62 protein-coding genes (1 of these 62 cut by a window edge) are annotated in these 53,860 nt (G+C 72.3%); 22 read left to right on the top strand and 40 right to left on the bottom strand.

Going from position 1 to position 53,860, the window contains the following annotated elements:
• The 7 genes from OJ997_RS17005 to OJ997_RS16975 all read right to left on the bottom strand — a co-directional run.
• Positions 1-306 carry the 5' portion of a nucleoside/nucleotide kinase family protein gene (locus tag OJ997_RS17005; protein ID WP_270026369.1) on the bottom strand. Its footprint begins 300 nt before the window's first position, so the window shows 306 of its 606 coding nt (coding positions 1-306); it begins with the start codon at positions 304-306; its stop codon lies beyond the left edge, outside the window.
• Positions 307-357: 51 nt separating this feature from the next.
• Entirely contained in the window at positions 358-996 is a 639-nt protein-coding gene (locus tag OJ997_RS17000) for an SAF domain-containing protein (RefSeq protein WP_270026368.1), read from the bottom strand.
• A complete protein-coding gene (locus tag OJ997_RS16995; RefSeq protein ID WP_270026367.1) occupies positions 993-1,832 on the bottom strand; it encodes a sensor histidine kinase in 840 nt (279 codons plus the stop codon). Before OJ997_RS16995 ends, OJ997_RS17000 begins: the two co-directional genes overlap by 4 nt.
• A gap of 128 nt (positions 1,833-1,960) precedes the next feature.
• A complete protein-coding gene (locus tag OJ997_RS16990) occupies positions 1,961-2,953 on the bottom strand; it encodes a GGDEF domain-containing protein (protein ID WP_270026366.1) in 993 nt (330 codons plus the stop codon).
• On the bottom strand, positions 2,934-4,742 hold the full coding sequence (locus OJ997_RS16985) for a putative bifunctional diguanylate cyclase/phosphodiesterase (RefSeq protein ID WP_270026365.1): 1,809 nt from the start codon (positions 4,740-4,742) through the stop codon (positions 2,934-2,936). The genes OJ997_RS16990 and OJ997_RS16985 overlap by 20 nt, the downstream gene beginning before the upstream one ends.
• Positions 4,743-4,797: 55 nt before the next feature.
• The gene (locus tag OJ997_RS16980) at positions 4,798-5,535 is read right to left on the bottom strand and encodes a response regulator transcription factor (RefSeq protein ID WP_270026364.1); all 738 of its coding nucleotides are present in this window, start codon (positions 5,533-5,535) and stop codon (positions 4,798-4,800) included.
• 27 nt (positions 5,536-5,562) lie between these two features.
• Complete coding sequence (locus OJ997_RS16975; protein WP_270026363.1) at positions 5,563-6,060, bottom strand: hypothetical protein; 498 nt, start codon at positions 6,058-6,060, stop codon at positions 5,563-5,565.
• 234 nt (positions 6,061-6,294) lie between these two features.
• Here OJ997_RS16975 and OJ997_RS16970 point away from each other — a divergent pair, with 234 nt between their 5' ends.
• On the top strand, positions 6,295-6,762 hold the full coding sequence (locus tag OJ997_RS16970; RefSeq protein WP_270026362.1) for a hypothetical protein: 468 nt from the start codon (positions 6,295-6,297) through the stop codon (positions 6,760-6,762).
• 45 nt (positions 6,763-6,807) lie between these two features.
• Here OJ997_RS16970 and OJ997_RS16965 read toward each other — a convergent pair whose 3' ends face one another.
• The 4 genes from OJ997_RS16965 to OJ997_RS16950 form a co-directional block, all read right to left on the bottom strand.
• A complete protein-coding gene (locus tag OJ997_RS16965; RefSeq protein WP_270026361.1) occupies positions 6,808-8,484 on the bottom strand; it encodes a Rho termination factor N-terminal domain-containing protein in 1,677 nt (558 codons plus the stop codon).
• Positions 8,485-8,550: 66 nt separating this feature from the next.
• Complete coding sequence (folP, locus tag OJ997_RS16960; protein ID WP_270026360.1) at positions 8,551-9,453, bottom strand: dihydropteroate synthase; 903 nt, start codon at positions 9,451-9,453, stop codon at positions 8,551-8,553.
• Positions 9,450-11,258, bottom strand: a complete 1,809-nt coding sequence (locus OJ997_RS16955; protein ID WP_270026359.1) for an Ig-like domain-containing protein — start codon at positions 11,256-11,258, stop codon at positions 9,450-9,452. Before OJ997_RS16955 ends, folP begins: the two co-directional genes overlap by 4 nt.
• A gap of 132 nt (positions 11,259-11,390) precedes the next feature.
• A complete protein-coding gene (locus OJ997_RS16950) occupies positions 11,391-13,022 on the bottom strand; it encodes a glycerol-3-phosphate dehydrogenase/oxidase (RefSeq protein WP_270026358.1) in 1,632 nt (543 codons plus the stop codon).
• Positions 13,023-13,051: 29 nt separating this feature from the next.
• On the opposite strand from OJ997_RS16950, the gene OJ997_RS16945 reads away from it, so the two are divergent.
• Entirely contained in the window at positions 13,052-13,636 is a 585-nt protein-coding gene (locus tag OJ997_RS16945) for an MOSC domain-containing protein (RefSeq protein ID WP_270026357.1), read from the top strand.
• Positions 13,637-13,676: 40 nt separating this feature from the next.
• On the top strand, positions 13,677-14,288 hold the full coding sequence (locus OJ997_RS16940) for a hypothetical protein (protein ID WP_270026356.1): 612 nt from the start codon (positions 13,677-13,679) through the stop codon (positions 14,286-14,288).
• Here the strand turns inward: OJ997_RS16940 and OJ997_RS16935 are convergent.
• The gene (locus OJ997_RS16935) at positions 14,285-15,070 is read right to left on the bottom strand and encodes a GNAT family N-acetyltransferase (RefSeq protein WP_270026355.1); all 786 of its coding nucleotides are present in this window, start codon (positions 15,068-15,070) and stop codon (positions 14,285-14,287) included. The genes OJ997_RS16940 and OJ997_RS16935 overlap by 4 nt on opposite strands.
• A 49-nt stretch (positions 15,071-15,119) precedes the next feature.
• Between OJ997_RS16935 and OJ997_RS16930 the strand changes: the two genes are divergently transcribed.
• The gene (locus OJ997_RS16930; RefSeq protein ID WP_270026354.1) at positions 15,120-16,067 is read left to right on the top strand and encodes a TIGR03885 family FMN-dependent LLM class oxidoreductase; all 948 of its coding nucleotides are present in this window, start codon (positions 15,120-15,122) and stop codon (positions 16,065-16,067) included.
• Entirely contained in the window at positions 16,064-17,686 is a 1,623-nt protein-coding gene (locus OJ997_RS16925) for an alpha-amylase family protein (RefSeq protein ID WP_270026353.1), read from the top strand. The genes OJ997_RS16930 and OJ997_RS16925 overlap by 4 nt, the downstream gene beginning before the upstream one ends.
• Positions 17,687-17,753: 67 nt before the next feature.
• On the opposite strand, the gene OJ997_RS16920 is transcribed toward OJ997_RS16925, so the two are convergent.
• Complete coding sequence (locus OJ997_RS16920) at positions 17,754-18,146, bottom strand: RNA-binding S4 domain-containing protein (RefSeq protein WP_270026352.1); 393 nt, start codon at positions 18,144-18,146, stop codon at positions 17,754-17,756.
• Positions 18,147-18,199: 53 nt separating this feature from the next.
• On the opposite strand from OJ997_RS16920, the gene OJ997_RS16915 reads away from it, so the two are divergent.
• Complete coding sequence (locus OJ997_RS16915; protein ID WP_270026351.1) at positions 18,200-18,862, top strand: hypothetical protein; 663 nt, start codon at positions 18,200-18,202, stop codon at positions 18,860-18,862.
• Positions 18,863-18,905: 43 nt separating this feature from the next.
• Here OJ997_RS16915 and OJ997_RS16910 read toward each other — a convergent pair whose 3' ends face one another.
• From OJ997_RS16910 to OJ997_RS16895, 4 genes are all read right to left on the bottom strand, one after another.
• Positions 18,906-19,430: a hypothetical protein gene (locus OJ997_RS16910; protein ID WP_270026350.1), complete on the bottom strand. Its 525-nt coding sequence runs from the start codon at positions 19,428-19,430 to the stop codon at positions 18,906-18,908.
• A gap of 48 nt (positions 19,431-19,478) precedes the next feature.
• Positions 19,479-20,675 carry a carboxypeptidase-like regulatory domain-containing protein gene (locus tag OJ997_RS16905; protein WP_270026349.1) on the bottom strand — a complete coding sequence of 399 codons (1,197 nt, stop codon included), beginning with the start codon at positions 20,673-20,675 and terminating at the stop codon, positions 19,479-19,481.
• A gap of 132 nt (positions 20,676-20,807) precedes the next feature.
• Entirely contained in the window at positions 20,808-21,542 is a 735-nt protein-coding gene (locus OJ997_RS16900; protein WP_270026348.1) for a hypothetical protein, read from the bottom strand.
• 306 nt (positions 21,543-21,848) lie between these two features.
• Positions 21,849-22,370, bottom strand: a complete 522-nt coding sequence (locus tag OJ997_RS16895; RefSeq protein ID WP_270026347.1) for a cupin domain-containing protein — start codon at positions 22,368-22,370, stop codon at positions 21,849-21,851.
• Positions 22,371-22,428: 58 nt separating this feature from the next.
• Here OJ997_RS16895 and OJ997_RS16890 point away from each other — a divergent pair, with 58 nt between their 5' ends.
• From OJ997_RS16890 to OJ997_RS16880, 3 genes are read left to right on the top strand one after another with little or no spacing between them, the layout of a single operon-like run.
• Complete coding sequence (locus tag OJ997_RS16890; RefSeq protein WP_270026346.1) at positions 22,429-24,120, top strand: FG-GAP repeat domain-containing protein; 1,692 nt, start codon at positions 22,429-22,431, stop codon at positions 24,118-24,120.
• A 21-nt stretch (positions 24,121-24,141) separates the two neighbouring features.
• A complete protein-coding gene (locus OJ997_RS16885) occupies positions 24,142-24,561 on the top strand; it encodes a TIGR03667 family PPOX class F420-dependent oxidoreductase (RefSeq protein WP_270026345.1) in 420 nt (139 codons plus the stop codon).
• Entirely contained in the window at positions 24,562-25,011 is a 450-nt protein-coding gene (locus OJ997_RS16880; protein ID WP_270026344.1) for a GNAT family N-acetyltransferase, read from the top strand.
• Here OJ997_RS16880 and OJ997_RS16875 read toward each other — a convergent pair.
• Genes OJ997_RS16875 through OJ997_RS16865 form a run of 3 tightly spaced genes read right to left on the bottom strand, consistent with a single transcriptional unit; the run spans position 25,008 to position 26,376 of the window.
• A complete protein-coding gene (locus tag OJ997_RS16875; RefSeq protein ID WP_270026343.1) occupies positions 25,008-25,646 on the bottom strand; it encodes a DUF899 family protein in 639 nt (212 codons plus the stop codon). The two genes, OJ997_RS16880 and OJ997_RS16875, sit on opposite strands and share 4 nt — an antisense overlap.
• Positions 25,621-25,932 carry a hypothetical protein gene (locus OJ997_RS16870; protein WP_270026342.1) on the bottom strand — a complete coding sequence of 104 codons (312 nt, stop codon included), beginning with the start codon at positions 25,930-25,932 and terminating at the stop codon, positions 25,621-25,623. Before OJ997_RS16870 ends, OJ997_RS16875 begins: the two co-directional genes overlap by 26 nt.
• A gap of 36 nt (positions 25,933-25,968) precedes the next feature.
• Positions 25,969-26,376, bottom strand: coding sequence for a hypothetical protein (locus tag OJ997_RS16865; RefSeq protein ID WP_270026341.1), 408 nt, complete (start codon positions 26,374-26,376; stop codon positions 25,969-25,971).
• 76 nt (positions 26,377-26,452) lie between these two features.
• Here OJ997_RS16865 and OJ997_RS16860 point away from each other — a divergent pair, with 76 nt between their 5' ends.
• Positions 26,453-27,382 carry a LysR family transcriptional regulator gene (locus OJ997_RS16860; protein ID WP_270026340.1) on the top strand — a complete coding sequence of 310 codons (930 nt, stop codon included), beginning with the start codon at positions 26,453-26,455 and terminating at the stop codon, positions 27,380-27,382.
• Here the strand turns inward: OJ997_RS16860 and OJ997_RS16855 are convergent.
• Together OJ997_RS16855 and OJ997_RS16850 are read right to left on the bottom strand one after the other, a co-directional pair.
• Positions 27,352-27,966 carry a hypothetical protein gene (locus OJ997_RS16855; protein ID WP_270026339.1) on the bottom strand — a complete coding sequence of 205 codons (615 nt, stop codon included), beginning with the start codon at positions 27,964-27,966 and terminating at the stop codon, positions 27,352-27,354. The genes OJ997_RS16860 and OJ997_RS16855 overlap by 31 nt on opposite strands.
• A gap of 9 nt (positions 27,967-27,975) precedes the next feature.
• Positions 27,976-28,185, bottom strand: a complete 210-nt coding sequence (locus OJ997_RS16850) for a hypothetical protein (RefSeq protein ID WP_270026392.1) — start codon at positions 28,183-28,185, stop codon at positions 27,976-27,978.
• Positions 28,186-28,209: 24 nt separating this feature from the next.
• On the opposite strand from OJ997_RS16850, the gene OJ997_RS16845 reads away from it, so the two are divergent.
• The 3 genes from OJ997_RS16845 to OJ997_RS16835 all read left to right on the top strand — a co-directional run bounded on the left by OJ997_RS16845 (position 28,210) and on the right by OJ997_RS16835 (position 31,487).
• Positions 28,210-29,484 carry a hypothetical protein gene (locus OJ997_RS16845; protein WP_372517905.1) on the top strand — a complete coding sequence of 425 codons (1,275 nt, stop codon included), beginning with the start codon at positions 28,210-28,212 and terminating at the stop codon, positions 29,482-29,484.
• Positions 29,485-29,679: 195 nt separating this feature from the next.
• Complete coding sequence (locus tag OJ997_RS16840; protein WP_270026338.1) at positions 29,680-30,090, top strand: CAP domain-containing protein; 411 nt, start codon at positions 29,680-29,682, stop codon at positions 30,088-30,090.
• 8 nt (positions 30,091-30,098) lie between these two features.
• On the top strand, positions 30,099-31,487 hold the full coding sequence (locus tag OJ997_RS16835) for a hypothetical protein (protein ID WP_270026337.1): 1,389 nt from the start codon (positions 30,099-30,101) through the stop codon (positions 31,485-31,487).
• Here OJ997_RS16835 and OJ997_RS16830 read toward each other — a convergent pair.
• Genes OJ997_RS16830 through OJ997_RS16815 form a run of 4 tightly spaced genes read right to left on the bottom strand, consistent with a single transcriptional unit; the run spans position 31,470 to position 33,470 of the window.
• A complete protein-coding gene (locus tag OJ997_RS16830) occupies positions 31,470-32,528 on the bottom strand; it encodes a WD40/YVTN/BNR-like repeat-containing protein (RefSeq protein WP_270026336.1) in 1,059 nt (352 codons plus the stop codon). The two genes, OJ997_RS16835 and OJ997_RS16830, sit on opposite strands and share 18 nt — an antisense overlap.
• The gene (locus OJ997_RS16825; protein WP_270026335.1) at positions 32,525-32,794 is read right to left on the bottom strand and encodes a MoaD/ThiS family protein; all 270 of its coding nucleotides are present in this window, start codon (positions 32,792-32,794) and stop codon (positions 32,525-32,527) included. Before OJ997_RS16825 ends, OJ997_RS16830 begins: the two co-directional genes overlap by 4 nt.
• A gap of 31 nt (positions 32,795-32,825) precedes the next feature.
• Entirely contained in the window at positions 32,826-33,017 is a 192-nt protein-coding gene (locus tag OJ997_RS16820; RefSeq protein WP_270026334.1) for a hypothetical protein, read from the bottom strand.
• A gap of 9 nt (positions 33,018-33,026) precedes the next feature.
• Positions 33,027-33,470 (bottom strand): DoxX family protein, encoded by a 444-nt coding sequence (locus OJ997_RS16815; protein WP_270026333.1) that lies wholly within the window; start codon positions 33,468-33,470, stop codon positions 33,027-33,029.
• 117 nt (positions 33,471-33,587) lie between these two features.
• Here OJ997_RS16815 and OJ997_RS37625 point away from each other — a divergent pair, with 117 nt between their 5' ends.
• Genes OJ997_RS37625 through OJ997_RS16800 form a run of 3 tightly spaced genes read left to right on the top strand, consistent with a single transcriptional unit; the run spans position 33,588 to position 35,805 of the window.
• Entirely contained in the window at positions 33,588-34,793 is a 1,206-nt protein-coding gene (locus tag OJ997_RS37625) for a sensor histidine kinase (protein WP_270026332.1), read from the top strand.
• Positions 34,790-35,404 carry a response regulator gene (locus tag OJ997_RS16805; RefSeq protein ID WP_270026331.1) on the top strand — a complete coding sequence of 205 codons (615 nt, stop codon included), beginning with the start codon at positions 34,790-34,792 and terminating at the stop codon, positions 35,402-35,404. Before OJ997_RS37625 ends, OJ997_RS16805 begins: the two co-directional genes overlap by 4 nt.
• A 56-nt stretch (positions 35,405-35,460) precedes the next feature.
• A complete protein-coding gene (locus tag OJ997_RS16800) occupies positions 35,461-35,805 on the top strand; it encodes a hypothetical protein (RefSeq protein ID WP_270026330.1) in 345 nt (114 codons plus the stop codon).
• Here OJ997_RS16800 and OJ997_RS16795 read toward each other — a convergent pair.
• From OJ997_RS16795 to OJ997_RS16775, 5 genes are read right to left on the bottom strand one after another with little or no spacing between them, the layout of a single operon-like run.
• A complete protein-coding gene (locus OJ997_RS16795; RefSeq protein ID WP_270026329.1) occupies positions 35,802-36,212 on the bottom strand; it encodes a DoxX family protein in 411 nt (136 codons plus the stop codon). The genes OJ997_RS16800 and OJ997_RS16795 overlap by 4 nt on opposite strands.
• On the bottom strand, positions 36,209-36,625 hold the full coding sequence (locus OJ997_RS16790) for an organic hydroperoxide resistance protein (protein WP_270026328.1): 417 nt from the start codon (positions 36,623-36,625) through the stop codon (positions 36,209-36,211). The genes OJ997_RS16795 and OJ997_RS16790 overlap by 4 nt, the downstream gene beginning before the upstream one ends.
• A 1-nt stretch (position 36,626) precedes the next feature.
• Positions 36,627-37,067: a MarR family winged helix-turn-helix transcriptional regulator gene (locus OJ997_RS16785; RefSeq protein ID WP_270026327.1), complete on the bottom strand. Its 441-nt coding sequence runs from the start codon at positions 37,065-37,067 to the stop codon at positions 36,627-36,629.
• A gap of 44 nt (positions 37,068-37,111) precedes the next feature.
• Positions 37,112-37,528 carry an organic hydroperoxide resistance protein gene (locus tag OJ997_RS16780; RefSeq protein ID WP_270026326.1) on the bottom strand — a complete coding sequence of 139 codons (417 nt, stop codon included), beginning with the start codon at positions 37,526-37,528 and terminating at the stop codon, positions 37,112-37,114.
• Between the two features lie 22 nt (positions 37,529-37,550).
• Positions 37,551-38,315 carry a hypothetical protein gene (locus OJ997_RS16775; protein ID WP_270026325.1) on the bottom strand — a complete coding sequence of 255 codons (765 nt, stop codon included), beginning with the start codon at positions 38,313-38,315 and terminating at the stop codon, positions 37,551-37,553.
• Positions 38,316-38,516: 201 nt separating this feature from the next.
• Between OJ997_RS16775 and OJ997_RS16770 the strand changes: the two genes are divergently transcribed.
• Positions 38,517-39,200, top strand: coding sequence for a hypothetical protein (locus OJ997_RS16770; RefSeq protein WP_270026324.1), 684 nt, complete (start codon positions 38,517-38,519; stop codon positions 39,198-39,200).
• On the opposite strand, the gene OJ997_RS16765 is transcribed toward OJ997_RS16770, so the two are convergent.
• The 4 genes from OJ997_RS16765 to OJ997_RS16750 are packed head-to-tail and all read right to left on the bottom strand — an operon-like array spanning position 39,197 to position 42,866.
• Positions 39,197-40,570, bottom strand: a complete 1,374-nt coding sequence (locus OJ997_RS16765; RefSeq protein WP_270026323.1) for an NAD(P)(+) transhydrogenase (Re/Si-specific) subunit beta — start codon at positions 40,568-40,570, stop codon at positions 39,197-39,199. The two genes, OJ997_RS16770 and OJ997_RS16765, sit on opposite strands and share 4 nt — an antisense overlap.
• Complete coding sequence (locus tag OJ997_RS16760) at positions 40,557-40,856, bottom strand: NAD(P) transhydrogenase subunit alpha part 2 (RefSeq protein ID WP_270026322.1); 300 nt, start codon at positions 40,854-40,856, stop codon at positions 40,557-40,559. Before OJ997_RS16760 ends, OJ997_RS16765 begins: the two co-directional genes overlap by 14 nt.
• The gene (locus OJ997_RS16755) at positions 40,857-41,924 is read right to left on the bottom strand and encodes a Re/Si-specific NAD(P)(+) transhydrogenase subunit alpha (protein WP_270026321.1); all 1,068 of its coding nucleotides are present in this window, start codon (positions 41,922-41,924) and stop codon (positions 40,857-40,859) included.
• A gap of 24 nt (positions 41,925-41,948) precedes the next feature.
• The gene (locus OJ997_RS16750; protein ID WP_270026320.1) at positions 41,949-42,866 is read right to left on the bottom strand and encodes a hypothetical protein; all 918 of its coding nucleotides are present in this window, start codon (positions 42,864-42,866) and stop codon (positions 41,949-41,951) included.
• Positions 42,867-42,896: 30 nt separating this feature from the next.
• Between OJ997_RS16750 and OJ997_RS16745 the strand changes: the two genes are divergently transcribed.
• Positions 42,897-43,460, top strand: coding sequence for a cob(I)yrinic acid a,c-diamide adenosyltransferase (locus OJ997_RS16745; RefSeq protein WP_372517904.1), 564 nt, complete (start codon positions 42,897-42,899; stop codon positions 43,458-43,460).
• Here the strand turns inward: OJ997_RS16745 and OJ997_RS16740 are convergent.
• From OJ997_RS16740 to OJ997_RS16725, 4 genes are read right to left on the bottom strand one after another with little or no spacing between them, the layout of a single operon-like run.
• On the bottom strand, positions 43,393-44,208 hold the full coding sequence (locus OJ997_RS16740; protein ID WP_270026318.1) for a phosphatase PAP2 family protein: 816 nt from the start codon (positions 44,206-44,208) through the stop codon (positions 43,393-43,395). The two genes, OJ997_RS16745 and OJ997_RS16740, sit on opposite strands and share 68 nt — an antisense overlap.
• Before the next feature lie 12 nt (positions 44,209-44,220).
• Positions 44,221-44,628 carry a MerR family transcriptional regulator gene (locus OJ997_RS16735; protein ID WP_270026317.1) on the bottom strand — a complete coding sequence of 136 codons (408 nt, stop codon included), beginning with the start codon at positions 44,626-44,628 and terminating at the stop codon, positions 44,221-44,223.
• The gene (locus OJ997_RS37620) at positions 44,625-45,269 is read right to left on the bottom strand and encodes a response regulator (protein WP_270026316.1); all 645 of its coding nucleotides are present in this window, start codon (positions 45,267-45,269) and stop codon (positions 44,625-44,627) included. Before OJ997_RS37620 ends, OJ997_RS16735 begins: the two co-directional genes overlap by 4 nt.
• A 5-nt stretch (positions 45,270-45,274) precedes the next feature.
• Positions 45,275-46,366 (bottom strand): sensor histidine kinase, encoded by a 1,092-nt coding sequence (locus OJ997_RS16725; RefSeq protein ID WP_270026315.1) that lies wholly within the window; start codon positions 46,364-46,366, stop codon positions 45,275-45,277.
• Between the two features lie 527 nt (positions 46,367-46,893).
• Between OJ997_RS16725 and OJ997_RS16720 the strand changes: the two genes are divergently transcribed.
• From OJ997_RS16720 to OJ997_RS16705, 4 genes are all read left to right on the top strand, one after another.
• Complete coding sequence (locus OJ997_RS16720; RefSeq protein WP_270026314.1) at positions 46,894-47,301, top strand: hypothetical protein; 408 nt, start codon at positions 46,894-46,896, stop codon at positions 47,299-47,301.
• A 161-nt stretch (positions 47,302-47,462) separates the two neighbouring features.
• A complete protein-coding gene (locus OJ997_RS16715) occupies positions 47,463-49,574 on the top strand; it encodes a polysaccharide deacetylase family protein (RefSeq protein WP_270026313.1) in 2,112 nt (703 codons plus the stop codon).
• A gap of 9 nt (positions 49,575-49,583) precedes the next feature.
• On the top strand, positions 49,584-50,243 hold the full coding sequence (locus OJ997_RS16710; protein WP_270026312.1) for a response regulator: 660 nt from the start codon (positions 49,584-49,586) through the stop codon (positions 50,241-50,243).
• Between the two features lie 75 nt (positions 50,244-50,318).
• Positions 50,319-52,310, top strand: a complete 1,992-nt coding sequence (locus OJ997_RS16705; RefSeq protein WP_270026311.1) for a sensor histidine kinase — start codon at positions 50,319-50,321, stop codon at positions 52,308-52,310.
• Here OJ997_RS16705 and OJ997_RS16700 read toward each other — a convergent pair.
• On the bottom strand, positions 52,288-53,860 hold a 1,573-nt coding region (locus OJ997_RS16700; RefSeq protein WP_270026310.1), incomplete at its 5' end, for an Ig-like domain-containing protein. The two genes, OJ997_RS16705 and OJ997_RS16700, sit on opposite strands and share 23 nt — an antisense overlap.

Here is a 53,860-nt window from a genome sequence, read left to right as displayed (position 1 = left end):
GGGCGCGTAGACGACCGGCTCGTCACCGCGCAGGCGCTGCAGCAGCGCGGCGTAGCCGGCGGAGTCGAACGTGTCCGGCGCGCCCATCCGGTCTCTTCTCCCGAGCCGCACCAGCTCGGGCTGCGCAAGGTGGAAGCCGTCCATCGGCACGAGCCGCGCCTGCTCGCCGAGCGCGGCGACGACCGCGCGCGCGACCGTCGACTTCCCGCCCCCGGGCGGCCCCGCGATGCCCAGGATCTGGCGCCCACCCCGGGCGATCAGGTCACGGGCCCGCTCGACCAGCTCGGCCTCGGTGCGAATCTCCATCGCCCTGAACCCTATGCAAGTGGCGGCCGCGCGCTGCACGAGCGCGTGCCGTCAGAGCCCGTCGCCGACCGTGAGCGCGTCGACCGTGCGCTCGTCGCCGGGGATGCGCGCGAGCAGCCGCACGTCGCGCGCGTACTCCTGCGCCGCGACGAGGTAGACCGCGTCGGTGACGGGCACGCGCAGCGTCGCCGCGACGCGCGGGCCGCCGCCCTCCTTCGCCGCCGCCGGCTTGGCCGCGAGCACCTCGACCGCCTGCAGCGCGAGCCGCGTCTGCTTGTCCGTCGTGACCACGACGTCCACGCGCGCGCCGGCCGTGACGTTGCCGGACGCGACGACGTCGACCGCCCGCTCCCCCCGCTTGACCGGTGGCTCCTCGGGATCGCGCGCGATCAACTCGGCCGTGACCGCGCCACCCGCGACGACGGGCACCGCCAGCTTGCGCCCCGCCAACGCGGCGGCGAACACCGGCTCCCCGGCGGGCGCGTACCGGGCGGGCAGCGCTCGCACCCCGAGGTCGGCAAGCTGCAGCGTGCGCCCGGCCGGCAGGTCCGTGCGCGCGACCACCACCTCGGTGAGCGGCCCGAGTTGCGCCTCCAGCGCGGCCTCGCGCCGCGACATGTGCGTCGCGGACAGCGCGCCAAGGACGAGTGCGAGCGCGAGCAGCACGGTCGCGCGCCGGCGCCGCGTCACGAGACGACCGAGCGATCGACGTCTTCATCCAGGTGAGGAGCGGTGATCCCGGGCGGATCGAGCGCGACGAACAGGTCGTCTGGTCGCCGCGCGAGGCGGCGCAGTCTCGCCTTCAGCCGGCCGCGGCGGGTCAACGGGACGCGTGTGCTGGCGGCCGGGAGCTCCAGTGTCATCCGCGGACCGTCCGCGGACAGGCGGCCGCCGTGGCTGGAGGCGATGCTCGCCGCGATCGCCAGGCCGTGGCCGCGGCGGCCGCGGCGCAACCGGGCGGGTGCCGTCATCGCGGCGAGCGGAACCGGCAGGCCCGGGCCGTCGTCGCGCACCTCGATCGCGACCCGGTCGAGCGAGGCGCGGACGCGCACGCGGACCTCGCCGTGCCCGTGCTCGGCCGCGTTGGCGACGAGGTTCGCGCACGCCTGGGCGATCCGCAGCGGGTCGGCGTGCACCGTCGCGGGTGCGCGCACGTCCCCGCCGCCGATCGCGAACGGCAGCACGACCGTGGGCGGCGCGAGGTGCAGCCGCGCGTCGTGGGCGCGCGCGATCGTCGCCCACGCGTGCTCGTGCTCGAGCACCAGCGCTGCGAGGTCCACGCGTTCGGGCCCGGTGCGACTCCGCGCGCCGACCAGATCCTCCAGCGCCCGGCCGGCGCGCCGCAGCTCCAGCTCGATCGCGGCCAGCCGGGCCGGCTCGCCGGACAACCCGTGGAGGCCGAGCTGCACGGCGGAGATCGGCCCGCGCAGCTCGTGGCTGGCCCGCGCGACCCGCACGAGCCGATGATGCGAGCGGAGCAGGGACGCGGTCAGCGCCGCGAGGAGGAGCCAGGTCGCGATCGTCATGGTCCGTAGAGGCCGCGCCGGGAGAAGTTCGCCCCCCTCGCCAGGCGACGGCGCGAGCGGGGCGGGCCGCGCGCCACCGGCTCGCGGCGCGGCGCGCGCCACGGTCGCGGCCGCCTTCCGCGGCGCGCTCAGAGCGCCGCGTGGTCGGAGTCCGCGAGGCGCACGGCGTTGCGGCCGTCGCCCTTGGCGCGGTACAGGGCGCGGTCGGCCGCCTCGACCAGGCCGTGCTTCGGACCTGAGGGGATCGCCGCGGCCACGCCGGCGCTGATCGTGATCGCCACCGGCCCGCCGCCGCGCTCGACCGACTTGCGGACGCGCTCGGCGAGCTCCTCCGCGCCGCCGATCGCCGTGCCGGGCAGCAGCACGACGAACTCCTCGCCACCGACCCGCGCGGTCACGTCCGCGCCCCGCGTCTCCTGCGCGAGGATCTTGGCCACCCACTGCAGGACGCGGTCGCCGAACTCGTGGCCGTGCTCGTCGTTGACGCGCTTGAAGTGGTCGATGTCGAAGGCCACGGCCGCCAGGGACGTGCGGTCGCGGACGGCGCGCGCGGTCTCCGCCGCCAACCGCTCGTCGAACGCGCGCCGATTGTGGAGCCGGGTCAGCGGGTCGATTCGCGCCTCGGTGGAGAGCTCCTCCACGAGCCGCTCGTTGCGCGCCGCGAGCACCCGCACCACGACGCCGACGACGATGACCGTGACCGTGACGTCCACCCAGCGGTCCACGCTCGCGTCGCCGTCCGGCAGCGCGGCCAACGCCGCGCCGTGCACGGCACCCACCCACACCACAACCGCGGCCGTCGCGCGCGTGCCGTAGAACGACGCCACCCACAGCACCGGCCAGCAGTAGACGATCGCGGCGTCGGAGTAGCCACGCGTCGAGCCGACGGCCACGCCGACCACGGCCGTGCCGACGAAGCCGAAGACCAGCATCGCGTCCCGCGGCAACCGGCGCCCCATGGTGACGGCCAAGAGCCCGAGCCCGAGGGCCACGAGCGTCGGCACGATCGAGAAGTCGGGCCCGTTCGGGAGCAGCTCCTCCAGCGCGCCGATCGCGCCCGCGGCGGCGCAGATCGCCGCGGCGCTGTAGACGAGCGCCGGTTCAGCCCGGCGCCTCGCCATCGGCTCCCCCGGTGTCCCAGACACGTTCGAGCAACGGCAACAGCTCGTCGACCGGGAGCGGACGGGCGAGGTGGTAGCCCTGGCCGATGTCGCACCCGCTCGCGGCGAGCTGCGCGAGCTGACGCGCCGTCTCGATCCCCTCGCCGACCGTCCGCAGGCCGAGCGCCGAAGCCATGCCGGTGATCGCCTCCAGCAGCGCGCGGGCCTGCGGCTGCGAGTCGAGCCCGGCGACGAACCCGCGGTCGATCTTGAGCACGTCGAGCGGGAAGCGCGACAGGTAGCTCAGGGCCGAGTAGCCCGTGCCGAAGTCGTCGAGCGCGATCTGCACGCCGAGCTCGCGCAGCTCGGCCATCGCGCGCATGTACGCCGGACGGTCGTCCAGCAGCACGCGCTCGGTGATCTCCAGCGTCAACGCGCTCGGGGACACGCCGTGCGCGGCGAAGATCGCGGCGACCCGCTCCGGGAACGTCGCGCTGCGCAGCTGGATCGGCGCGACGTTCACCGACACCGTGACGTCGGTCCCCTTGCGCCACGCGGCGAGATCGCGCGCGGCGCGCTCGAGCACCCACTCGCCGATCGGCACGATCGCGCCGGACCGCTCAGCCACCGGGATGAACTCGTCCGGGCGCACCGGCCCGAGCTCGGGGTGCGTCCAGCGCAGCAGCGCCTCGAAGCCCTTGAGCCCGCCGCCGCGCAGCTCGACCAGCGGCTGGTAGACGAGCGTGAGCTCGTCCCGCTCCTCCACCCCGTGCAGGGCCTGCTGGAGCCGCAGCCGGCGGGTCGCGCGGACCCGGCGCTCGGGGTCCGGCCGCCCCGACGCGCTGTGCGCCCCACGCTTGCGGCGCGCGAGCGCGTCGACCGCGGCGTCGATCAGGTCGTCCGCGGCGACCACGGTGCTCGTCGTCGACACCCCGACGGTCAGCGAGACCGGCACCGCATGCCCGCCCGCCACGTGCGACCCACGCGTGAGCTCGCCCACGAGCCGGTCGCAGATCATCTCGGCCTCGCCCTCGTCTTCGAGCGCGTCGCAGAGCACGAGGAACTCGTCACCGGCCAGCCGGCAGGCCGCGTCTCCGCTGCGCAGCGCCGTGGACAGCCGCGTCGCGACCGACTGGAGAAGCTCGTCGCCCGCCGCGTGCCCGAGCGCGTCGTTGACGAGCCGGAACCCGTCCAGCCCGAACGCGAGCACCGCGCACGAGCGGTCGCCGCGCACGCCCCGCGCGATCGACCGCGCGACGAGCTCCCCGAACAACGCCCGCCCCGCCAGGCCGGTGAGGCGATCACGCAGCTCCCGCCCGCTCGCGCGCCGCGCCTCCAGCACGTCCACGGCCAGCGCGGCGAGCTCCTCGAGCAGCCGCACCTCGCGCTCGCTCCAGGGGTGCGGGACCTTGTCGACGGCGCAGAACGCCCCGAGCGTCTCCCCACCGTCGAGCGTGAGTGGCATCCCCGCGTACGCCATGACGCCATAGTCGCGCACGCCGAGGTTCTCCGCCAGCAGGGATGACTCGCGACAGTCGTCGACGACCAGCGGCGCCCGCCGCTCGACCACGTGCCGGCAGCACGAGTGCGACAGCGGCGTCTCGCGCTCGCGGTCGAGTGGTGCCTCGAGTCCGGTCGCGCCCGCGAAGTACTGGCGCCCGTCCGCGACCAGCGTCACCAGCGAGATCGGCACGCCCAACAGCTCACCCGCCAGCCGCGTGAGCCGCTCCAGCGCCGGGTCCGGCTCCGCGTCGAGCAACCCCACGTCCCGCAGCGCGCTCAGGCGGGCGCTCTCGTCACCGATCTGCACTTGGAGGTCTATCCGTCCCGCCTACCCGCCGGGCTCGCGACCAGCGGGCGGCAGGTCATGAAGCCGACCGAGCAGGAAACCCTGATGGCGCCGGACCGTCCACCAAGCGGTAGCCCACGCCCCAGACGTTGACCACGAACTCGTCCCCGTCGGCGCGCAGCTTCTGCCGCAGCCGGCACGCGTGCGAGTCCAAGGTCCTCGTCGATCCGGCCGCGCGAAAGCCCCACACGTCGCGCAACAGCTCCTCCTTCGTGAACACCCGCGAAGGCGCCGAGGCCAGCGTCCGCAGCAGCGCGAACTCCTTCGCCGCCAGCTCCACGCGCTGCCCGCGCACGGACGCCGCGCGACCCGCCGGGTCGATCTCCAGCGAGCCGATCCGCAGCGTCCCGAGCTGCACGCGCGTCCGGGCGCGGCGCAGGACCGCCTCGATCCGCAGCCGCAGCTCCGGGTACGCGAACGGCTTGACCACGTAGTCGTCGGCGCCGCGCTCCAGGCCGCGGACGCGGTCGAGCTCCTCGCCCGCGCCGGAGAGCATCACGACCGGCAGCGTCGGGTCCAGGCGCGAGGCGAGCCCGTCGGAGGCGCGTACGCGGCGCAGCAGGTCGAGCCCGGAGCCGTCGGGCAGGTGCACGTCGAAGACGGCGAGGTCCGGGCGTGAGCGCTCGAGCAGGCGCCCGGCGTCATGGACGGTCTCGGCGACGAGGACGTCGTAGCCGTCGGCGGTGAGGTTGTCGGCGAGGAAGAGCCGGATCACCGGGTCGTCCTCGACGAGCAGGAGCGTGGCGGGGTCCATGCCCTCTCTAGGGCATGGCGGCGAAAACTATGCGGAGCGCACCGCGAGCCGCACGGACGCGGGCTTGCGGATCTCGCAGCGCGAGACGACCTTGGAGCCGTTGCGGACCTCGGCGGTGCCGCTCACGGTGGCGACCGCGACTTCACGGTCGGTGAAGCGCCCGCTGAACGTCCACGTGTAGCTCGCCGTGCGGCCGGAGACACCGCCGACGTTGCGGCTGGTGCCGGTCAGCTCAGCCTCGAACTTGCCGTCGCGCACGCGGACCTCGGGCTTGGCCGCGACGTTGGACGCCCAGAGCTCGCCGAGTCCGCCGCCCTTGCACTTGCCGTGGAAGCCGAGCGCGACGGTCAGGCGCGAGCCGTCCTTGGCGCCCGTCCGCACGTACATGCTCTGCGCGCGCGGGAACTGGATCTGCCCTTTGAGCGTCAGATCGGCGCGGGGTTCGATCGGGTCGGCCGCGAACGCGGGGCCCACGAGGGCGAACGCGAGGACGGCGCTGAGTACTGCGAGACGGCAGACGGCCATGGTTCGACCCTAGCCAGAATTCACAACTAGATCACGGTGCATTGCTGACACCCTGGCGGAACGTCCAGCCTTGCGGCGCCGGTACACTCGCGAACAGCGGACGGCGGGCTCCGCGCGTTCGATCTCCGACACCCTGTGGTCGCTGGATGAAAGTTCCGATTCAGTGCGGGACTCAGGGGAGGAACCGCGCATAAGATGCAGACGCCTCAGGGCACCCCTGAGGCACATCTCGTTATGGATCAGATTCGCCGCGGCAACTACGACTCCGGCCAGGACTATGTCCTGGAGTACGGAGACCTTCGGTTCACGTTCAACGAACGTGACTTTTCCGAGCGCGTCGAGCAAGCCGCGCGCAAGCTGGGCTTCGTCGGCTACCCGCTCGAGGACACAGAGCTCGAGGACCTCGTGAACCTCACGGTCAACGGTGAGGTCGTCGACCCCGCTTCTGGCCTCGGGGAGCACGTCAACGACTGCTGGCCAGACCTCGTCGGCCCCGCGGACCGCTCGCTGGTGCACTGGCTGCGCCGGCTCGTGTTCCGCTCCGCCTGGCTGGACCAGCGCGTGAAGGAAGGCGAGCTCGACGTGGTCTTCGACGACGCGACGCACACCTTCGGCTACGTCCAGCCCGAGCGCGATCGTGAGCCGATCGAGCTCTCCCCGGAGCCGAGCTGGCGCCGGGTCGCGTACGGCCCGCGCCACTAGAGACGCGCCGCGGGGGCCCGAAGGCCCCCGCGCACACGGGACGTTCTAGGAAGCGGCGGGCTTCTTGCGAGCCGCCGGCTTGCGCTTGGCGGTCGTGGCCGCCGGCTTCTTGGCGGCAGCGGTCTTCGCCGCAGCGGGCTTGCGCGCGCCGGCGGGCTTCTTCGCCGCCGTCTTGGTCGCGGCCGCCTTGGCCGCCGGCTTCTTGGCGGCGGCCGGCTTCTTCGCGGCGGCGGTCTTGGTCGCCGCCGGCTTCTTCGCGGCGGCCGGCTTGCGCTTCGGCGCGGCGGCGGGCTTCGCGACGGCCTCGACGGCCGCAGCCGCCTCGACGACGGGCTCCGGCGCGGGCTTCGCCTTCGGCTTGGCCTTCGCCTCCGGCTTGGCCTTGGGCTCGGGCTTGGCCTTCGGCTCGGGCTTCGGCTTGCTCGCCCCACCCTTCGGCTTCGGCTTGGCCGCCGGCTTCGGGGCGACGAACTCGCCGCCCGCGGTCGCGGCGCGGATCGCGTCCACGCCCGCCTGGCCGACCAGCAGCTCCGCCCGCAGCACGCCCGAGTCGGCGAGCGACAGGGACGGGAACGTGCCCAGCGCGGCGAGCGAGCGGTCCAGCGCGACGAGGGTCGTCTCGCCGCCGACCGGGGCCGGCGAGGTGGCGACGATCGTCAGCGAGCCGCCGCCGGCGAGGTTGCGGGCCGCGGCCAGCGCGCGCCGGGCGGCGGTCGCCGGGAGGTACTCGAAGCCGTCGATCAGCAGGACGGCGTCCCCACCGCGAGCGGCGACGCGACGGCCGGTCTCGACCGCCTGCTCGACGGCCTGCGCCTGCGCGTCGGCGGACGAGGCGAACGTGAGCACCGTGCTCGGCTCGACGGCCCAGTCCGCGGCCTCCTCCGGGCGCACGCCCGTGAGCAGCACGCTGACCTCGAGGCCCTCCTGCGCGACGAGCGCGGTGGCCAGGCGACGCAGCGCCTCGGTCTTGCCCGAGCGCGACGGGCCGGCGATGACGACGCGCGAGCCCTTGCCGAACGGCGTCAGCCACTCGATCGCGGTGACCGTCGGGTCGTCGGAGCCGAGCGCGATCCGCTCGTCCGGCCACGCGACGGCGAGGTCCTCGAAGCGGGTGCCCTCGGCGACCTCGTCGGCCGGGCGGCCGTTGATGGTGTCCACGCGGACGAGCGACGGGAAGCGCTCCGAGCGGCGCGCGGCGCGCACCGGGCCGGCGATCTTGTCGCCCGAGACCAGCTCGCAGCGCTTGACCTGGGCGGCGGAGATGTAGATGTCGTCGTCGGACGCCTGCGTGCCGAGCACGCGCAGGAAGCCGGAGCCGTTGGCGAGCAGCTCGACGGTGCCCTCCGCGATCTTGTCGTCGGACGAGCGGTCCTCGGCGACGGGCTCACGGTCACGGTCACGGCCGGAGTCGCGGTCACGGCCGGAGTCGGCGGAGCCGTTCTCCTCCTCGTCGCGACGGCGGCCACGGCCACCGCGGCGGCCACGGCGCGAGCGCTTGGGCTCGTCGTCGTTCCCGTTCGCGGTCGCGGTCGGCGCGTCGACGGCCTCGGGCGTCTCGTCGGCTTCAACGACCGGCTCCCCACCCTGGCGGGCGAGGATCGCGTCGACGAGGTCGGGCTTGCGCAGGCGGCGGAAGCCGTCGACGCCGAGCTCGTTCGCCAGCACGTGCAGATCGGCGAGCGGGCTTTGCTCCAGAGCGGAGCGGTCCAGGACGGTAGGCATAGATCTCCTCGGATCGGTAGGCGTCCCGGCGCGTTGGGTTCAGCGCCGGGCGGTCGGGATCGAGGCTCAGCCTAGCGAGAGATGCGCGGGGACACCGTCCGGATAACGCTCCGGCGACAAGCCCTCGAGCGGCGCGAGCACGCGCTCGCCGCGCAGAACCGCACGCACGTCGAAGTAGTCGCGCGCCCCGGCGACGTCGTGCACGCGCAGGATCGAAGCGCCGTGCTCGACCCCGTGTCCGAGCGCGGCCAACGTGCCCGGATCGCGCTCTGCGGGCGGGCGCGCGGTGATAGCGCCGACGAAGTCCTTACGCGAGGCGGCGAGCAGGATCGGGCGTCCCAGCGCGGCCACGGCGTCCAGCCGGCGGAGGATCGCGACCGTCTGCGCGGGCGTCTTGGCGAAGTCGGGGCCGGGGTCCAGGACGAGCTGCTCCTCGGCGACCCCCGCCGCGCGCGCCACCGCCATCCGCTCCGTCAGAAACGCGACGACCTCCTCCACGACGTCCGTGTAGGTGGCCGGGTCGAGCAACGTGCCCTTCGGCGCGACGGCCGTGTGCATGAGCACCAGCCCGGCGCCGCTGGCCGCGCACACCTCGGCGAGCCGCGGGTCCCGCAGGCCCGAGACGTCGTTGACGATCGACGCGCCCGCCGCGATCGCGGCCTCCGCGACCTCGGGCTTGTAGGTGTCGACGGAGATCAGCGCGTCACCCGCGAGGGACGCGATCAGTGTGCAGACCCGGTCGATCTCCTCCTCGACCGACACCGCCGGCCGATCCCCGCGCGCGGACTCCCCGCCGATGTCGAGCAGATCCGCGCCGGCCGCGATCAACGCCCGGCCGCGCGCCACGCGCGCGGACGGCGGCTCCTCCCCACGCTCCTCCGAGAACGAGTCCGGGGTGGCGTTGAGGATGCCCATCAGCAGCGGGCGGGCGCCGAGCTCCAGCCGTCGGGTGCCCGCCTGCAGGATCACTTCTTCTTGATCCGGAGCCTGACTTCCTTGCGGGTGACGTTGCCCGCCTTGTCCACGGCCGCGACCTTCAGGCGGAACGTGCCCCGCTTGTACTTGTGGCGCGTCGTGGCCTTGTCGGACTTGGCCGACTTGTCGCCGTAGTCGACGGTGATGTGGTCCAGGCCCGCGCCGCCGGTGTCCGTCGCGCGCACCGTGACCTTGAGGTTCTGGCCCGCCGCGCGCTTGCCGGTCACCTTCACGCTGAGCGTCGGGGCGAGCGCGTCGATGCGCAGGGTCCGCACACGGCTGCGGCTCGTCTGCCCGCGCACGTCGACCGCCTCGACCTGCCACGTGTGCTTGCCGGTGGTGAGCGGCACGCGCGGCGTGAGCGTCTCGCTCGTGGTCTCACCGATCACGACGTTGTCGACGTAGACGCGGAAGCGCTGCGCGCCCCACAGCTCGATGCCGGCGCGCCAGCGCAGGTCCGGGCGCGTCTTGCGCTTGTAGGTCGTGGTCTCTTCGATGAACGGGGCGCCCGGCGCGCGGTCGAACACCGCGCCGGTCAGCGTGTACGCCCCCGGGGTGCCCTGGACCATGGCCACGGCGAAGTCGCCGACACGGTCGCCACTGATGCTGACGCCGGGATCGACGACCGGGCCGAGCGCCGGGTTGGAGACCGTGAACTCGGGGCCGACCGCGGTCGACGCCTCGTCCTTGTAGCGGGCGCGGGCGATCGTGCCGCCAAGCTCGCCGGTCCGCCACGCCACCGCGACGTCACCGCGGTCGGACGCGGAGACGTCCGGCCGGGTCGGCGTCGCGCTCGGGCCGCTCGCGAGGCCCATCGAGGGCTGGAAGTGGTCGCGGAAGAGCCAGGCGCCGAGCGCGAGCGCCCCGCCATTGCCCTGGGCGACGCCGAAGCCGACGCCGTCACCGTTGATGTCCACTCGAGGCTCGTCCGAGGACAGTCCGCCGTCGAACGTCTCCGGCGCCTCGAACAGGGAGCCGACCAGGCGGCGGCCGATCGTGCGCGACCCGCCCGCGATGTCCTGGCGGAACACCACCCAGGCGAACGAGCCGTCCTCCTCGATGTCGATCTCGGGCGAGTCGGCGTTGCCGCCCTCGGGGAGGTTGAGGATCTGCGGCACCGCGGACAGCGTCAGGCCCGTCACGCGGCGTGCCCACACGCGCGTGCCGGCCGGCCCGACCTCGCCCCAGGTGATGACCGCGTAGCCCTCGGCGCTGACGGCGACCTTCGGGCGCAGCACGCCCGTGCCGGCAACCGCGTTGGGGTCGCCGTCGAGCGGGGTGGGCACCCAGCTCCACGTCGTGTCCTGCAGACGCGCGGCGATGACGTTGCCGTCCTGCTCCCAGGTCACGTATGCGGCGCCATTGATGCCGAGATCGATGTCGACCGACTTCGCGTTCGGTCCACTGAGCTGCGTGTGGCCGACGAAGCCACCGGGCTCCGGGGTCCCGCCCTGAGCGACGTTCGCGTAGACGATCCCGTCAGCCACCCACGCAACGACGATCCGGTTGCCCTCGCCGACCGCGACCTTGACCTCGGTCGCCTCACCGGTGGCCGGGTCGACCCGCTCGGGGGCGCGCCAACCACCGCCGACGATCCGCGAGACGAACGCGTGCGTGAAGCCGCCGTCCTTGCGCAGGTACGCGACGGCCCCGGTGCCGTCCCGGGCGACGTCGACGTTGCCGACCGCGACGACGTCGGCGTTGGGCCCGTCGATCGCGGCAGCGGGGAACCAGTCCGCCCGCGCGGTGGCGGGGAACACGAGCAGCATCAGCAGCAGGACGATGAGGCGGCGGGGCAAGACAGCTCCAGGTCGGGGACTCCGCCCGGTCTCAACCGGCGGGACGCCAGAAAGTTACGGTGGCACTCGCCCTTCGGGCTCGGCCCAATAAGTTTCGCGACCCCGCGCGGCAGCACCAGCGGTGCTTGAAACTTACGGTGCCGGGAGGATGCCTTCTTCGCGCGACTCGAGGGCGAACGCCTCGATCTCGCGCGCGCGGCGGGATTCGTCCCAGCCGAGCTCGTCGCCGAGCACGTCCGCGACGCGCGCGACCACGGGCGGGGTGAGCGCGCGGGCGGCGGTGAGCGCGAGCCGCGTGCGGCGCAGCAGCACATCCCCGACCGTGCGCGCCTGCTCGCGCCGCGCGGCGTAGACGACCTCCGCCAGCAGGTCCGGGCGGCCGGGCACGATCGCCTCCGCCAGCGACGGCGCAACGGCGAGCACGTCGTGCGCGAGATGGCCGTAGCGGCCCGCGAGCTGAGCCCGGGCCCACTCCGGCGCGGCGACGAGATCGCTCGACGCGACGGCCATGCCCAGCGGCAGCTCGTGCGTGATGCAGCGCGCGTCGTTGCCGTCGCGCTCGACGATCCGGTCGACCGTCTGCTTGGCCATCCGCCGCCAGGTGGTGAGCTTGCCGCCGGTGATCGTGATCATCCCGCTCGAGGTCTCGTACAGCTCCGCCTTGCGCGAGATGTCGACCGACTTGCCGCTGTCGCCGGTCGAGATCAGCGGGCGCACGCCCGCGTACGCGCCCGCGAGGTCATCCGGCTCCAGGTCGGTGCCGAAGAACGCGTTGACGGCGTCCAGCAGGTAGTTGATGTCCTCCTCGGCGGGCCGGACGTGGACGACGTCGCCGCCGTGGTCGGTGTCCGTCGTGCCGATCAGCGTCTGGCCGAGCCACGGCAGCACGAAGATCGTCCGCCCGGAGCCGGCGGGGACGATCGCGCCCGCGCCGTGCATCGGCAGCTTCTCGGCGTCGACGACGATGTGCGTGCCGCGGCTGGGCCGGATCACGGGCACCTCGGCCTCGTCGTAGAGCTCCGCGGGGCGCAGCCGGTCGGCCCACACGCCGGTGGCGTTGACGACCGTGGTCGCGCGGATCTCCAGCTCGTCGCCGGACTCCTTGTCGCGCACGCGCGCGCCGGCCGCGCGGCCGCCCGCGTCGATCAGGCCCAGCGCCTCCAGCCGGTTCGCGGCGACGACGCCGAAGCGCTCGGCCTCGGCCAGGACGGTCAGGACGAGCCGCGAGTCGTCGGTCTGGCAGTCGTAGAAGAGGTAGCCGCTCGTGGGCGCGCGGTTGGCGAGCGCCGGGATCCGCTCGATCACCTCTTCGCCGCTGATGATCCGGTGCCGGGCCGGGCTCCAGTCGGACTCGTCGCCCCCACGCCGGCGGCGCCGACGGATGCGGTCGACCGACATCACGTCGTACGCGTTGAGCCCGAGCCCGACGACGCGATCCAGCCGCTGGCCCTCGAACCCGGGCACGATCAGGCGCAGCGGGCGCGTCAGGTACGGCGCGATGTTGACGTTGATCTGGCGCTCGAGCAGCGCCTCCCGGACGAGCCCGAGATCGAAGTTCTGCAGGTAGCGCAGGCCGCCGTGGACGAGCTTGGAGGAACGCGAGCTCGTGCCGCTCGCGTAGTCGTTGCGTTCGATCAGCGCGACCGAGTAGCCGCGCGTGGCGGCGTCGAGCGCGACGCCCGCGCCCGTGATCCCGCCGCCGATGACGAGCACGTCGAACGGCTCGCGGGTGAGCGTGCGGACGGCTTCGGCGCGGGGCAGCACGCGTCCGCACGTTACCGTTCTCGCCCGCGATGTCCGGCGGGTTCGTGCAAGCGCTCTGGCGGTTCCCCGTGCTCGGAATGGGCGGTGAGCCGCTGCGCTCGTCCCAGATCGACGCGCGCGGCCTCGCCGGGGACCGCCAGCACTTCGCCGCGGGGCCCGAAGGGCAGCTGTCCGTCCACGACCTGCCGGAGCTCGCCGAGTGGCGCGCGACGTTCCCGTTCAACCCCGACGGCGCGATCCAGACCTACAACGCCCCGCCGTTCCCGGTCCTGCACGGCCCGGGCGACCGCACGTACCGCTGGGGCGACCCGCGGCTCGCGCACGCGCTCGAGCGTTCTCTGGGCCGGTCGATCGAGCTCGTGCGCGACCTCGACGCCACCCGCGGCGTGATCCTCACCACGGTCAGGCACGAGCTCGACCGGGCGTTCGCGGGCGTCAACGTGCAGCTCGCGCTCGAGCTTCCCGCCCGCGGCGGCTGGGCCGGCGCGGACCTGATCTTCCGCGACGGCGTGCGCCTCAAGCTCGTCGCTTCCCGCGCCGACGGTCCGGGGATCGAGGCCCGCGTGGTCGAGGCCGGGCGCATCGTGCTCGGCGAGCCTGTCGTGCTCGGTTAGGCTTCGGGGTCCCGACCTTGCCTAGGAGGCTGTGAACGCCGTGCTGCGCATCGATGAGAACTCCGGGACGCTTGTAGCGCCGCAGGCCTCCGGGCTCGTGGAGAGTCCCCCGGATCGCGAGGAGCTGCTCGGCCTGATCACGGCCTCGTGGGACGCGTTCTCGGCCGAGCTGGGCCTGAGCGGGATCCGCCTGATCGCCCGCGAGCCCGTCCCGTACGTGGACCTGCTCGGCTACGACGAGCCCAACGACCGCGTCGTCGTGATCCTCGTGACCGGGGACACCGTCGAGTGGCAGCTCGGGCGCGCGCTGGGCGCCGCCGCGGACGTCGCGTCGTGGGACAAGGAGCGTCTGCACGAGATCGACGCGACGCTCGAGAGCGCCAACGGCCACGAGTCGCCGTCGCTGGTGCTGGTCGCCGGCGGCTACGACCCGCGCGCGCTGACCACGATCGACTGGCTCGCGACCCGGCACGAGGTGCCGGTGTTCGCCTACACGGTCGCGATGGTGCGCTTCGGCGGCGAGCGGCTGCTGACCGTCCGCCGCGAGCCGGCCGAGGAGTCCGCGCCGGACGTCGGCTCGCTCCTGCAGCGCCCGGCGTCGGCGCAGCGCGAGGAAGAACCCGCGCCCGCCGAGCCGACGACCACCAGCTAGCCGAAGAAGAGGCTGAAGACGCCCCAGACCTCGTCCGGCCGCCAGTCGACGGCCGGACCGCGGCGCATGCGCGCCACCGTGCGCTGCTCGCGGCCGAGCAGGCGCAGGAGGTTCACGGCATCGGTGTTCTCGTCGGGGACGGCGATCCGCAGGCCCGGTTCGATCAGCGACGTGAGCAGCGTGGTGGCGGCCTGCGGGTCCCCGATGATCGGGAGCGCCGGCCACGGCGGGTTGAGCGCGACCGCCTTCAGGTCCGGCGTCGCCTTCGCGCCCTCGAGGGAGGCGTCGATGGCGAGTGACCGGTCCTCGCCGGTGGCGCGGCGGTCGAGCGCGCGGATCGCGTCGTGGTCGTCGGGCGTGACGTCGCGCAGCTCGACCGTCTTCTCCGGCCGTCGGCTCCCGGAGCTGAACACGCGGTAGGTGCCTTCGACCTCGAAGCCCAGCTTCTCGTAGACGGGTTGGCCCATCGGCGTCGCGAGCAGCAGGATCGTCTCGCGCTCGCCGAGGGCGTCGATCGCGGCTTCCGTGAGCTGCCGGCCGAGGCCGTTGCCGCGCGCCTGCGGGGCGACGGTGACGCCGCCGAGCCAGGCGGTCGGGCCGAAGCCGACGGAGGCCGCCGTGCCGACGACGGCTCCGTCCTCCTCGGCCACGAGCAGCACGCCGTCGGGCGAGGCCGCGACGAGCGTGTGGACGGTGGGCGCGCGCAGCTGCAGGCCGAAGGCTTCGCTCATGGCCGCCAGCGCGGGTTCGATGTCGCCCGGCTGGGCCTCCCGGATGATCACGGCGCGCACCCTAACGTTCCCTCGCTGTGTGAGCGGGTAGTGAGCGTGCGTGCCCCGGATTGCCCTCCACTGCTCGCACGAGCAGATCCCGCCATCACGGCTCTTGAAGTCGATCGTCCACGCCGAGCAGGCCGGATTCACGGGCGGCATGTCGTCCGACCACTTCGCGCCGTGGAGCGTGCGTCAGGGCGAGTCCGGGTTCGCGTGGTCGTTCCTCGGCGCCGCGCTCGCCTCGACCTCGCTGCCGTTCGGCGTCGTCAACGCGCCGGGACAGCGCTATCACCCGGCGATCATCGCGCAGGCGGCCGCCTCGCTGAGCGAGATGTTCCCGGAGCGGCTGTGGGTCGCGCTGGGCTCGGGCGAGGCGTCCAACGAGCACATCACCGGCGGGCGCTGGCCGGACAAGGCCGACCGCAACGCGCGGCTGCGTGAGTGCGTGGACGTGATGCGGGCGCTGTTCGCGGGCGAGGAGGTCTCGCACTCCGGGCACGTGGTCGTGGACCGCGCTCGGCTGTGGACCTTGCCGGCGACGCCGCCGGAGCTGCTCGTCGCGGCCGTGAGCGAGAAGACCGCGGCGTGGGGCTCTGAGTGGGCGGACGGGTTCGCGACCGTCAACGCGCCGATCGACCACCTGCGGCGGATGCTGGACGCGTTCGGGCGCACGGACGGCCGGCGGGTGTTGCAGGTGCACGTGAGCTGGGCGCCGACCGACGAGGAGGCGCTCGCGATCGCCTATGACCAGTGGCGCACGAACCTGTTCGACCCGCCCGTGTGCTGGGACCTCGACACGCCCGAGGCGTTCGACGCCGCGGCGGCGCACGTGCGCCCCGAGGACGTGCACAAGAGCGTGCTGGTCTCGTCCGATCTGGGGCAGCACGTGGCGTGGCTGCAGGAGTTCGCGGCGCTCGGCTTCACCGACATCGCGATCCACCACGTCGGCCAGGACCTGGACCCGTTCATCGACGCGTTCGGCTCGAAGGTGCTGCCTGCCCTATGAGCGTCAAGGTCTCCAGCGATCTGTGGTGGAAGAACGCCGTCGTGTACTGCCTCGACGTCGAGATGTTCTACGACGCCGACGGCGACGGCTGCGGCGACCTGCTCGGGCTGACCGAGCGCGTCGACTACCTCGCCGGGCTCGGCATCAGCGTGCTGTGGCTGATGCCGTTCTACCCCTCCCCCAACCGCGACGACGGCTACGACATCACCGACTTCTACGCGGTCGATCCCGCCCTGGGGACCCTCGGCGACTTCGCCGAGCTGGTGCGCACGTGCCGGGACCGCGGCATCCGCGTGATCGTCGACTTCGTCATGAACCACACGTCCGATCAGCACCCGTGGTTCCAGGCGGCGCGGTCCTCACCGGATTCCCCCTACCGCGACTTCTACGTGTGGGTGGACGAGAAGCCGCCGGAGAAGCCGGGCGACCTGGTCTTCCCCGACCAGGAGACGTCCAACTGGACGTACGACCGCAAGGCCGGCCAGTACTACCAGCACCGCTTCTACAAGCACCAGCCCGACCTGAACCTCGCGAACCCCGCCGTGCGCGACGAGCTCGCGCAGGTGATGGGGTTCTGGCTCCAGCAGGGGCTGTCGGGGTTCCGCGTGGACGCCGTGCCGTTCCTGATCGAGGGGGCGCTGGACGATCCGCACCAGATCGTGCGCGACCTGCGGGCGTACGTGAACCGGCGGGTCGGCGACGCGGTCCTGCTCGGCGAGGTCAACCTGCCGCCGAAGGACGTGCGCAAGTTCCTCGGCGACGAGGACGGCGACGAGCTGCACATGGTCCTCGACTTCATCGGCAACCAGGCGCTGTACCTGGCGCTGGCGCGCGGTTCGGCGGAGCCGCTCGCGCGCGTGCTGCGCTCGTACCCCGAGGTGCCGTGGGCCGCTTCGCTCGGCCGGTTCGTACGCAACCACGACGAGCTCTCGCTGGACAAGTTGAGCGATGACGAGCGCGCGGAGGTGTTCGCGCGCTTCGGCGCGGACGAGTCGCTGCAGCTGTACGGTCGCGGGCTGCGGCGGCGGCTGCCGACGATGCTCGACGGCGACGAGCGCGCGGTGCGGATGATGTACTCGCTCGCGTTCTCGCTCCCCGGCACGCCGGTGCTGTTCTACGGCGAGGAGATCGGGATGGCCGAGAACCTCGAGATCGAAGGTCGCTACGCGGTGCGGGCGCCGATGCAGTGGGCCCGCGACGGTGGCTTCACGCTGCCCGGTGTGGAGTCGCGCCGGCCGATGGTCGAGGGCGCGTTCGGGCCCGAGCGGGTGAACGTGACCGACCAGCGGCGCGACCCGGGGTCGCTGCTGAACTGGTTCGAGCGGCTCATCCGGCGCCGGCGCGAGTGCCCGGAGCTGGGCTTCGGGGCGTTGACCGTGCTCGACGTGGACGTGGAGTCCGTGTTCGCCCATCGCGTGGATTGGGAGGACGCGACGATCGTCGCCGTGCACGAGCTGTCCGGCAAGCCGGCGACGGTCGCGTTGCCGGTCGAGGACGGCGAGGCGCTGGTGGATCTGTTCGGGGACGCGTCGTGCGATCTGCCGGCGACGCTGCAGCTGGAGCCGTTCGCGGCGCGCTGGTTCCGCGTGGCGCGCACCGGCGTGCGACTCCCGCCGTAGGAGAAAACCCACGGGGGCCCACCCGACCAGGGGAGAACGTGTCAGAGCGTCCCCTGCTCGGGCACCCCTAGTCGTCGTCGCGGCCGCGTAGTCGGTCGAACTGCCGGCGGTCGCGCTTGGTCGGCCGCGCGTTGCGGTCGACCCCCTGCGGCCGGGTCATCTTCATCTCGGCGAGCCGGGCCTCACGCTGCGTCCGGCTCTCCTCGGTCTCCGTGTAGAGCTGGACGGCCCCGGAGGCCGGCAGCCGCCGTTCCGCGGTGCCGTTGACGCGCGCGGTGAGCCGGATCACGCCCTGGCTGAACTCGATCTCGTCGCCGGGCTTGATGTCCTTGCTCGGCTTCGCGGGCGCGCCGTTGACCTTCACGCGCCCGCCGCGGATGGCGTCCACGGCCAGCGCGCGCGTCTTCACGAGCCGTGCGGCCCACAACCACTTGTCGATCCGTACCGGGGCGGTGTCCATCGTCGTTGACATATTGAACCCAACCGACCCGCGGACCTCACGTTGCCGGTCACATGAACCGATTGATCGCGTTGCTCGCGGCGGGCTCGGTGCTCGCCGCGCCGGGGGCGGCGCTCGCCAAGCCCAAGCCCTCGAAAGCCAAGGTCTACAAGGGGACGTTCGAGTACGCCGGCGCCGACGGCGACTACGTCACGGGCAAGTTCGGCAAGGTCCAGCTGGTCGACGGCAAGCGGGAGGACAAGCTCAGCGTGCACGTGCGCCGGCTCGCGTCGCGGACCACGTACGTCTACCGGCTCCAGTCGGCGCCGTCGGCGTGCGCCGCGGACGCTCCGGCCGGGACCGATGTGCCGGGCTGGAAGTACCGCACGCTGCGGACCTCGCGCTCCGGCGTGGGCAACGCCACCGCGCGCTCGAAGTCGTTCAGCGTCGACAAGACGCAGCGCTACTTCGTCGGCGTGTTCCGCGCGGGCGCGAACGGCGCGCCGGGCGAGCTCGTGCTTTGCGCCGAGCTCAACACGCCCAAGGCCAAGAAGCCGAAGCCGCACAAGCCGAAGCCGGGCAAGCCGCACCATCCCGCGCCGCCGAAGCCGGTGACCGACCGTCCGCGCGGCAAGTCCGACGACGCCCCGCGGGGCAAGCGCGACGAAGCTCCGCGCGGCAACGCCAACGGCCGCGACAAGGACAAGCCCAAGGAGACGGGCAAGCCCGCCCGCTAGGAGTGCTGCCGGCCCGCCACGTGTGCGGCGGGCCGACTCAGCGTCAGGCGTCCAGCCAGCGCCGCAGCGCGGCCGCGCCGACCATCGTCACTTCGCCCTCGGCGTCGATCCAGTCCCGCACGCGCAGCTCGCGCACCAGCCCGAGCGCGTCGCGCGGACCGGGACCCTCCCCGTGCGACGTCAGCATCGACGTGCCGGGTTCGATCGTCCAGCGCCCGGAGTCCAGCGCGGCGAGCGCGCGGCCCTGCTCGTCGGTCGGCCGGTCCAACGGGTCCGGCCCGGCCCCGCTCAGCGGGTCCGTCCAGTTGCCCGCCGGCTGCGACTGACCCGGGCTCGACGCCGGAGTCGGCGCGGACGGCGTGCCCGGCATCCCACCAAGGTTCTCGGCCTGGGCGCGCAGCCACTCACCCGCGTTGTCCACGAACTGCTTCGCGCGGTCCGCATCGACGCCGTACGTGCGCGCGACGTCCTCGAAGTCACCGGCCTGGAAGCGCTGGAAACCGCGCTGCACCTCGTCGGCGATCTCGCGCAGCGCGTCCTCGAAGCTCTTCGGCGTGTCGTCGTCCATAGGTCCGATGATCGCAGCGGAACCTGTTGGCCAGATCAACGCGCTCCGTCAGGGGTTCACGATCACCCGCGTCGTCTTCGACGCCCCTCGCGCATATGGATATCCGGATTCCGCCGGCACCACGACGCGGAACGTGTACCGAGAGCGAACGGTCGTGCCGGTGAACCGGTACCGGTAGCTCCACCGTCCGTCTTTGGCCCTCGCTCGCGCATTGCCGAACGTCGTCCATCCCCGCCGCGTGAGCGCCTGGAGCGTGACGAGCTTGCCCGCCTCGGGGACCGGCCCCGAACGGACGCGTCCCCTGAACACGACCTCATCGCCATTGCGCCGCACGCGCCGGTCCGGAGCGATCGTCGCCGCTGCCCGCACCCGCAGCTCGACCTCCTTGCTCGCGGGTTGCGTCGTCGGGCTCCCGCCGTAGCTGAACCGGAGCGTCCACGAAGCGCCCTTGGACACCTTGAACGTAAACATCCCGGCGGCGTTCGTCTGGACGGTCCCGATCGCCTGCCACGGCCGTGCCGGAGCGTCCACGCGCTCGAGCACGTCGACGACCACGCCCGCCCGCGGATTGCCGGCCGGGTCCGTCACCTTCCCCGAGACCGTCGTGGTCCGCCCGAACGCGACCACCGGCCGCGCGTCCAGCACCTGCTTGTACTTCGGCTTGCCGCGCTTGTTCGTACGAATCTTCGTGGCACGTCCGGCGTCCATCCGCGTCTCGACCCGCACCGGCAACGCGACGCGCAGCGGCGTGCCCTGAGCCGTTTGCATGATCGAGCGCTCGTTCTCGGCACGATCGAACACGCGAGCGCGCACCTCGTAGCTTCCGCGCGGGTACAGCGCATCGTCGAGCACGGCCGAATAGCTTCCGGCATCCCCGTCGACTTTGAGCGTGTGCCACGCCGTCTCCCCGTCGCTCCGGGCCTCGATCTCCACTCGCGCCACGCCGGACGTCGCGTCCGACGCCCGCAGCCAAATCCGAGAGGGGTCGCGAGGATCGAACGGCTCGAACTCCCCTGATGGAGGCGTAGCGTCGAATCTCAGCGGCCCCGGTGACGTCGAGTTGGCAAGGTCGGTGTTGGCAGCCGCATCGCGGTGCGCGACACGCAGCCGCCACGCTCCCTCAGCGGGAACACTCACGTCGTCTTTTGCGCGGGTGGCGTCGAAGCTGCTCCTTGTCCGAACGCACCCTGCGCTGTCGTACGCCGAGTTCGTCGAGGGGCAAAACTCGTACTCGTTGCCGGCCAAGGGCGATGCTTCATCGCTCTCTGGAGGTCTGGCCCATGTGATCTCGAATCGGTTGTCGCGACGCCAACCGTCGCTGGCGGTCAGTCCGAGCTCACGAGGCGCCCCGGGCGCTGCTCGATCGACGCGGATGACCTAGGTCCGTGTTGTCGCGAGCCCGCCGGGGTCGCGCGCCTCGACCGTGACCACGTGTCGTCCGTTCGACAGAGCAGCCAGCTGCACAACCGCTTTTGCCGTGGAGTTGAATCCGGCGCATGGGCGAGACTCGACGTTCGACGCAGCGTCGTAGCAGGGGATGCGCGACGCGGCGGCATCAATGCCATCGACTCGAATGCGCAGTTCCTGGATCCCGATGTTGTCTGTCGCAGCGAAGTCGAAGTTGTCCGTCCCGCTCGAACGCCACTCTGGCGAGGTAGTTGCACTTCCGGAAATGACCGGCGGGTCGGGATCCTCGATCCCGAACCTGACTTCCCTCAGATGCATGCGCTCGGACATGCTCGGTCCGACGGCCAGGTTGCCGATCAAGCAACCGGACGGGTTCAGACACCGCAGCCCCGCCGCGACACGAATGCTCGGCGTGAACGCCACTTCGAACGGGATCCACGCTGGCACCGCCGTCGCCGCCAGCTGGGCGAGGGTGGAGCCGGTGTCCGGGTTCCACAGCTGTGCCGCGAACTGACGGCCGACCGGTCCCGCTTGTGAATAGGCCGTCGCCGCGACGCCCGCGACCCAGGTCGAGTCCGGCGCCGTGAACTGCAGCGCGACCTGCGTGCCTTGGGGGAGCGTCGAGTACTCGCGGACGGGACCTTGGACGATGAACCCGAAGACGCCGCCATTGGTCACATCGCACGCGTTCGTGGCGTAGAACACCCCCGTGACTGGAGCGGCTCCGGAGACAGGCGCCCAGAACGCCGGACTCGTCTGTCCACCGACGCATTGTCGAACCCAGTAGGTGTCAGCGTGCCCAGGGCTGGCCGCGACGAAAAAGCTCGCCAGCGCCAAGGCGGTAGCGACAACAGTGTGAACCGGTCTCAACTCGGATCGTCTCCCGGCTCAATGTCTTGGCCAACGGGGCTCGCTGCAAGCGATCGCATGTGCCCTATAGGCGATCTCCAGGGATTCTCTCCCCCGTCGTGGGCGTTCCGAGGTCAGCGTGCCGACAACTGGTGCATCGAGCTAGGCGAACGGCAGCCCGGCGAACGACTCCGGCGGGCCGCTGACCCACTTCGGGAACGGCGCGTACGCGACCTTGTTGTCCGGCGTGTCCTGCTCCGGACCCGCGCCGTGCTTGAGCGCCGTCTCGTCACGCACGTAGAGCGTCTCGTCGCCGTTCACGCGCGCGCCGATCGCGAACACGAGGCACGGACCGTCGCCCGCGCCGACGAGGATGTGGTCGCAACCCGGCGGCGAGTGGAAGAAGTCCCAGGCCTGCAGTCGGCGCTCCTGGCCCTCGACGATCAGCAGGCACTCGCCCTGCAGCACGAGGAAGTCCTCCTGGTTGCCCTCGCGGTGGTACATGCCGTTCGGCTGGCCGGGCTGGAGGACGCAGAGCGTGTAGCCGATCTGCGGGAAGCCGACGCCGCCCTCGAAGATGCACGCGTCGCCGAAGTACTCGCTACGCACCCAGGCCGAATCCCTGACGTTGACCGTGAACCAGCCTTCGGTCGCCGCAACTCGTCCGTATTCCGACTGTTCCATCTGCGCCTCGTCCATTCGACCAGGCTAGTCCTCACTCAGGATGCGAGAGAATCGACCGATGAAGCGTCTGCTGCTGTCCGCCGTCGTTGTGCTGGCGCTTCCCGCGAGCGCCTCCGCGAGCGTCTTCACGACCGAGCTCGGCTCTCCGTTCCCCGCCGGCAACGCCGCGTACGGCGTCGTCGCGAACGACTTCAATGGCGACGGGTTCCCGGACGTGGCCGTGATCAATGGCACGGGCAGCACGATGAACGTGTATCTGCGCCAGCCCACCGGTGGCTTTGTGCAGGAAGCGGGATCGCCGTACAGCACCGGCGTCGGTTCCGGCCCGAACTTCGGCGTGTCCGCCGACTTCAACCGTGACGGCCTGAACGACATCGCGGTGGCGAACTTCGTCTTCAACTCGGTGCTGATCTTCCTGCGTAACCCAGCGGGCGGGTTCACCGTCGGACAATCCGTCGGGCTCAGCGGCCAGGGGAGCGCGATCGCCGTCGGCGAGGTCAATGGCGACGGGTTCGTCGACCTCGTGGCCACGAACTTCAGCAGCCAGGGCCTCAACGTCCTCCGCGGGCAGGGCGACGGGACGTTCTCCAACCAGGAGATCACGACGGTCGGCTCGAGCGCGCGTCAGCTCACGCTCGCCGACTTCAACGCCGACGGCGCCCTCGACGTGGCGGTCGCGAACGAGGCTTCCAACAGCGTGTCGATCCTGCTCCGCAACCCCGGCCGCACGGCGTTCACGACCGAGACGACGGTCCCTGTGGGCGCGACGCCGAGCGGCGTCGTGGCCGCGGACTTCAACCGTGACGGCCGCACCGACGTCGCCGTCAGCACGCGCGGCGGCGACCCGAGCACGGTGACGCTCCTGTATCGGAACGCGGCCAACAACGGCTTCGACGCGGGCCCGATCGTGCCCATCCCCGCGGGGCCGCTCGGGATGGCGACCGCGGACTTCGACAGAAACGGCACTCCCGACATCGCGGTCACCGGCAACGCGGCCGGCGTCGTGACGGTCCTGTCCGGCGGGACCACGCTGGACACGTCGCTGCCGCTCGAACGCGCGTACTTCCCTGCGACCGCGGACTTCAACCGGGACGGGCAGCCGGACCTCGTGGTCACGTCGGACACGCTCAACGGCTTCATGTCGTTCCTGAACTCGACGGCCCCGCCGCAGCAGCCGCCGCCCACCCCGACGCCGACTCCCACCGCCACGCCGGTGGCCACACCCGTCGCCGGCACCACGGTCAACGCGGAGCCCGTGAAGGGCACGGTCAAGGTCAAGCTGCCGAGGACCAACCGGTACGTGGACCTGAAGACCGCCGGGCTGTTGCCGGTCGGGACCGAGGTGGACGCGCGCAAGGGCACGATCGAGCTGACGGCCGCCGGGCAGGGCGGGAAGGCGAAGTTCTTCGACGGCATCTTCAAGATCAGCCAGACGAAGGGCGCGCGGCCGCTGACGACGTTGACGCTCACCGAGCAGCTCAGCTGCACGAAGGCCAAGAAGACGGCGTCCTCGGCGGCGGCGAAGAAGAAGACCCGCAAGCTGTGGGGCGACGGCAAGGGCGCGTTCCGCACGCAGGGCAAATACAGCGCGGCGACCGTGCGCGGCACGAAGTGGCTCGTGACGGACTACTGCGATCGCACGGTGACGAAGGTGACGCAGGGCACGGTCACGGTGCGCGACCAAGTCAAGAAGATCAACAAGGTCGTGCGCAAGGGCAAGAGCTACACGGCGCGGCAGAAGCGGAAGTAGCCGCCTCAATACGATCGGGGCATGATCGACGAGAGCACGGACTTCGGGAAGCGAGTCGCGCAGCATCTCACCGAGGACGAGGTCGTCTGGCTGACGACGGTCACGCCGGGCGGGCAGCCGGTCCCGAACCCGGTGTGGTTCATCTGGGACGGCGCCGAGACCGTCCGGATCTACACGCTGCCGGGCAGCCTGCGCGTGCGCACCCTGCAGGAGAACCCGAAGGTGTCGCTCAACTTCCGCGGCACGGAGACGGGCGGCGACGTCGTCGTCCTCAACGGCCGTGCGACCGTCCTCGGCGAGGTCGAGCCGGCCCACGAGCACACCGCCTACGTCGAGAAGTACCAGAGCGGCCTCGACAATCTGAAGATGACGCCCGAGCGATTCGCGCAGGAGTACAGCACCACCGTCGACATCGCGATCACGAAGGTCCGGGGGTTCTAGGTGCCGGAGATCCGCACCGCCGGGCCTGAGGACCTGGAGACCGTCACCGCGCTGCTGGCTGCCTTCCGCGACTGGTGGGACTCGACGACGCCGTCCGACGAGACGTTCCGGACGACCGCCGCGAAGCTGCTCGAGGACCCGAACACGGTGTTCCTGCTCGCCGGCACCGACGGCCTCGCGCAGCTGCGCTTCCGGCTCTCCGCCTGGACGGGCACCGAGGACTGCTGGCTGGAGGACGTCTACGTGCGCGACTCCGCGCGCGGCACCGGCCTGGGCAAGGCGCTCGTCCAGACCGCGATCGACCGCGCCCGCGCGCGCGGCTGCAAGCGGATCGAGCTCGACGTCAACGAGACCAACACGGGCGCGATCGGGCTCTACTCCAGCCTCGGCTTCAAGGTCGAGCCGAAGCCGCCCGGCCGCACCCTGTTCCTGGGTCAGAAGCTCACCTAGTACTCGCCCTTCTTGCGCCACCACTGGTACGGCGGCGACTGCGGCCGGCCAGGCGGCGTGTCCTCCCACTCCTCCTGGCGCCCGAAGGGCGTCAGGTCGAGGAAGGTCCAGACCGAGCCCAGCGCCTCCACCCCACGCGAGGTCGTCTCGTAGGTCAGGTAGACGCGGTCCTCGTCGCGCAGGAAGACCTGGAGCCGGAAGTACTCCGTCGTCCCGCACGCCTCCTGGAACGCGAGCTCGTCCGTGTACCACGGGATCTCGGACCAGCCCATCCGCGCCTTGTAGGCCGCGATCCGCTCCTGCGAGGCGCGCGAGACGAGCGCGAACGACACATCGCGCGCGTGCAGGTGCGCGAGCTCGGAGACCTGGTCCGTGAACATCGTGCAGCCACCGCAGGCCTCGCCGTCCTCCGGGAACCAGAAGTGATAGAGGATCAGCTGCCGCCGGCCCTCGAACAAGTCGAGCAGCGACAGCTCGCCGTTGAACACGAAGTCCGTGGCGAACGGCGTCATCGGTTGACGCCGGCGCTCAGCCGCAAGCGCGTCCCGCTCCCGCGTCGCGGCCTTCTCCTTCGCGTTCAGCGCGGCGTTCGCCGCCCGCCATTCGTGCTCAGTGACGATCTCGGGAAGTGCCATGCAAGCTCAGACGGCGCCCGAGTCCGCAATTCATCGCCACGGCCGCCAAGACGCCCAGCGCGACCCACCCGGTGCCGGCCACGACCAGGCAGAACGCGAAGTAGCCGCGCAGCCCGACGACGAGCCCGCCGAGCGCCGACGCCGCCGCGTCCACCCCGCGCGCCCGCGCGACCAGCAGCGCGAACGTCGCGCTGAGCGACGGGAACGCGGCGACGATCCCGGCCGCCGCCGGCCCGAGCAGGTCGGCCGTGACCAGCGACACGCCGACGATCCCGAACACGATCACGGCGCCGACCCGCGCGTCGACGGGCTCGCCGGAAGTTTAACGTCCTGGACGTTTAGGTTCCCGGGAAGATAAAGGACCTGGGGCTTTATGTTCCCAGGACGATAAAAAGAGGACGGGCACCGCGGTGGCGGTGGCCAGCCAGAGGGGGACGAGCGCGACGAGCAGCGAGACGGCCACGAACGCTGATGACGCCGCGGCCAGCCCGACGAGCGCACCGCGCCGGACGATCACGAGCGCGAAGGCCAGCGCGAACGCGACCTGCGCGACCACGTGCGCGCCGGCGCTCGCCGCGACGGCGGGACCCTCGGCACCCAGAGCAAGCACGATCACCGCGATCGACAGGGGCGCCGCCGCGATCACCCCCGCGGCGGCCGGGCCGGCGCGGCGTTCGACGGCGGTCACGGCGAGCATCAGGGTGGGAGCGGCGAGGAGCGGAACGACCATGCCCTTCACCTTCGGTCACAAAGCCATTCACTTCCAGCGAACGTTTCCGAACGCAACCCGTGCAAGAATCCGAACGATGATGGAGCTGCGGCGCCTGCGCCTGCTGCACGAGCTCGCCCGCCGCGGCACCGTCGCCGCCGTCGCGGAGGCGCTCGACTACAGCCCGTCCTCCGTCTCCGTCCAGCTCTCCGAGCTCGAGCGCGAAGCCGGCACGCAGCTGCTGCGCAAGGTCGGGCGAACGCTGCAGCTCACCCCCGCCGGACACCGGCTGGCCGACCACGCCGCGCAGGCCCTCCAACAGGACGAAGCCGTCCGCGCCGAGCTCGCCTCACTGAGCGACGCGCCGCGCGGCCGCCTGCGCCTCGCGTTCCTGCAGACGCCCGCGCTCGCGCTCCTGCCCGGCACGCTCGCCACGCTGGCGGACGCGGCGCCGGATCTGCGCGTCGAGGTCGTGCAGTACGAGACGGCGCCCGGGATCGCCGACCTGCGCTCGCGCGAGGTGGACCTGGTGGTCGGCAGCGAGTACGACGTGACGCCCGTCCCGCGCCACCACGACGTGCACCGGGAGGACCTGCTGCGCGAGGCCGTGCACCTGGTCGTACCGGTCGACCATCCGCTCGCCGCCACCGAGGACCCGATCCCGCTCGCCGCCGTCGAGCACGCCGCGTGGGCGGCCGGCAAGCCGGGCACGGGCCACGCCGCGGCCGTCGACCACCTCTGCAACCGGCTCGGGAACTTCGCGCCCGACATCCACCACCGCACCGACGACGGCCTGATCCTGCGCGCGCTCGTCGCCTCCGGCCAGGCCGTGACGATCCTGCCCGTGCTGATCGCCACCGCCACGCCCCAGGTCGCGGCGCGCCCGATCGCCGAGGGGGAGGTCGAGCGGACGATCTTCACCGCGGCGCGGACCGCCGCCGCCCGATCGCCGGCGATCCTCGCGGTCCGCAAGGCGCTCGCCGCGGCCGCCGCGAATCAGTCCGTGATCGGGCAGTCCACCCGGTAGGTCCGGCCGTCCACGCGCGCTCGCGTGTAGATGAACCCGTCCAGCTCGGCGCACTCGCGCGGCCGTGACAGCCGGACTCGCACGCCACCCGCGCCGCGCCCGACGGCCACGTCGTCGTTCCAGCCGCGCCACGTGAGCCCGCGCAGCCGCACCCGCTGCGCGTCGTCGCAGCCCAGCGTCAGCGTCCGCGGCTCGACCTCGCCCCGCCGGCACGCGACCACGCCCAACACCCGTCGCTCCACCGGCACCGACAACGACAGCGTGCGCGTGCAGGTCCCGCCACCGAGCAGCGACTCCACGTACGCGCCCGAGACCGCGTACGGCGCCCCCGTCATGCCGACGCTGAACGCCTGCCGGAACCCGAGCGACGGCAGGTCCGCCGACCAGCCGCGCCCCAGCCGGTCGAACACGCCGAGCGTCCAGCCCGACACCGCCGTTCCCGCCCCCGTGGACGCCAGCCCGACCTCGTAGGAACGGCCCGCCACCAGCACCTGCGGGACCCCGTCGAGGGCCATCGCGGGCGGCGTTTCCGCCGGGCAGGCGGACATGAGAATCGCGGTCGCCAGGGCCGCCGCTACATCCATTCGTCCAATCTACGCCTCGGTGTGAATATTTATCCCTTGGAGGGGTGGCAAGGCGCCCTTCCAGTCGTCATATTTCCGCGCGCCATGAGGAGAGCGCAGACGGTTGTGGTCGTCCCGTCCCGGACGATCGAGAAGTTCCATGAGCCCCCAGCAGAGACACAGGCGTACGAAGAACGCCTGCTCTGCTTGCTGCTCAAACTGCGCGATCCGAGCCTTCATGTGGTCTACGTAACGTCGAACCCGGTGGCCGACGAGATCGTCGACTACTACCTCGACCTGCTGCCCAAGCGCCTGCGTCGCGGCGCCCGCGAGCGGCTGACGATGATCAGCGCCGACGACCCGTCGCTCCGCCCCCTCAGCGCCAAGCTGCTCGAGCGCCCGACCCTGCTCACTCGCATCCGCTGGGCGATCGAGGACCACGAGGACGCCTACCTCGTTCCCTACGTGTGCACGGAGCTCGAGTACGCGCTCGGCAAGGAGCTCGACCTGCCCGTCCAGGGCGCCGATCCCGCGCTCGCCTACCTGGGCACCAAGAGCGGCGGGCGTGAGCTGTTCGCGCGCGTCGGCGTCGCGCACCCGCTCGGGATCGAGCACGTGTACACGCGCGCCGACGTGATCGCCGCGATCGCCCGCCTGCGCGCGGTCCGTCCGCGGCTCGGCCAGGTCGTGGTCAAGCTCGACGACGGCGTCTCGGGCGAGGGCAACGCGATCGTCGAGCTGCGCGGCCTTCCGCGCGCGGGCACGCGCCCCGAGCTGGCCAAGATCGCCGAGCGCGTGGACGCGATGCGCCTGCAGGCGGTCAACGTCGCGCCGCACGAGTACTTCGAGCGCCTCGAGCGCGGCGGCGGGATCGTCGAGGAGCGGATCGTCGCGCGTGAGCTGCGCAGCCCGAGCGTCCAGCTCGAGCTCTCCCCCACCGGCACCCAGGTCGTGTCGACGCACGACCAGATCCTCAGCGACGACATGTGCGTCGGCTGCCGCTTCCCGGCCGAGCCCGCCTACGCGCGCGCGATCACCGAGGCCGCCGAGCGGATCGGGGCGGAGCTGGTGGCCGCGGGCGCGATCGGCCGCGCGGCGATCGACTTCATCGTGGCGCGCAATCGCTCCGGAAGCTGGAGCGCGTACGCCATCGAGATCAACCTGCGCAAGGGCGCGACGACGCACCCCCTGTATGCGCTAGAGCTGGTGACGGGCGGAACTTACGACGCGGATGCAGCGACTTTTCGCGCCGCGGACGGCTCAACTCGCCACTACGTCGCCACCGACTACCTCGCTTCTCCATGCCTGTCGGCGCTCGGCAACGGCGCGTTGTTCGCGCTTGCGGATCGTCCCCGTCTGGATCCTGACGGGTGCGGGGTCGTCTTTCACATGCTCAGCGCTCTTACCGAATTAGGGCGCATTGGAATGACCGTAATCGGGAGAACCGCCTCTGACGCGCAAGAACGCTTCGAGCTGGCTCAAAGCATTCTGCTGCATGCGGCGGCAAACGTCGAATCCGAGGTCGCCGTCGTCGCCTGAGTAGAGCGTCAGTTTCGCGGGCTGGACACGTTCTGGCCTCCAGGAGGAACGTCCACTCTGTTCCTGGAGGCAACATTGCGCCCCCGCGTTTTCATCACCGTCACACTCGCTTTCACCGCTCTAGCCACTCCTTCAGCCGCCTTCGCGGCCTGCCCGAACCAGGACCTCACGCCGACCGCGGACAATCTTCCGCAGGTGCGTGAGGCCCTGCTGTGCCTGCACAACGAGGAGCGCGCCGGTCGCGGGCTCCCACAACTCAGAGAGAACGCCAAGCTCCGACGAGCCGCCTCCGGCCACTCCTCGGACATGGTCGAGAACGGCTACTTCAGCCACGAGCGTGGCGACGAGACGTTCGTGGACCGCATCATCGCCGCGGGCTACACGCGCCGCTACGACGGTTGGTCGCTCGGCGAGAACCTCGCCTGGGGCACCGCTGAGCTGAGCACGCCCAAGGCGATGATGCAGGCCTGGATGAACTCGGCCGGCCACCGCCGGACGATCGTCAACCGCAGCTACCGCGAGATCGGGTTCGGCGTGCGCCTCGGCGTGCCGAAGGACCCGACGACCGGTGCGACGGTGACCGCCAACTTCGGCGCCAAGCCCTGAGGTCGCCCATGCTCCGCCCGACCCTGCTGGTGCTCGCCGCGCTGGCCCTGCCGGTGATCGTCGCGCCGGACTCGCCCAAGACCACGGTCCACGGCGAGACGCCGAAGGACATCCCGAACCTGAACCTGATCGACACCGTCCAGACCGCGCGCGCCGCGGCCGGCGAGAGCGCCGCCGACGGCATCCCGGCCGCGTGGTGCGGCGACGAGACCACGAGCAACGGCACCGCCAACGCCCCGTTCCCGGCGGACGCGGCCCAGATCAAGGTCGTCTACGCGTTCGCCGCCGACCGCCCGAACCGCGCCGCCGGCTGGCAGGACGCGCTCCAGGCCAACGTCTCGATCGTCAACCGCTACCTGGCCGCGCAGGCCGGCGGGACCAAGGCCCTGCGCTTCGACATGGGCACGCGCTGCGGGCCGCAGTACGTGGACCTCCAGGTCGTCGCGCTCCCCGGCGCGCACGCCGCGTACGTCGACAACTTCCGGGCGGTCGCGCAGGACGTCCAGAAGGCGCTGGGCAACCAGGGCGGGGCGCGCAACGCGGTCGTGCTCGCCGACAGCCTCTCGAGCATCGGGAGCGAACGCGGGCTGGCGGAGACGATCACCGGCCCGTCCGGCGAGGTGCCCGGGCCGCAGAACCCGCACAACAACGGCGCGCTGACCGCGGTCCTGTTCACCAAGGACGGCGGCGAGGCGCCCGGCGCCGGCGCGCTGGGCTTCTGGCCCGAGGGCTTCCTGCACGAGATCACGCACACGCTCGGCGCCGTCCAGTGGGGCGCGCCGCACTCGACGCAGCCGCGCGGCCAGCAGAACCCGGCGTACGGCCACTGCTGGCAGGGCGTGGACGTCATGTGCTACGCCGAGGACCAAGGTGCGGCGAGCCAGCTCGTCAACGAGTGCGGGCCGGTCCCGGGCGCCATCACGGTCAGCTTCGACTGCGGCCGCGACGACTACTTCAGCCCTGCGCCGGCGCCCGGCAGCTACCTCGCGACGCACTGGAACACGTACGACTCCGCGTTCCTGGCGCCGTGCGACCAGATCGCCCCGGCCTGTGGCGGCGGTGAGGTGACCGAGGCGCCGACCGTCCCGACCCCCAAGCGGGAGCCGAAGATCAAGGGCTCCAGTCGCCGCGGCGCGACGCTGAAGGCCACGCCGGGCGAGTGGATCAACCAGCCGACGAGCTTCAAGTACCGCTGGCAGCGGCTGACGAAGAACAAGTGGGTCAGCATCAGCGGCGCCGGCAGGTCCAAGTACCGCCCGTCCACGAAGGACATCGGGCGCAAGCTGCGCGTGACCGTCGCCGCCACCAACGACGACGGCACCATGGCCACTGCCTCCGCGCCGACCAAGCGGGTCGTCAACCGGCCCGCGAAGGCGGGCTCACGCGACCCGAAGTGAGTACACGGGCGGGAGCCGGGTCGCCGCGCAGGCCCAGCTCCCGCCCGCGTCACCGGAGCCGAACACGTCGCCGCTCGTGGCCCCGAAGTAGAGCTCGAGCCCGTCGCCCTCGCCGCGCCGGTCGAACGCCTCGCGCAGGATCGTCAGGTAGGCGTGCTCGGCCGGCAGGCCCTCGCCGCGCGCGGTCCACGTCGCACCCGCGTCGCGCGTCTCATAGACCGCGACGCGTCCGTCGGGCGTGACCCGGTCGCTGTCGGCCTTGAGCGGGATCACGTAGGCGCTGTCGGGATCGGCGGGGTCCAGCACGAGCGGGAACCCGAAGTCGGAAGGCAGCCCGGCGCCGATGTCGGTCCAGCTCTCCCCCGCGTCGTCGGACCGGTACACGCCGCCGTGGAACTGCATGAACAGCCGGTCGGGCTCGCGGGCGGCGCGCTGGAGGTCGTGCACGCACAGCGTCAGCGTGTCCTCCGGCGCTTCGTCGGGGAGATAGCGGCCGCGGAGGCCTTGATTGCCATGGCGCCACGTCGCGCCGCCGTCCTCGGTCAGCCACACGCCGACGGCGCTGATGCCGAGCGCGAGCCGCCCCGGCGCGCCGACCGTCGGCGCGATCGAGTGCAGGCACAGCCCGCCGCCGCCCGGCTGCCAGTCGGGCCGGGTCGGGTGCTCCCACAGCGCGCGGTTGAGCTCCCACGTGGCGCCGCCGTCGTGGCTCGCGAACAGCACGCCCGGATCGCCGCCCGCGTACAGCGTGCCGTCCTCGTCGGGAACGATGATCCAGATCCGCTCGAGCGCGCCCTCCGGCAGCTCGAGGCCCTGTGCCTGCTCCCAGTCGCCGGCCGCCGGGTCCTCGGTGTAGAAGATCTTCGGCCCGTACCAGGGTGAGGTCATCGTCGCGAACGTGCGCCCGCTGTGCGGATCGCGCATCGCGTACTCGACGGGCTCGCCCGCGAAGGCGCGCGCGGTGACCGCGAACGCCGGTTGCCCGGAGTCGCCTTCGAGCACGAACAGGCCCTTCTTTGTGCCGACGAGCAACTCGGTCATGCGCTTCCTCCTGAGATCGCGGGCAGCACGTCGACCCGGTCCCCAGGGCCGATCGGCGTGTCCTCGTGCCCGCGTTCGCCGTTGACGAACACGTTGATGTGGCGGCGGATGCGGTCCCGCTCGTCGAGGATCCAGCCCTGCAGCGGCGGCTGCTCGACCTCCAGGCGCTGCAGGAGCTCACCGACCGTGGCGCCGGTGAGCTCGAGCTCACCGCTGCCTGCGAGGCGCTTCAGGGGACCGCGAAGACGAACGAGTGCTCCGGTCATGTGCAACACAGACCGGAGCGCCCGCCGAAACTCATCGCAGCAAGTGGTTCAGATCGTCCCGGAGGACCCGGAGGCCTTCCAGGTCGAGTGTCGGGTTCGTGCTCTCCGCGAGCCCACGCTGGACCGGCTCGGGGATCAGCAACGTCCCGGTGCCCATGTTCTCCATCACCTGCTCCATGGCGACGGAGATCTCGTCTTGCAGTTTGGCTCTCTCCTCCTGCATGCGGCGATCTTACGCCAGCATGCGACGCTCACCACCGGGGTAGCCGGGGACCTTCTGGGCGATGCGCAGCGTGGCGTCGACGCTGAAGCGCCCGGCGCCGGCGATGGCGATCGCGAGCGAGGCGACGCCGAGCAGCAGCACGAGCTCATAACCGCCGTCGGAGGCGAAGAAGCCGTTCTCGATGTGCACGGTCAGCGCGGCGACCAGCATGTTGATCACGAGGCCGATCGCGAACAGCGGCGCGAGCGCGCCGATGATCAGGGCGATGCCGCCGATGGTCTCCAGCACCGCCACGAACGGCGCCATGACCGCGGGTGCAGGGATGCCCATCCCGTCGAAGCCCTGCTCGGTGCCGGAGAGGTCCCCGAGCTTGTCCAGGCCGTGCAGCAGGAACGTGAGGCCGACGACGACGCGTACGGCGAGGAGGGCCAGGTCGGTGCGTGTGGATTCCATGCTTGCGACCTTGCCCACGGGCGGTCCCGCGCCGACTGGGACGATCGTCCCGGTCGCATCGCCCCGCAGGTCGGGTACACCTGCCCTGGGATGCGCCGTTCGGGTGAACGCTGGGCTGTGGCTCAATTCGTGGTGTCGGGCCTCGCTGCGGTCGTGCTGATCGTCGTGCTCGTGCTCGTCGCGTTCGCGCGCGCCGGGCGGGAGGAGGCGGCTGCCGCCGCGACCGAGGTGACCCGGATCACGGCCACGACGGTGATCGCGCCGCTCGTCGACGAGGACGTGCTCGCGGGCGACCCCGCGGCGTTGAAGCGGCTGGACGCGCGACTGCGGACCGGCGTGCTGCAGGAGCCGGTGCTGCGCGTGACGATCTACCGGCCGGACGGCCGCCTCGTCTACTCCAGCAACCCGGACTACGGCGCCTCGGGCCTCACGCAGCCGATGCGCGCGGCGCTGCGCAGCGACGAGACCTACACGCGCATGGGCGGGCCGCTGGAGCCGGGCAAGGACGTGCCGTCCGACGTCGAGCTGCTCGACGTCTACCAGCCCGTGGTCACCGCGGGCGGCGAGCGGGTGCTGATCGAGTCCTGCCGGCGGCTGACCGCCGTGCGGGCCGACGGGCGCGCGCTGCTGGACCGCTTCGCGCCGTACCTGATCGGCGGCGTCCTCGCGCTCCAGCTCGTGAACCTGCCGCTCGCGATCGTGCTGATGCGGCGCTCGCGTCGCTCGCTCCAGCGCGAGATCGCGGCCTCCGACCGCGAGCGGCGACGGTTGGCCGCCGACCTGCACAACGGCGTCATCCAGGACCTGGCGGGGCTGTCGATGGCGCTGAGCGGCGCGGCCGCCGCGCACCAGAGCCCGGAGCTGCGCGCGCTGGCCGACAACTCGCGCCGCACGACCCGCGCGCTGCGCCAGGCGCTCGTGGACATCTACCCGCCGAACCTGCAGCGCGCCGGGCTGCGCTCCGCGGTCGACGACCTGCTCCAGGCCACACCGCTGGAGGTCGCGGCGGTGCTCGACGACGAGCTCGACGAGCTGCCGCCGGACACCGCGGCGCTCGTCTACCGGACAGTCCAGGAGGCCGTGCGCAACGTCGTCGGCCACGCCGACGCGAGCCGGATCGACCTGCGGATCGAGCGCGTGAACGGGTCGCTGGACGTGCTCGTGGCCGACGACGGACGCGGGTTCACACGGGCCGAGCCGCGGCCGGGCCACGTCGGGCTGGCGCTCATCCACGACCTGGTGGAGTCGGCAGGCGGCGAGCTGACCGTGGACTCCGCGCCGGGCGACGGCACCGCGGTGCGCGCGCGGGTGCCCGTCCAGTGATCCGGGTCCTGCTCGTCGACGACCATCCCGCGCTGCGGGCCGGCCTGGAGTCGATGCTCTCCGTCGCCGATGGCCTCGAGGTGGTGGCGAGCGCCGCCGGCGGGCGCGAGGGCGTGACGCTCGCCGCGTCCTCCAGGCCCGACGTCGTGCTCATGGACCTCGAGATGCCGGACCTGGACGGCGCCGCGGCGACGCGCGCGATCCTCGCCGCGGACGACGGCGTCCGCGTCGTGGTGCTCACCTCCTTCGGCGACCGCCCGCGCATCCTCGAGGCGTTGGACGCCGGCGCCACGGGCTATCTGCTCAAGGACGCCGAGCCGGAGGAGGTCGTGCGGGCGGTCCGCGCCGCGGCCAACGGCGACGCGCCACTGGACCCGCGCGCGGCGCGAGAGGTGCTGTCGGCCCAGCGCGAGACGCCGCCCGACCTGACCGAGCGCGAACGCGAGATCCTCACCCTCGTCGCCGCGGGCCACGCGAACAAGGTGATCGCGCTGCGGCTCGGCATCAGCCACAAGACCGTGCGCAACACGCTCTCGGCCGCGTGCCGGAAGATCGGCGCGACCGACCGCACGCAGGCGGCACTCTGGGCCCAGCGCTCCGGGCTGGCCTGAGGAGATTCGGTGCAGATCCGGCCCTTCGCGGCCGCGCGTGGCTAGCTTGCGGGACGATGAGGTGGCTCGCGATCGCGATCCTCGCCCTCGCGTGCAGCGGGTGCGTGACCACGAAGGCCAAGTGGGACCCCGCCGCCTACCGGGCCGCGATCGAGGCCCGCGACGAGAAGGAGCAGGGCCGGCAGGCGCGGGCCGCCGAGCGTGATCAGGCGCTCGTCGGGCTCACCCGCAAGCGTGTGCGGGCGGTGCTGGGCTCGGGTGCGGACTGGCCGACCGTCTTCGCGGATCGCGACTACTACCCCGCGGGCGACAACGGCTCGATCGTCGACCGCGACGAGCTCTCCCTCGAGATCCTCTACGACCGGTCGGGGCGCGTCACCCGCGTCGACTACAACGGCTAACCGCGGCGGGCCCGCCAGACGCGGCGCGCGTCGGTCGCCTCCAGCGCCCAGAGCACGAGCAGCGGCTGGAAGAACAGGCGGACGAGGCGCTTGGTGTCCGTGTCGAGCCCGAAGGCGTCGCGGTGCTCGGTGTACTGGGCGATGTTGCCCGGGAAGATCGCGATGTAGAAGGCGGCGAGCGTCGCGCCGACGAGCGCGCGCTTGGGCTGCTTCCACGTGGCCAGCATCGCCGCGCCGAGGCCGATCTCCACGACGCCGGAGGCCAGGACGACGAGGTCCGCGTCCACGGGGACCCACGGCGGGACCTGGTTCTTGAACTCCTCACGCGCGGTGGTGAGGTGCGTCGTGCCCGCGCCGGCCATCGCCGCGCCGAGCAGGACCTGTGCCGCCGCGCGCACGCGGCTCATGCGACCTCGAGGGCGACGTCGATGTTGCCGCGCGTGGCGTTCGAGTAGGGGCACACCTGGTGGGCGGCCTCGACGAGGCGCTCCGCCTCCTCGCGCTCGAAGCCGGGCAGGTCGACGACGAGCTTGACCTCGAGGCCGAAGCCGCGGTTCTCGGTCGGGCCGATGCCGACGCTGGCGGTGATCGTGGACTCGCCGAGATCGGTCTTCTCGCGCCGGGCGATCGTGCGCAGCGCGCTGTGGAAGCAGGCCGCGTAGCCCGCGGCGAACAGCTGCTCGGGGTTGGTCGCGCCGCCCTGGCCGCCCATCTCGGCGGGGATCGCCAGCTCCACGTCCAGCACGCCGTCGGACGAACGCGCGTGGCCGTCCCGGCCCTCCCCCGTGACAGTCGCTTCGGCGGTGTAGAGCGTCTTCATGTCAGGACTCCTGGATGAGGGCTTGGCACGTGCGGCGGAGCAGCACGAGGGTGTGTTCGTCGATGCCGGCCGCCTGTGCCAGCTGCGCCGGGACGGTCTCCGCTCGCTCGCGAAGGGCTCGTCCGGCCTTGGTGAGCCCGACGAGGACCTGGCGCTCGTCGGCGGTCGACCGCGTACGCGTCACGAGCCCGTTGGCCTCCATCCGCTTGAGCAGCGGAGACAGCGTGCCGGACTCCAGGTTCAGGGTCGTGCCCAGCTCACGCACCGTGCGCGGCGACTGCTCCCACAGCGCGAGCATGACCAGGTACTGCGGGTAGGTCAGCCCGAGCGGCTCCAGCAGCGGCCGGTACGCGGCGGTGACGGCGCGGGACGCCGAGTACAGCGCGAAGCAGACCTGCTGATCAAGCGCGAGCGGATTCTCCGGGACAGCGGTGGCCGACATCGATCACCAACGGTAGCGCACAACTCAGTTGTGCACGATCGAACTCAGACGATCTCCCACGTGACGTCGATGTTGCCGCGGGTAGCGTGCGAGTACGGGCACTGCTGATGCGCGGCCTCGGCGAGCTCCTCCGCCACCGGGCGGTCGAGGTTCGGCAGGTCGATCACGAGGCGCACCGCGAGCTGGTACGCGCGCTGCTCCGTGCTGCCGAGCGTGACGTGCGCCGTCACCGTCGAATCGCCGGGCGCGAGCCTCAACCGCCGCCCGATCGTGATCAGCGAGCTGTGGAAGCACGCCGCATAGCCGGCCGCGAACAGCTGCTCCGGGTTCGTCGCGTCGCCGCTGCCGCCCATCGACACCGGCATCGCGAGGTCGATGTCGAGGATCCCGTCGGTGGAGCGCGCGTGCCCGTTGCGGCCGTCCCCCGTGGCGACCGCCTCGGCCTCGTACAGCGTTTTCATGCCTGCACGGTAACCGCCCTGGTCAGTCCGCTGCGTTGCCACGGACCTCGGCTTCGCCGCGTGAGCAAACGATATCCCAGTAGGCCTCGCCGGAGAGCGCGGCCCGGCACCGGTAGCCGCGGTACTCCTGCCCGCGCAGGCACAGGTCCTCGTAGCAGTCCCCGCCCGAGGGGGCGTCGCGCTCGGCGGCGCGCATCACCGCGGCCGCGCGCCGGCAGCTCGTCCCACGCGCCGACACCATCCAGATCGAGTAGAGGCCGGGAGCGTCGTCGTCGCAGCGGTGGACGGACGGCAGGCCGGGCTCGCGGTTCGGGCAGCCCAGCTCGCGCTCGGGCCGGATCGACTCGCCGTCCGCGAGCTCCCGCAGCGTGGCGGTCGTCGTGACGCGGCGCTGCTCGTCCAGCACGAGCGACACCTCGATCGGCTGCCCGTCGACCAGCGGCGTGTCGACCCCGACCGTCTCGCGGTAACACGTGGGTCGCACGGGATCACGATCCATCCCCACCAGGTAGTCGTGCTCAGCAGTCGGCACGTCGAGGACCACCGGCGTGTCGGCGACCTCCCCGGGATGGCCGAGGTTGTGCCGCAGCCCGCGGTTGAGGCGGGCCGTGATGCTCACGCTGTCGTCGCCGGCGTGGAACGTGACGAGCGGTGGCTTGACGAACCGCAGCCCGCTCGGATCGGGCGTGGCGGTCGGCGCGGCGGCCGGGCGCGGGCGCGACTCGGCCCCGCACGCCCCGACGATGACGAGCGCGGCGCAGCACGCCGCGAGGCGGACGAACGGCATGTCCCACACGCTCGCGCGATGGAGGGCACGCGACCAGCCACCTAAGGGGTGACTGCGGCTCCACCCCTTCCGAGCGATTAGGCTTCACCGAATGCGTGTGCTGATCGCGCTGATCGCCGCTCGAGCTCGCTGCCGCTGGTCACCGACGACGGCACGTGGGGCGTCGCGGCCACCGTCTGCGAGGCCGCCCGGAACCCGGGCATGGCCGGGACCGCGATGTGGACGGTGTGGGCGCACCGCACCAGCGCGGGCTGGGCGATGGTGCGCCCGACCGGAGGCAACCGCATCCCGTCGTGTCGCGGCGATGACGGCCTGCTCGACACCGTGCCCGAGCCCGTCGTCGTCGAGCTGCGTGGAAGCTGCGTGAACCCGGGGTCCGACCGAGGCTTCGAGCCGCGCGACGTGTACTCGCTGCGGATCTATCGCAACCGCCTGCACCGCTACGACGACGACGGGCCCGAGGTCTCCCTGCAGTCGATGAACACGGCCCGCTCGTTCACGCTCTCCCACTACGACCGCAAGGCCCCGCGGCTAAAGGCGCTGCGCGAAGGTCTCGGCACACCGCGTCGCGCCGGCTGCGAGGCCCGCTGGCCACGCCTCGGACTGACGGCGCGAGCCTGCGGAGGCCGCGTCACCCGGCTCACCCTCACCGGCGCCCGCTGGCGCCTCGAGGGTGACGCGGAGGCGGACGCGTTCGTGACCGGCCAAGAGGTCCTGATCGGCGACTCCGTGCCGCTCGCCCGCTACCTCGACGCGCGGCTGGCCAAGCTCCCCACGCACGGCCGGCTGCGGCTGCCGCCCATGCGCATCGGGCGCGTGCGCGTCGCGGTCTCCGTCGTCACGCGGGCCGACCACATCGTCGCGATCGACTTCGCGATCCGCTAGAGCGCCTGGACCTCGCTCACGATGTCGGCGACCGAAGACTTGGCGTCGCCGAAGAGCATCGCCGTCTTCGGGTCGTAGAAGAGCGGGTTGTCGATGCCCGCGAAGCCGGAGGACATCGAGCGCTTGAGGACGATGACCGAGGCGGACTTGTCGACGTCGAGGATCGGCATGCCGTAGATCGGCGAGCCGGGCTCGGTGCGCGCGGCGGGGTTGGTGACGTCGTTGGCGCCGATCACGAGCGAGACGTCCGTGCGGGCGAACTCGCCGTTGATGTCGTCCATCTCCTTGAGCTTGTCGTAGGGGACGTCGGCTTCGGCGAGCAGGACGTTCATGTGGCCGGGCATGCGGCCCGCGACCGGGTGGATGGCGTAGAGGACCTCGACGCCGCGCTTCTCGAGCTCGGTCGCGAGGTCGGCGACGGCACGCTGGGCCTGGGCGACCGCCATGCCGTAGCCGGGCACGACGACGACCAGACGGGCGTAGGAGAGCTGGATGGCGACGTCGGCGGCGCTGGTGGAGCGCGCGGTGCCGCCTCCGCCCGGCGCGGCCAGCGCACTCGGCGCGCCCGTCCCGACGCCCGCGAAGAAGACGTTGGCGATCGAGCGGTTCATGGCGTCGGCCATCTGCTTGGTGAGGATCGAGCCGGACGCGCCGACGAGCATGCCGGCGACGATCAGCGCCGTGTTGTCGAGCGCGATGCCCGCGGCGGCGGCGCTGAGCCCCGTGAAGGCGTTCAGCGTGCTGATGACGACGGGCATGTCGGCGCCGCCGATCGGCACGACCGCCAGCACGCCGAGCGCGCCCGCGCTGAGCAGGATCAGCCAGAACAGCAGCTCGGACTCACTGCCCGCCGCGATCACCACGGCCAGCGCGACGGCGGTCAACAGCAGCGCGCCGTTGACGATCGGCGGCGTGCGGATCGCGCGCCGCATCAGCTCCTGGAGCTTGAGGAAGGCGATGTTCGAGCCCCAGAAGGAGATCGAGCCGACGATCGCCGCGAACAGCAGCGGGATCAGCTCGTCCAGCGGCAGCTCGACCGGCGAGGCGCGGAACTCGACCACCGCGATGAGCGCGACCGCCCCGCCGCCGACGCCGTTGAACAGCGCCACCATCTGCGGCATCGCGGTCATCTTCACGCTGCGCGCGCTCGGGACGCCGACGGCGACGCCGATTGCCACGCCGAGCGCGATCAGCCCCCAGTCGCCGACGCCTTCCTGGGCGAGCGTCGCGCCGACCGCGATCGCCATGCCGACCGCCGCGACCTGGTTGCCGCGCACCGCCGTGCGCGGCCCGCGCAGCATCCGCAGCCCCACGATGAACAGGCTGAAGGCGACGATGTAGAGCGCGCTGATGACGTCAGCGCGGCTCATCCGGCCCCGGCTTCTTGCCCTTGAACATCCCGAGCATCCGATCGGTGACGAGGAAGCCGCCGATGACGTTGATCGTGCCGAACGCGATCGCGACGACGAGCAGGATGTCGTTGAGCACGCCTTCGACGTGCCCGATCAGGATGAGGCCGCCGAGCACGACGATGCCGTGGATCGCGTTCGTGCCGCTCATCAGCGGCGTGTGCAGCGTGTTCGGCACCTTCGAGATCACCTCGAAGCCGACGAACGCGGCGAGCACGAGGATCGCGAGCTCGGTCAGCAAGTCCACTTAGACGACCTTCCCATCGCGGGTGACGGTGGCGCCGGACACCACTTCGTCGGAGGGGTCGAACCCCAGCTCGACGAGCGACAGGATGTTGCGCGCGTACAGCGAGGACGCGTGCTCGGCCATCTCCGACGGCAGGTTGAGCGGCCCGATGATCTTCACGCCGCCGTCGGTCACGAACGTCTCCCCCGGCCGCGTCAGCTCGCAGTTGCCGCCCGCCTCGGCCGCGAGGTCCACGATCACCGAGCCGGCCTTCATCCCCTCGACGGCGCTCGCCGGGATGAGCTTCGGCGCCGGCCGCCCGGGCACCAGCGCGGTCGTGACGATCACGTCCGACTTGCCCATCTGCACGCTCAACGCATCCCGCTGCAGCTGCTGCTCCTCGGGCGTGAGCTCCCGCGCGTAGCCGCCCGCCGCCTCCGCGTCGCCGAGGCCTTCAACCTCGAAGAACTTCGCCCCGAGCGACTGGATCTGCTCCTTCACGGCGCTCCGGATGTCGAACCCCGTGACCACCGCGCCGAGCCGCCGCGCGGTCGCGATCGCCTGCAGCCCGGCGACGCCCGCGCCGAGCACGAGCACCTGCGCGGGCGGGACCGTGCCCGCCGCGGTCATGAACATCGGGAAGAAGCGCGGCAGCTCGGTCGACGCGATCAGCACCGCGCGGTAGCCGCTCACCGTCGCCTGCGAGGACAGCGCGTCCATCGACTGCGCGCGCGAGATGCGCGGGATCTTCTCCATCGCCAGCGCCGTCGCCCCGGTCGCGGCGATCGCCTCCAACCCGGCCGGGTTGCCCAGCGGGTTCAGGAAGCCGACGAGGATGGTGTCCGAGCGCAGCCGCGCGACCTCGTCGTCCAGCGGCGGCGCGACCTTCGCCACCACCTCACACGCCCACGGATCGCCGACCTCCGCGCCCGCGGCGACGAACGCGTCATCCGCGACGTTCGCGCGCTCCCCCGCCCCGGCCTCGACGACGACCTCGTGCTCGGCCGCGCGCAAGCGGCGCACGACATCGGGCACGATGGCCACCCGTCGCTCGCGTTCCAATCTCTCCTTTGGAACCCCGATCCGCAACCTGGTGCGGAAAGCTACATGACGCTACGGCGTCTCGACCGGCAACGGGACGCCCTGGCCCGCTTCGATCGCCAGCGCGAAGCGGAAGCGCAGCATGTCCTCGGTGAGAGCCGCGGCCGCCGCGGCCACGCCGACGTCGTCGGTGCCGGTGATCAGCCACGTCGGGCGCTGCTCGAGGAACGTCGTCGCCGCGACGAGGCCCGTGCCCGGGCCGAGCGCCTTCACGGCCGCGCCGTCCGGGCCGAGCAGCTCGATCTGGTCGCCCGCGGCGTTCGGCTTGGCGAACACGCCCGAGACGGTCGGGCCCTTCTCGAGCTCGCGGGCCGCGATGTCCTTGCGCAGCTCCTTCCAGGTGCCGACGAGCACGCGCAGGACCTGCCCGGGTGAGGACTCGAGGTTCGAGCGCGTGAGCCCGCGCACGCCGGCCTGCTCCAGCCGCGTCTCGACCTCGTCGCACGAGCGGTCCTCCGGCGCCATGCAGACGAGCCGGATCGGGTACTTCTTGCCGTCGATGCCGCCCGTGAACGGCTGCGGGAACGAGCCCACGACGGCCTCGATCTTCGAGCCCGTCGCGTGATGGTCGTACCAGACGCGGTCGTTCTTGTAGAGCTTGCGCGTGGCGGCGCCCTCGAGGCTCGCGATGCCGTTGACGTACGGGTACCACTCGACGGGCTTGCCGTCCTGCCGGCCGCCGGACAGCCCGTCGATCTCGTCGACGTCGGCCCCGGTCGCGCGCACCTCGAACTGCGAGCGCTCGAGCACGTCGAGGACGGTGTCCTCCTCGGCCGCGGTCTGCCCACGCGTCGGCGCCAGGCGCGTCTCCCCGAAGTCCTGCGACACGGTGACCGTGACGCGGCCACCGGTGGGGACCTCGGCCTTGGAGCCGCAACCGGCGGCGAGCAGCGCCAGCACGGCGGCGAGAAGGACAGGGGCGAATTTCATCGGCACAGTGGTATACGACAGTGGTGCGAGATGACCGTTAACTTGACACGCATCTACACCCGCCTCGGTGACGGCGGAGAGACGCATCTCGGCGATATGAGCCGCGTCCCGAAGACCGATCCGCGGATCGAGGCCTACGGCACCGTGGACGAGCTCAACGCCCAGCTCGGCGTCACGCTCGCCGCCGGCGGGCTTCCCCAACCCTACGAGGGCTGGCTGAAGCGCATCCAGAACGACCTGTTCGATGTCGGCGCCGACATCTCGGTGCCCGAGGGCGGCACGCGTGACCGGCTGCGCGTGATCCCAGAGCAGACCACGTGGCTGGAGACCGCCTGCGACGAGGCCAACGCCGAGCTGCCGCCGCTGAAGTCGTTCGTGCTGCCCGGCGGCACGCTCGCCGCCGCCCACCTGCACGTCTGCCGCACGGTCTGTCGCCGCGCGGAGCGCCGCGTGCTGGCCTGCGGTGACGCGGTGAGTGCCGAGACCGTGCGCTACCTGAACCGCCTCAGCGACCTGCTCTTCATCCTCAGCCGTGCGGCAAATCACGCCGCGGGCGCGGCCGAGCCGCTGTGGGAGCCGGGACGCTTCCGCTGAGCACGAGCGCGGCGACGGCGATCGCCACCGCGCCGAGCAGCCAGGTCGTGTTCGCGAGCGCGTAGTCGACCGCCGCGGCCGGCCGCGTGAGCGCGAGCAGAGCGGCGCCGCCGACGAGCACGGCGCCCGCCCGGGCCGATGCCCGCAGGCTCGGCGCGCGCACCTCGGCGCGCAGCGGGATCACGACCAGGCACGCCCAGAAGGTCGCCACCAGCAGCCCGCCGACGATGTCGCTCGGGTAGTGCCAGCCGAGCATCATGATCGAGAAGGTCGTGAGCACGGTCAGCAGGCCCGCGAACGTCGCCACCAGCGCGCGCCAGCGCGGCGGGGCGATGATCACGAGGGCGAGCGCGAAGCTCATCACCGCGGTGGTGTGCCCGCTCGGGTAGGCCTCGGGCCCCATGAAGTGGTCCAGCGGGAAGTCGCGCTGGATCGCCAGCAGCGGCTTGAGGATCTGCGTGCTGACGTTCGCGGCGAGCATCGCGCCCGCCGCCAGCAGGCCGGCCCGCGTGCGGCCGAGCAGGTGCGCGACGGCCACGACGCCGAGCACCATCGCCGCGAACGGCGCGGGGTCGAACGCCAGTACGAGGTCGTCCCCGAACTGCGCGCCGGGCAGCGACCACAGCCCCATGAAGCCCTCGAGCACGCGCAGATCCGCGTCCCGCAGCGCGGGGACGTGCACGAACCCGACGTACGCCGCCACGAACAGCACGGCGCACCAGAGGGCGAGAAGGAGCGGACGACGCATGTCTTACAGAAGCTACCCGGCGCGCCTAAGGCGGAGGCGAACGTCCTCCAGCGGTGGCGGGGCGACCATCTGCTGCCAGCCGCGCGGGGACAGGGCGTAGGCGCCGTCGTCGTCGCGCAGCACGATCCGGGTGCGGCGCCCGTTGCTCGACGTCGCCAGCCGCGCCTCCGACAGCGGCCAGTCGCCGTAGTCGGTGAGATGCGCCACTGCGCGCCGGATCATCGGCCGCGACACGCCACGGTCCAGCAGTGCCTTGACCATCACCGCCTCGGCCACGTCCTCGAGCGAGTAGACGTGCGGGTCCCCGTCGGACTGGGACGCGCGGATGTACCCCCAGCGCGCCCACTGGCCGATCGTCGTGCCGGAGACGCCGGCGAGCTCACCTACCGCGCCGGCGAGGAACTCGCCGTGAGCCCTCACGCCTCCGGATTATCAAGCAACCTCACTGCGGCGTCGCGGTCGGGCACGCGCAGCTTGCGCAGGATCGCGGCCACGTGCGAACGCACCGTCGCCGGGGAGACGACGAGCGTGCGCGCGATCTGCGCCGTCGTCATCTTGCGGCGCATCAGCTCGAGCACCTCCCACTCGCGGGAGGTGAGCCGCGGCGAGCCCTCGCGTGAGGGCATCAGCGCGCGGCGGCGCGGCGCGCGGTCGCGGAACTCCTCCACGAGCCGCGTGACGAGCGTGACCGGCAACGCGGCCTCCCCCGCCATCACGTCCCGCAGGGCGTTCGGCAGCCGCTCGGTCTCCGTGTCCTTGAGCAGGTAGCCCGCCGCGCCCGCGCGCAGGGCGGCGAACACGTGGCTGTCGTCGCGGGAGATGGTGAGCATGACCACGCGCGTAGCCGGGAGCCGCGCGGTGATCTCCCAGGCGGCGGCGAGGCCACTGCCCGGCATGTTCACGTCCAGCAGCGCGAGATCCGGCTGCTCACGCAACGCGGCGTCCACCGCGCCCGGAGCATCCTCCGCGGTCGCGATGATCTCGAACCCGCCGTCGCGCCCCAGGGCCGCCGCGATGTCCTCACGCGTCGGGCCATGGTCGTCGGCGACGAGTACGCGCACGGGCTCTATGGCAGCACCACTTGCACGAGGGTACCGGCGCCGCGGACGGATTCCAGGCTGAATTGCCCGCCCACCAACTCCGCGCGCTCGCGCATCGCGATCAGGCCGTAGCCCGCCACGCCGAGCCCGCTGTTGGCCCCGTCACGGAACCCGCTGCCGTCGTCGATGATCCGGACGGCCAGCGGCGCGGCCGTCAGGTCCACTCGGACGTGGCGTGCGCCGCCATGGTGCGCGGCGTTACGCGTCGCCTCCGAGATGATCCGCACCAGCTCGGCGCGGACCTCGTCGCTGACGTCGGCGGCCTCACGCACGTTGACCTGGACCTCGACCCCGCACTCGGTCGCCAGCCGCGCCCCGAGGCGCTCGAGGGCGACGTCCAGGCGCTCGTGCGCCGGCGGGACGAGGGCTTCGATCGCGCGCCGGGAGTCCTCGAGCGCGCGGTCCGCGGCACCGAGGATCTCGAGCCCGTCCGCGCTCTCGCTGAGGCGGCCGGCGCGACGGCGGATGAACGCGAGCTCCTGCGCGACACCGTCGTGCAGCTCGCGGGCGAGCCGGCGACGCTCGAGCGCCACCGCGGTCTCGGCCCGGACCCGCATGCGGGTCCGCAGCTCGCCGACGACGCCGACGGACAGCGCGACCCAGCCCATGATGCGCAGCACGTCACCGAGGTGCACGGCCTGCGCGCCGATCGGCGGGATGAGCGCGTAGTCGACCTTGGCGAACGCGCCGAGGACGACGGCCACCGCGATCCAGCGCAGCAGCGGCTCGTCGCGGCGGTTGGCGCGGCGTGCGAGCCCGACGGCGGCGACCAGCAGCGTCGTGGCGACCGCGATCTGGACGGGCGCCTTCGCGAGGCCCGCGACGTACGAGGTAGCGGCGAACAGCACCGCCGCGAGCAGGGCTCCCGGCAGGAGAATCCGCCGCGCCCGTACTCGTAAGCGCCCGGTCGGCGCGAACGCAGCAATCGCCAGCAGCGCCGTGCCCGCGAGGTTGCCCGCGATGGCGTAGCGCGCCTTTTCGCCGGACCAGGCGTCCGCGACGATCAAGCCCGCGACCGCGAGCGAGGTGGCCGCAAGCACGACCAGACCCAGCGTCAACCACAAATGGTCCGCGCGTGAGCGCAGCCCGCATTGGCGCACGAGGAGACCAACCGTCGTGACCGCCAGCAATGACCCACCAGTTTCGAGCGCAACCCGTAAGCCAGGTGCCTCGAACGACATACGCAGCCAGGGGACGGCTACGACCGCGAGTGACACTGCCGCGGCACCAACCGCAGCAAGCGACACCGTAGGAAGCGCCGGCCTCCGAGCCGGTCCATGCTCCATTTGTTCCACCCTCCGAACCTCCGAACCCGGCGGGTGTTGTACCTGAACGGCCAAACCCTGCGCAAGGGCATCGCATCGATCCGGCGCACTCAGGGGTTCGCCTTCGCTCCAAAACTCATAATTCTTGATTCCGGTTTTTCGCGCTGGGCGGGCGATTGCCGTCAACGGTTTGGCGACTGACGGAATCGTTGCGCACCCGTCAGTACATACGTCCAGTCTTGTCACGTAAGGGGTCTCGAGGGCGAATTGAGGACCATCCGTCCGATGTGGCCGGCCCGTCTCAGCGCGAGTCTGGAGGCATGTTCAAGACCGGCGGAGCCCTCATCGACGCGGAGACCGCGTTCACCCGAGCCCGGCGCGGTGCACGCCTCCGGCGCCTGCGCCGCGCCCGGGTCCAGCTGCCCGTGTACTCGACGCCGCACGTCGTGACCGCCCGCGGCGGCGTCCACGAGATCCCGATCGAGGCCATCCACGGGACGCTCGAGCCGAGCCGCGCGACGCAGTTCGACGCCACGTTCGCCCCGGTACGGGCCTCGGCCCGCCGGCGCTGGGAGCGCGTCTGGATCGCGGAAGAGCGCGGCGTGATGCTCCCGCCGATCTCGGTCGTGCCCGTCGACGGCGGCTACGCGGTCCGCGACGGCCACCACCGCGTGTCGGTCGCCCGCGCCCGGGGCGCGATCGCGATCGACGCCGCGATCGGGTACTAGCCCGCAAGGGAGTTCCCGCGGACGCGGCGGGCCGCGACGCGAGCGGGGGAACTCCCAGCGATTCGCCCCCTGGGCGATTCGCCATTGACACGGGTTACACGTGTCACATAGGCTCGCTTCTCGTCCAGGCGGTGGGAGGAGAGAGCATGGTCGGCCGAGCGATGGTGTTCGCGGTTGCGGGCGCGCTGGCAGGAGCGGCGCCCGCGGCCGCAGCGCCCGATCTGACGGTGTCCGCGACGCACGCGAAGCCGACCTTCTTGCGGTCGGCGCCGCCGAACACGACGCCGTATTCGGGGACGATCACGCTCGTGGTGCGCAACGCGGGCGCCGACGCGACCGACGGCACCGCGGTCACGGTCACGCATCCGCTCCCCGCCGGTTTCACCGCGTTGACGAACAACCCGGCGCTCGGTGCCGGGCCGCTCGCCGCCTCGGGCCCCGGCTGGACGTGCACGGCGGCGTTGTCGTGCTCACGGAGCGATGCGCTGGCGGCGGGCGGTTCGTATCCGCCGATCACGGTCACGGTCAACGTGACCAACGCCGCGCCGGCGGTCGTCAACACGGCGCCGACCGTCGTCGGCGGCGGTGACGGCTCGCTCTTCACCGGCGCCGACGCGATCCCGGTGGCCGCCGACGGGTGTCCGAACGGCTGGCTGGCGAGCGCGATCAACCCCGAGCGCGCCGACGGCTGCTCGCTGCTCGACGCCGTCTGGGAAGGCGAGCCGTTCGCTTCGCAGTCGGCGTTCGAGGCGCGGGTGCGCGCGGTGGCACCGGACTTCCCGGGCGCGAACACGGACGCGGTGATCGCGGCGACGCCGAACCCCGTCGGGGGCATGGACAACTCGTGCGCGACCCGGATCGCGTTCACGTTCGACGACGGCCCGTCCTTCTATCGCCCGCAGACGCTCGCGGTGTTCCGGGCCAAGGGCGCGCCGGCGACGTTCTTCAACCTCGCGGCGCGGCACGTCGCCAACCCGGCGCTGCACGCCTTCACGCTCGCCGAGGGCCACAAGATCGCGCTGCACTCGTACGAGCACCCGCGGCTGACGAACCTGTCGGCGAACGGCTTGCGGTTCCAGCTCGAGGGCGCGGCGGCGCTGATGCAGCCGGGGCTGTTGCCGGTGCTGCGCGCGCCGTTCGGTGGCACCAACGCGTTCGTGAACGAGACCGCGGCCTCGTTCGGCTTCGCGGGCGACGGCAGCGGGTCGGTCGGCACGCTGGACTTCGACCCGGCGTTCAGCGCGACGCAGATCCGCGACGCGATCCTCGCCGGGCTGCGGCCGGGCCGCGGGATCGTGCTGCACGACGGGCCGATCGACACGGGCGCCGGCGCCGCGACCGTCGCCGCGGTCGCGATGCTGATCGACGAGGCGCGGGCACGCGGCTACTGCTTCGGCGTGCTCGACGCCTCCGGCCGCGTCGTCGCCGGGCGCTACACGAACAGCGGCGCGCCGATCCCGCCGATCACCAACTCCGTCCCCTACATCCCGCTCGCCTACCCCGGCACGCCGCCTTCGCCGTGGCACACGGTGCCGCAGCCGCTGCGCGTGGACGCCGCCCACTCCCCCGCGGTGTTCGCGCGCGGCGGCACGGGGACGCTGACGCTGACGGTCTCGAACCCGACGACCGACACGCCGAGCGACGACAACCCGACGGTCGTCACGCAGGCGATCCCCGCGGGATTGAGCGCGACCAGCGCGAGCGGGACCGGCTGGACGTGCACGGTCGGCGCCACCGTCTCCTGCACGCGGATGACCGTGCTCGCGCCGGGCGCCTCGCTGCCGCCGATCGTGATCGCGGTGAACGTGGCCGCGGACGCGCCGGCGGTGATCGCGACCACACCGCGGGTCACGGGCCGCGGCGGGAACGTCTGGGTGCACAACGGGAGCGACCGGATCAGCACCGCGACGCCGGTCCCGGGCGAGGTCGGGGGCACGGTGCCGGCGACGCTGGCCTTGAGCGTCGGCGCCGCGAGCTTCCCGGCGTTCCTCCCGGGCGTGGCGCGCGACTACACGGCGAGCTCGTCCGCCACCGTGACGTCGACCGCCGGCAACGCGGCATTGTCCGTCTCCGACCCGGGCCACCTCGCGAACGGTGCGTTCACGCTGCCGCAGCCGCTGCGGGTGGAGCTCGGCAAGACGGCCTGGAGCGGTCCGACGTCCAGCGAGGCCGTGCCGATCACGTACCGGCAGGCGATCGGCGATCGCGACGCGCTGCGGACCGGGACGTACACGAAGACGCTCACGTTCACCCTCTCGACGACGGAGCCGTAGGCTTGCCGCGTGCTGAAGGTATTCGTCGCCGAAGACGAGGCGTTGGTCCGTGGCGGCCTCATCGCCCTGCTCGAGCTCGAACCGGACATGGAGCTCGCCGGTGAGGCGTCCGACGGTGCCGCCGCGGTAGAGGGCGTGCTGCGCACGCATCCGGACGTCGTGCTGATGGACGTCCGGATGCCGGTGCTCGACGGGATCGAGGCCACCAAGCGGCTGCTGGCCGCCGGCTCGCGCGCCCGGGTCGTGATGGTCACCACGTTCGACCAGGACGAGTACGTCTATCGCGCGCTGCAGGCCGGCGCGTCCGGGTTCCTGCTCAAGGCGCTCGCGCCGGAGCGCCTGGCGGCGGCGATCCGCACGATCGCGTCCGGCGAGTCCGTGCTCGACCCGGCGCTCACGCGGCGCCTGATCGAGGAGTACCTCGTGCGGCCCGAGCCGGACGCGCGGCTCTCGGCGCGGCTGGAGGACCTCACGGACCGCGAGCGCGAGGTCTGGCTGCTGCTCGCGGACGGCAAGTCGAACGCCGAGATGGGCCGCGACCTGTTCCTCAGCGACGCGACGATCAAGTCGCACGTGACGCGGCTGCTGAGCAAGCTCGGCGTGCGCAGCCGGGTCGGCGCGGTCGTGCTCGCGTACGAGAGCGGGCTCGTGCGGCCCGGCCGGCGCTGAACGCACCGATCGTCGGGGCGCGCCACACCTTTCGGTGGATGTGGCCGGAGGTGGTGGTCGGCAGGCTGTGCGGTGATGATCCTCGGGACGAGTCGCCGCGCAGCTGCGCTCGTCCTCGCGCTCTCCCTTTGGAGCGCGGGCGAGGCCTACTGGCAGCTGACTGTCCCCAGCGGCCAGGGGGTGTCGATCATCGTGGTCGTGTGGGCGTTCGCGCTGCCGCTCCCACTGGTGGCGGCGCGGAGCGCCCCAGGACTCGCGTCGCTCGGCGTCGTCGCGCTGGTGGTCGCACGCGACGTCGCCGAGCAGCGCGCGCCGGGCGCCGCGGCGCAGACCGTGGTGCTGATCGTCGCGCTGTTCCTGTCGGAGGCGGGCTCTCCCCCGCGCAGCTTCCCGTGGCGCGGATTGGCGGCCGGCGGGCTCCTGCTGGGCGGGATCCTGACCATGGACCTGCTGGGCTTCGGGGTCTATCAGCACGCTTCGATCGGCGGCTACTCGCACGCGCTGACGCTGGCGATCGGCGGGGTGAGCGCGGGGATCGCGCTGCGCGACCGCGGTGCCGAGGCCGAGCAGCGTGAGCGCGAGGTGCGCGAGCTGGAGGCGACGTCCGAGCGGCGACTGGACGTGGCACTGGCCGACGAGCGCGCGCGGATCGCCGGCGAGGTCGACGGGGCGGTCGCGCTGCTGCTGGGCGGCGTGCGGCCGCTCGCCGACCGTGCCCGGTGCGCGGGGGCGGGCGAGCTGGCCGAGCTGATGGGCACGGTGCACGACCGCGCGCAGGCGGCGATGCTCGAGCTGCGCCGCGCGGTGCGGCTCCTGCGCGCGCCGGACAGCGAGCTCGAGCTGGCGCCGCCGACCGGCGTGCGCGAGGTGGAGACGTCGGAGCTGGGCTCAGCCGTCGCGGCGGCGCGTCGGACGAGGGCGGAGCACGTGCTGGGTGTGGCGGCGCCGGTCGTCCTGCTCGCGCTGCTCGGGATCGCGGACCAGCTGATGGTGCTGCAGGACCCGTTCCCGACGATGTACCCGGTCCCCGATCCGGTGCTCGGTTCCTGGTCGCCCTGGGTCACCGCCGTGCTCTGCCCGTTGCCGCTGCTGTGGCGGAGCCGCTGGCCGGTCCCGGCCACGTTGGCGGTGTTCGCGTTCGTGGTCGTGCGGATGCTGCTGCACGATCTCAGCACGCTCACCTTCACGCAGTTCTACGTGGTCGCGGCGACGACGTTCATCGGCGCGACCCAGGCCCGGAACGTTTTGAGTGGCGCTGCGGTCGTCTTCGCCGGCACGGCCGCGTGCGTGCTCTGCATGGTTCTCGAGCAGCAGCCCTACGAGGCCTACGCGTACAGCTTCATCGTGCTGCTGCCCGTGGCGTGCGGAGTCGGCGGGCTGCTCGTCCGCGACCGCGCGGTGTCCGCCGCCCGGGCCCATCGCGCCCACGAGCGCGCCGACCGCGTGCACGAGACCCGCGCCCGCGAGCACCTGCTGGCGGAGCGGTTGAGCGCGGCGCGCGAGCTGCACGACGTGGTCGGCCACGCGGTCACGATCATCACGCTCCAGGCCGCGGTCGCCGTCCGCTACGCGCCGCTGGACCTGGTGCGGGCCCGTCACGCGGGTGCCGCCGTCGCGCAGGTCGCGGGCGACGTCGAGCGCGATCTCGCCCGCCTCGGCGCAAGCGCCGCCGCTGCCGACGACCTGGCGGGGCTCGTCGCGCGTTCCGGCCTGCCCGTGGCGTTGGACCAGCGCGTGGAGACCTCCGCGTTGCCGCTGCCGTTGGCGCTGACGATGGTCCGGATCGTCCAGGAGGCCCTGACCAACGTCGGCCGCCACGCCGGCCCGGTCCCGGTGACTGTGACCGTCTCGCTGGTCGACCGCCGGCTCGTGATCGAGGTCGTCAACGCGGCCGGCCGCCGCGGCGTGGGCGGCGGCAGCGGACGCGGCCTGGCGGGCATGCTCGAACGGGTCGAGCTCTACGGGGGTCACCTCGTGGCGGGGCCCGGGGCTGACGGCGGCTGGCGCGTGCGCGCCGAGCTGCCCGTCCCCGGGCCCGACCGGCTCACCGCTTCCGCGGCGCCTTGAGCGTGATGACCTTGCGGAGCTGGTCGTGGCGGCCGTCCAGGCGCTGGACGTCCATCAGGACCACCGCGGTCAGCTTCCGCTGCTTGGCCAGCAGCTTGCGCGCCTTGGCGGTGAGCTTGAGCTTGAGGCGCACGCTGCCGTTGGGCTTGACCGTGATCTTGGCCGTGGCGAGCTTGACGCCCTTGGCCTTGACCGACGCGGTGCCGGCGGTGCCCTTCGGCAGGGTCTCGCAGACCTTCGCGCTGGTGCAGACGATCATGACCGCGTTGCCCGTGCACTTGTCGTAGACCTTGCGGCCGCCGGGGACGCCGTCGCAGCGGTACTCGATCGTGACGGTGCCGTCGGTGCCGGGCTTGCAGCCGTTGCCGCAGCCCGCGGGCGGGCTGGAGACCTTGGTGGCGACCGGGATGATCGCGACCGTGCCCTCGTCGTCGACGGCGCGGAGCTTGGCGTCCGCCTCGCCGTCCTTGCCACCGCCGGTGAACGACATGCGGCTCTGGTTGGCGTAGACGTTGAGCGTGCCGAGCGGGCTGTCCAGGACGGTGACCGTGACGTTGCCGCCGTCCGGGTCGACGCACGTGAGCCGCACGTCGTCCACGCCGCCGTTGCGCGCGGCGTGCATCGGGCCGAGCCACGAGCAGGTCGGCGCGTCGGTCTTGGCCACGCGCGTGAACGTGGCGGTCGCCGTGTTGGAGTGGTCGACGCCGTCGCTCGCGCGGAAGGTGAGCGTGGCGGTGCCGGTCCAGTTGGTGGGCATGGTCCACTGGGCGCCGAGCCCTGTGAAGGGACTGATCGTGCCGGCGGTCGGCGCCTGGACGACCTCGATCGTGAGCGAGTCGCCGTCGGCGTCCGTGCAGTCGACGTGGAGGGACCCGTCCGTGCCCGCGTCGCGGCACGTCGGGGCGGTGTTGGCGACGGTCAGCGCGAACGTCGCCTCGGGCGTGGTCGTCGTGCCGTCGGTGGCCGTGAAGCGCAGCGCGTCGCCGCCGCGATAGCCCGGCGCGGGCGTGTACTGCACGCTGCCGGTCGCGGTGTCGAGCGTGGAGAGGCTGCCGTGCTGGGGCGGCGTCGTGATCTTCAGCGTGAGCGAATCGCCGTCGGCGTCCGCGCACACGAGGCGGATCGTGACCGCGTGGCCGGGACGCGTGCTCGCGGCGCCGCCCGGGCAGACGGGAGCGCGGTTGACGGTTGCCGTCGTGTCCACGCGCAACGCGAACTGCGCGGCCTGCCCGTCGGTCGTCGCGACGAGGTTGCCGTCGGCGGAGACGCTCACCGTCGCAAGCGTGCCGGGCTGCTCCGCGCTGCCGCACGTCTGCACGTCGGTGCCGGGATCGGCGCAGCGGTTGCGCCCGTTGAGCGCGGCGAGGCCGCCGCCCGCGAGGCTCGCGAAGACCGCGCCGCCACGCATGGTGAGCGCGTCGACGTCGTCGAGCTCGGCCACGAGTGAACCGTCGCCGCGGCGCACGGCGCCGTCGCCGGCGACGAGCACGTCGGCGACGCCGTCGCCGACGGAGCCGGCGCCCGCCGCGCGGGCGTCGCCACCCGCCGCC

It is taken from the genome of Solirubrobacter phytolaccae (assembly GCF_027587195.1).
Classification (GTDB): domain Bacteria; phylum Actinomycetota; class Thermoleophilia; order Solirubrobacterales; family Solirubrobacteraceae; genus Solirubrobacter; species Solirubrobacter phytolaccae.
This window is presented reverse-complemented; position numbering and strand designations above follow the sequence as displayed.

Bases quoted from the DNA above. Each gene is read 5' to 3' on its own strand.
- OJ997_RS16800 (WP_270026330.1), top strand. From the start codon at position 35,461: ATGAGGTGGCTCGCGATCGCGATCCTCGCCCTCGCGTGCAGCGGGTGC.
- OJ997_RS16750 (WP_270026320.1), bottom strand. From the start codon at position 42,866: ATGAAATTCGCCCCTGTCCTTCTCGCCGCCGTGCTGGCGCTGCTCGCC.
- OJ997_RS16705 (WP_270026311.1), top strand. From the start codon at position 50,319: ATGATCCTCGGGACGAGTCGCCGCGCAGCTGCGCTCGTCCTCGCGCTC.
- OJ997_RS16890 (WP_270026346.1), top strand. From the start codon at position 22,429: ATGAAGCGTCTGCTGCTGTCCGCCGTCGTTGTGCTGGCGCTTCCCGCG.
- OJ997_RS16770 (WP_270026324.1), top strand. From the start codon at position 38,517: ATGGCCGGGACCGCGATGTGGACGGTGTGGGCGCACCGCACCAGCGCG.
- OJ997_RS16970 (WP_270026362.1), top strand. From the start codon at position 6,295: ATGGATCAGATTCGCCGCGGCAACTACGACTCCGGCCAGGACTATGTC.
- OJ997_RS16915 (WP_270026351.1), top strand. From the start codon at position 18,200: ATGAACCGATTGATCGCGTTGCTCGCGGCGGGCTCGGTGCTCGCCGCG.
- OJ997_RS16925 (WP_270026353.1), top strand. From the start codon at position 16,064: ATGAGCGTCAAGGTCTCCAGCGATCTGTGGTGGAAGAACGCCGTCGTG.
- OJ997_RS16965 (WP_270026361.1), bottom strand. From the start codon at position 8,484: ATGCCTACCGTCCTGGACCGCTCCGCTCTGGAGCAAAGCCCGCTCGCC.
- OJ997_RS16820 (WP_270026334.1), bottom strand. From the start codon at position 33,017: ATGCAGGAGGAGAGAGCCAAACTGCAAGACGAGATCTCCGTCGCCATG.
- OJ997_RS16895 (WP_270026347.1), bottom strand. From the start codon at position 22,370: ATGGAACAGTCGGAATACGGACGAGTTGCGGCGACCGAAGGCTGGTTC.
- OJ997_RS16785 (WP_270026327.1), bottom strand. From the start codon at position 37,067: ATGTCGGCCACCGCTGTCCCGGAGAATCCGCTCGCGCTTGATCAGCAG.
- OJ997_RS16780 (WP_270026326.1), bottom strand. From the start codon at position 37,528: ATGAAAACGCTGTACGAGGCCGAGGCGGTCGCCACGGGGGACGGCCGC.
- OJ997_RS16920 (WP_270026352.1), bottom strand. From the start codon at position 18,146: ATGGACACCGCCCCGGTACGGATCGACAAGTGGTTGTGGGCCGCACGG.
- OJ997_RS16850 (WP_270026392.1), bottom strand. From the start codon at position 28,185: ATGAAGGCTCGGATCGCGCAGTTTGAGCAGCAAGCAGAGCAGGCGTTC.
- OJ997_RS16875 (WP_270026343.1), bottom strand. From the start codon at position 25,646: ATGGCACTTCCCGAGATCGTCACTGAGCACGAATGGCGGGCGGCGAAC.
- OJ997_RS16855 (WP_270026339.1), bottom strand. From the start codon at position 27,966: ATGGATGTAGCGGCGGCCCTGGCGACCGCGATTCTCATGTCCGCCTGC.
- OJ997_RS16980 (WP_270026364.1), bottom strand. From the start codon at position 5,535: ATGGACCCCGCCACGCTCCTGCTCGTCGAGGACGACCCGGTGATCCGG.
- OJ997_RS16910 (WP_270026350.1), bottom strand. From the start codon at position 19,430: ATGGACGACGACACGCCGAAGAGCTTCGAGGACGCGCTGCGCGAGATC.
- OJ997_RS16860 (WP_270026340.1), top strand. From the start codon at position 26,453: ATGATGGAGCTGCGGCGCCTGCGCCTGCTGCACGAGCTCGCCCGCCGC.
- OJ997_RS16885 (WP_270026345.1), top strand. From the start codon at position 24,142: ATGATCGACGAGAGCACGGACTTCGGGAAGCGAGTCGCGCAGCATCTC.
- OJ997_RS16720 (WP_270026314.1), top strand. From the start codon at position 46,894: ATGTTCAAGACCGGCGGAGCCCTCATCGACGCGGAGACCGCGTTCACC.
- OJ997_RS16975 (WP_270026363.1), bottom strand. From the start codon at position 6,060: ATGGCCGTCTGCCGTCTCGCAGTACTCAGCGCCGTCCTCGCGTTCGCC.
- OJ997_RS16990 (WP_270026366.1), bottom strand. From the start codon at position 2,953: ATGGCGAGGCGCCGGGCTGAACCGGCGCTCGTCTACAGCGCCGCGGCG.
- OJ997_RS16775 (WP_270026325.1), bottom strand. From the start codon at position 38,315: ATGCCGTTCGTCCGCCTCGCGGCGTGCTGCGCCGCGCTCGTCATCGTC.
- OJ997_RS16865 (WP_270026341.1), bottom strand. From the start codon at position 26,376: ATGGTCGTTCCGCTCCTCGCCGCTCCCACCCTGATGCTCGCCGTGACC.
- OJ997_RS16995 (WP_270026367.1), bottom strand. From the start codon at position 1,832: ATGACGATCGCGACCTGGCTCCTCCTCGCGGCGCTGACCGCGTCCCTG.
- OJ997_RS16835 (WP_270026337.1), top strand. From the start codon at position 30,099: ATGCTCCGCCCGACCCTGCTGGTGCTCGCCGCGCTGGCCCTGCCGGTG.
- OJ997_RS16765 (WP_270026323.1), bottom strand. From the start codon at position 40,570: ATGAGCCGCGCTGACGTCATCAGCGCGCTCTACATCGTCGCCTTCAGC.
- OJ997_RS16830 (WP_270026336.1), bottom strand. From the start codon at position 32,528: ATGACCGAGTTGCTCGTCGGCACAAAGAAGGGCCTGTTCGTGCTCGAA.
- OJ997_RS16740 (WP_270026318.1), bottom strand. From the start codon at position 44,208: ATGCGTCGTCCGCTCCTTCTCGCCCTCTGGTGCGCCGTGCTGTTCGTG.
- OJ997_RS16790 (WP_270026328.1), bottom strand. From the start codon at position 36,625: ATGAAGACGCTCTACACCGCCGAAGCGACTGTCACGGGGGAGGGCCGG.
- OJ997_RS16715 (WP_270026313.1), top strand. From the start codon at position 47,463: ATGGTGTTCGCGGTTGCGGGCGCGCTGGCAGGAGCGGCGCCCGCGGCC.
- OJ997_RS16815 (WP_270026333.1), bottom strand. From the start codon at position 33,470: ATGGAATCCACACGCACCGACCTGGCCCTCCTCGCCGTACGCGTCGTC.
- OJ997_RS16795 (WP_270026329.1), bottom strand. From the start codon at position 36,212: ATGAGCCGCGTGCGCGCGGCGGCACAGGTCCTGCTCGGCGCGGCGATG.
- OJ997_RS16945 (WP_270026357.1), top strand. From the start codon at position 13,052: ATGTCCGGCGGGTTCGTGCAAGCGCTCTGGCGGTTCCCCGTGCTCGGA.
- OJ997_RS16745 (WP_372517904.1), top strand. From the start codon at position 42,897: ATGACCGTTAACTTGACACGCATCTACACCCGCCTCGGTGACGGCGGA.
- OJ997_RS16825 (WP_270026335.1), bottom strand. From the start codon at position 32,794: ATGACCGGAGCACTCGTTCGTCTTCGCGGTCCCCTGAAGCGCCTCGCA.